This is a genomic window from Buttiauxella warmboldiae (assembly GCF_003818135.1).
Lineage (GTDB): Bacteria > Pseudomonadota > Gammaproteobacteria > Enterobacterales > Enterobacteriaceae > Buttiauxella > Buttiauxella warmboldiae.
Window position 1 is genome coordinate 57,672 of the sequence record NZ_RPOH01000036.1, and the last position, 54,265, is coordinate 111,936.

The following is a 54,265-nucleotide window of genomic DNA, read 5'->3' on the forward strand; positions in this document are numbered from 1 at the left end:
AATCGGCCATCCGGGTGATAAAAACAAAGTTGTCGGCTTTGTGCTGGGCAAACCTCCCCTTAGCGAACAGAAGCTGATTGACGATGCGGTAGACGAAGCGGCGCGTTGCACCGAGGTTTGGCTAAAAGAAGGTTTAACCAAAGCCACCAATCGCCTGCACGCTTTTAAGGCGCAATAAACACCGGCGCGGCCGCCTGCAAGGATTTCTGCGCCCGTTATATGCCGTTTGCGTGTATAATGGGGAAAGTTATGATCATTTTATCAATGAGACAAGATTAACTCATTGAATATCAAGTAATTAAGGTGAATTAAACCATGGGATTTAAATGCGGTATCGTCGGCTTGCCGAACGTTGGTAAATCAACCCTGTTCAACGCGCTCACCAAAGCGGGAATTGAAGCGGCAAACTTCCCGTTCTGTACCATTGAGCCGAACACCGGTGTGGTGCCAATGCCGGACCCACGTCTGGATAAACTGGCAGAAATTGTTAAACCACAGCGCATTTTGCCTACTACCATGGAATTCGTTGATATCGCCGGTCTGGTGAAAGGCGCATCCAAAGGTGAAGGCCTGGGTAACCAGTTCCTGACCAACATCCGCGAAACCGAAGCTATCGGCCACGTGGTGCGTTGTTTTGAAAACGACAATATCATTCACGTGAATAACAAAGTCGATCCGGCTGATGATATTGACGTGATTAACACCGAGCTGGCGCTTTCAGATCTGGATACTTGCGAACGTGCCATCCACCGCGTGCAGAAGAAAGCAAAAGGCGGCGATAAAGACGCAAAAGCCGAGCTGGCGGCGCTGGAAAAATGCCTGCCACAGCTGGAAAATGCCGGGATGCTGCGTGCGCTTCCTCTGACGGAAGAAGACAAAGCGGCGATCAAATACCTGAGCTTCCTGACGCTGAAACCAACGATGTACATCGCCAACGTCAACGAAGACGGTTACGAGAACAACCCATACCTCGACAAAGTACGTGAAATCGCCGCAGCAGAAGGTTCGGTGGTGGTTGCTGTTTGTGCCGCTGTTGAGTCTGACATTGCTGAACTCGACGATGCTGACCGTGACGAATTTATGGCAGAAATGGGCCTTGAAGAGCCAGGCCTGAACCGCGTTATCCGCGCTGGTTACGAGCTGCTGAACCTGCAAACTTACTTTACCGCTGGCGTGAAAGAAGTGCGCGCATGGACTATCCCGGTTGGCGCTACCGCTCCACAAGCTGCGGGCAAAATCCACACCGACTTCGAGAAAGGCTTTATCCGCGCACAGACCATCGCGTATGAAGATTTCATCACCTACAAAGGTGAGCAAGGTGCGAAAGAAGCCGGCAAGATGCGTGCAGAAGGTAAAGACTACATCGTGAAAGATGGCGATGTGATGAACTTCCTGTTCAACGTCTAATTTGTCGCCTCATGAGATTCACTGAATCTCATGGTGATAAAAATATTCTAAAATCCACGCAACTGCGTGGATTTTTCTTCGCACTCATCTCAGCTAATCTTGTGAAATAGAGTTTTAAATAACTCTCGCTATTACGCGTGCCCAGCCGGTATTGCCCCCAAAAATGTCAGCAAAACCTGAGTCACCGCTTCTGGTTTTTCCAGCGGGCTAATATGCCCGGCCCCTGGAATTATCGAGTGCTCACACCGCAGTAGCGTGGCCATCATACTCCCCTCACATGGCGGCCTGGGTTTATCAAATTCTCCGGTAATAACCAACGCAGGCTGCGAAATTTTTTGCAGCAGAGCTAATTTATCCGGGCGACCAAAAATGATTTTCCCAAGAGGAACGATGCTTTTGCAGACACGATCCTCAGGCATCGTACTTAAACGCTTTATCAGCGGAAGTAACAACGCATCAGGTACATCATCCGAATAGAACTGCCTTGCGACATACTCAAGAACAGGCGGTTGTATTGCGCCACGCTGATTAACCTCATTTAACAAAGCAAAATATCGTTGTCGTTGCTCTTCAGGTTCAGCGCCCAGAAAGGTGCCCATCAGCACAATAAACTTTACCCGTTCGGGATAAAGCGCGGCTAACTCTGCCCCCCACATTCCTCCCACGGATAGCCCCACAATGCCAAACTCTTTTATACCCAGCGAATCCATTAGCATAAGGTGATCGTTGGCGATATCCGTAAGGCTGGCGCAATCGCTGGGGAGTTCCGGCGATTTTCCATGCCCCCATAAATCAGGAATAATAATCCGGTAGCACCCTGCCAGCTCATCAAGCTGTTTCGACCACATGGTGCCGTCGAAAAGATAGCTATGCCCCAGTAATAGTGGAAACCCAGAACCCAGTTCGATGTAATGCATCTGCTGATTTCTCAAACCTTTCTCCCGATAAAAGCACAGCTCCCTGAATATTCGACACAGCTTCAGACTAAACAGTCAATTCTGCTGCTCAACCCGGTTAATGAATAGAATCATTAACTGGCCGCTATCTTATTGCCATTTTTATCATATTGATAAAAGCCGCTACCAGATTTTATACCTAGCCGCCCCTGACTAATATACTCTTCGAGTAGCCTCAGCGGCTGCGCTGATAAATTGGGGTTAACTTCGGCATAATGTTTTTCAATATTGTAAACCACGTCGAGACCAATTTTATCCATTAACTCGAAAGGGCCAGCCTGAGCCCCGAGGCTGAGTTTATAAATAGCATCCAGATCTTCTGGCGTTGAAACACCCGTTGCGACTACTTCAAGACACTCACGCTTAACGGCAGCCCAGACACGATTAAAAATAAAGCCAATGCTTTCTTTACCCACCACAAAAGGGAAGAATCCATAATGCCGCAGGTGTAAGACTAAGGTCTCGATTATGGTCTGGTCTGTATATCCGCAGCTCCCAATTTCAACAGCATTTTGTACTGGCGGCATATAGAAATGGGTGTTCACTACGCGGGTACGTCGCTTATCGCTCACCTCCCCGATAAGTTTACCTGCAGGATAAGAAGATGAATTGCTGGCAAGGATGGCATCGAGCGGGGCCAGCTTATCAAGCTGCGCAAACAGGGATATCTTCAGCTCAAGAATTTCCGGGATCGCTTCAATAATAAGCCAGCTATCTTTTATCGCTTCTTCTATCGTTTGGCAAAATTCTATCTGCACCGCCGCGTGAGCGCCCCCGGCAGTGAATGAGGGTAATTGATCCTGAATGAAACTTTTTACCGCAGGGTAGGATTCAGGGTTGTTATCATACAGGCGAATATGCGCGCCATGGGTGGCCATCATTAATGCAATACGTCGCCCAAGCGTTCCAGCGCCAATCACAGCAACAGGCCTTATTGAAATTTGAGATGCCACGATATTATTCATGTTAACTGCCTTTGTTGCGGAGTTTTTTTGATTTTCACGCCAAAAATTAAACATAAAGGATCGGCGATGTAAATAGAAACCCTACTGGTCGGACGTATAGACAAGCTGGTTATCAGGTTAATAAATTTTTATTTCTTTTTTCATCGTCGGTATTCAAAAACAAGCTCGCAACCGGGCATCCCCGCAAAAACTGCCTCATACCATCGCAATAGCATGTTTTTTTACTGCAATAGCTTTGGTATTTTTCCGCAAACCTTTAGGTATTATTATATCGACTTATTTCACTGGCTTAGATATGTTTATTTCCCCTTTAAAAATATCGACACGAGAAAACCTCAATGGCATGTGAACAAAAATTATTTAATTTAAGTGCCCTGGCGGTGGTGATGAGCTGTAGCTTACCGGCAATGGCATTCAATTCCCTGACTATTTTCGGGGATAGCCTGAGCGATACCGGTAATAATGGACGCTGGGTCTGGAACAATACTCAGAACTCCCTCTACGATGAACAGCTAGCGACGCAGTATGGGCTCCGGCTAACTCCTTCAGACAAAGGAGGGAGTAATTACGCAGCGGGTGGGGCAACAGCCGTCCCCACGCTTAATCCTGAAGATAATACACGTAATCAGCTCCAGCAATGGCTCACCCAAACAGGGGGAAAAGCCGATAAAAATGGCTTATATATCCACTGGGTCGGCGGCAACGATCTGGCCGCAGCAGCGACTCAGCCCGCCCTTGCACAGACCATTGCGGCTAACAGCGCCGCTAATGCCAGCGCCCAGATAGGAATGTTATTGGATGCAGGTGCTGGCCTGGTGGTGGTGCCCACCGTTCCGGACATTAGCGCGACTCCCTTTCTACTGGAGTCGGTAATTTCAGCCGGGCTGGGGCCGGCAGCGGCGCCAGCGATTCAGGCTGCTTTTACCTCGTTAAATGCTGCACCAACCCCGGATCTTGCCAGCCGCCAGCAAGCTATCCAGCAGGCGCTGAGAGAGGCTTCTTCGACCATTAGCACTAACCCTCAAATCCAGCAGAGTATTGCCGAACAGCTTATTGCCGCTTATAACGCGGCTGCGGCACAATCCTCTGCTCTGACAGATTATTACAATAACGTTCAGGAAAAAGCGCTGGCGCAGCGTGGAGGGAACATTGCCAGAGCTAATATCAACGGTATTTTCAAGGAAATACTGGCGACCCCACAGGCTTTCGGTCTGAGTAATACCGCCGGAATGGCCTGCCCACCGGGGGTTGCCGCTACAGATTGCACCTCCTCAACGCCCGGTTTCAGCAGCTCGCAGGACTATCTTTTTGCCGATCGTTTCCATCCCGGGCCGCAGGTACATAGCATTATGGCGCAGTATATCCAGTCGATAGTCGCCGCCCCGGTACAAATTTCTCACCTGAATAAAGGAATTCAGGAGATGGTGCGCGGCAGCAGAGCAACGCTTGATAGCCGTTATGAGCAGCTACGCTACCAGGCTAACCCTGTCGGTACTCTGGGCCTCTTCGGCGGCTACGGCGGTAGTTATCAGCATATTGACGGCAGTAATGAATCAGGCAACGGTCGTGAAACCACCAACAGTTTGACACTGGGCGTCGATTATCAGCTTAACGATAGTGTCTTAATCGGTGGTCTGATTGCCGGTTCTCTGGATAAGCCGCGCCCTGACGATAATTACCATTACGATACCCAGGGGGTTCAGGCAGCATTGTTCACCCATTTACGCTCGGGCCAGGCATGGCTGGATGGCGACGTTCACTATCTGACGGCCAACCTCACCAATATTCAACGCAAGATCGCACTCGGAAAGCAGACGCGTACTGAAGAAGGCGAAACCACCGGCAAATTATGGGGCGCGCGGCTGACGGCCGGTTATGACTTGGCACTCACCCACTGGCTGACAACGGGCCCCATGCTGCAGTACGCCTGGGATTACAGCCATGTTAATGGCTATAGCGAAAAAGGCAGCAGCAGTACCGCCATGCGCTTCGGCGATCAAAATGGTCATTCGCAGGTTGGTAGCGCAGGCTGGCGATTTAATACCCACGTGGGGGCCGTCAATCCCTGGGCGCGGGTGAGTTATCGTCATCAGTTTGGCGATGAGGTTTATCGTGCAAACGGCGGTCTGAAATTCACAAATCTCACTTTCAGCCGGGCGGGTGAAAAGCTGGATAAAAACTGGGCAGATTTTGCGGTCGGTGCCGATATGCCTCTTTCTGATACGGTTTCCGCTTTCGCTGCGGTATCACAAACCGGCGGCCTGAGCGGTGGCAACCAGACCAGCTATAACATCGGCGTCAGTGCGAAATTCTGAAAACCGCTTAAAAATAAGCTGGTCAGTAATCTAAGCCACGCAGTTTGCGTGGCTTTTTGTTTTTCAATCAGCGGAGATTAAGGCGCATCGCTCACGGTATTGATTTGCCCGGTGAACCCCGTTTTGGCAATCGCCGCCAGTAGCTGCTGGTTATCAAAACCCTCAGGGACAATCGCCTGCGCCTGATGCGTTTTTAGCGATGCCTTCGCTTTAATCACGCCCTCGGTGCTGCGTAAAGCCTGGTTTATCGAGATCACGCACAGCGGGCAGTTCATCTGGCTGATATCAATGGTAACCATTTTATTCGCGGCCCAACTCAGCGGTGTTAAAAACAGCAGGCCGAGACACATAAACTTTTTCATTCCAGATATTCCCAAAGCCAGGGTAAGACATACGGATAGGTCGTCAAAAAAAGCACCAGCGGCACAGACAGCCAGTATAAGCCGACCAGCACACGGCGGCTGACAATGCTGGTGCAGATCGGTTTCGGTGACAAATAAAGCCGCCAGAAGCCACGTATCATCAGCCCCAGCGCGATAGCGGCCAGCGGAATTTGCAGCCACGGGAGCGTTGGAATGCCCGTCAGTCCCGCCGCGGAAATACCGAAAACCAGATACAGCAGCGGGCCGATGCAGCACAGTGTGGATGCGGCAGCCGCCGCCAGCGCCGCCATCAACGAGACTAAACCGCCCTTAATGCTGTTCGGTGCTGACATAGTCATAGCTAAATGCTGCCGGATCGTAGAAGTTTAAAGGATCGCCGTCCACTTCGGCATACGCATAGCCCAGGTTGTTCACATTACCCTGCTCCGCCGCCGGGAACAGCGCGAAATCCCGGGCATGATTAAAGCCCACCCAGTTCATTTCCCAGTTGCCGAACAGATAATCGTTAACCGCCTTCACCGCCGGGTCGTTATTTTGTTTCTTTTCGCTCAGGCGCATTTTGGTGACGTCCGCCGGATCGGCCGGCACCCAGCCAAATCCTGCAAGCCAGAACATCGCGCGGCAATGCTGGGCCCCGTTTATTCTGGCAACGCCCTGCTCATCCGCACCACCGAAGGCTTTCTTCGAATACTGCCCAAGCTTACGGCTTGCGCCAAGGCGAATACCAAACATTTCACGCGCCGGAATGCCCACGGCACGGCACAGCGCGACAAAAACGGAGTTGATGTCGGTGCATTTGCCGCCAAGCTTGCCTGCTTTAAGGATTTCACCTACATCACCGGTACCGCAGCCGATTACCGCATCATCACGATGCATATGCGTACTCACCCAATCATGAATCAGGCGAGCTTGTTTAACAGGTGCTTTTTCCGCACCGATAATTTTTAGCGCGGTCTCTTTGACGATACCGTCAACGGGAATATGCGGCGTGGCAAGCAAGAAGGATTTGATTTCATTGGGGATAACCGCGTCCTGTTCCGGCAGCATCCAGTCGGCGAGTTTGTTGTCTTTGAACACTTCCCAGTCGCGGGTTTCAATGGTCATCGAAACTTGGATATCCAGCTTGCCTTCAGAATCCGGCCAGGTGACAAACAGCATTCTGGCACCGTAGGCATTGTTCGCATTCAGCCTGGCCTGCTGGTAATTGCCTTTAAAGGAAAGGTCGAGCAGCGTCTGGAAAGGTGTATCTTCCGGCACGGGTATCCAAAGATTCACCTTCCCTTTGGACCCTTCCGGCGCTTGCAGATTATAGCTTTGTGTCATCACAAAGCGGCGGGAAGCAGCGGAAATGCTGATGGCTGGATTATCAATATGTTGAGTTTTCGCAAACGAGGGACGAACCAGGCCGATTGTCGAGAGTGCCGCCACACTTTTCAGAAAAAGACGCCTTTCCATTACCATAACCTTCAATCGCCAGAAAAAGCTGGCGCTTAACCCCGCACCTGCGGAGGCGGCCGCTATTATGCAATCAACCAGACGCAAAATACCAGGCTGGATCAAACGGTTTAAGCGTTTGTTCTCTTTTTATCCACGCGCGCCAGCTTTCGCTATTCAGAATTAACTTCTTTAATTCACTAAACGATAAACTCACAAATAGTCAGATTAATAACAAGGTTAATATTTATGACTCCCCTCACGCGGTTGCATAAGAATTAATTATAGTGACGCGGCTGTACGGGCGGCATTATCATAGAGAGCCGAAATGGCACGTAATAACTGTGCGTTTTCTCCAATAGCTTTAGCAGAAATCCCGGTTTCAATCTGCAAACCAATAAGACAAGTCTCGCGGATTTCCCGGTATTTAACACAGAGCTCTCTTCCCTTTTCGGTGGTGGAAAAGTAAAGCTCTTTACCCTGTTTTTCACTTTTCACATAACCTGACTTAACCAGTTTTTTTAGGGCATAGGCAACGATATGAGTGTCTTCCACGTTCAGAACAAAACAGATATCCGCCAGTTTTTTTTGCCGGTCACGGTGATTGACATGGTGCAATAACGATACGTCCAACGGCCCCATATCCGGCTCTCCGGCCGCCGTCATGCAGCGCACCATCCATTTGTTAAACGCATTGCTGGTCATGATTAACGCGTACTCAAGCTCTGACAACTCCGCACATCTCTCAGAAACCAGGTGATAAGAAGAGACAATGGGATCTTTCAGGCCGGTTTTATTAACGCTTGAATCTGCTGCTGAATCGAGTCTCTCTTTCTGCGCTGCCATTGCTTGCTCCTTATTATGCTGACCATAAAACATAATTGAATCCTGATAAAACACAAATAAATTATCACTGATTTATTTTCATTTTATTGCCGTTTTGCTATATGTTTTTAGCTGTTGCATTGCACTAATGCACGATCGGTTGATGTGGCTTAACGCTTTTCGCTTCGACTAACTGATTAACGAAAATATCCATCCTTTAGAAATCAAAAGGAAAAGAAGATATTTCGTGGTCCTAAAAACACAACATACATAGACAGGGTAAAAATAATGGATAGCGCCACGCTTTTACCGCTCATCGGGATCCCCGTTGTGGTTATCGGTTTTGCTTTACGATTCAATCCGCTGATTGTCGTCGTTATAGCAGGATTAACAACTGGACTTGCCGTAGGAATGGACTTCGGCATGCTACTGGAAACCTTCGGCGAGAAATTTTTTAATAGCCGTTCCCTCGCCACCTTTATTCTGATCTTACCGGTGATTGGCCTGCTGGAATATTACGGCCTGAAAGAACGCGCCCAGGCCTGGATTGCCAGAATTGCCAGCGCCACTTCAGCACGCATTCTGATGCTCTATTTTATTGGCCGCGAGGGAACTGCCGCGCTTGGGCTGATGTCTCTCGGCGGGCATGCACAAACCGTTCGCCCACTGCTAGCCCCAATGGCGGAAGGGGCGGCATTGAATAAGTACGGTGAACTCCCCCAGCATATACGCGATAAAATCAAAGCCCATGCCGCGGCCTGCGACAATATCGCCGTCTTTTTTGGCGAAGATATTTTTATCGCCTTCGGCGCGGTGCTGCTGATTGATGCCTTTTTGAAAGAGAACGGGATTGCGAATATTGAACCGCTCCATATTGGCCTTTGGGCTATTCCTACCGCGATTGCCGCGCTGATTATCCATATGTTCCGCCTCACTCGGCTTGATGCGAGCCTGCATCGCGATGTGATGGCCTGGCGTGTTCAGCAAGAAGCGGAAATAAAAGAGGTGACTAAATGAGCACTCTGTTGACCATCAACCGGGTTTATTACCTGATTGGCATCATCGTTATGATTCTGGTGGTGATGACCCTGCGCGATCGCGGCAACCCTAAACGCTTCACCACCGCACTCTTCTGGTTTTTATTCGGTGCGATTTTCCTGTTTGGCGACCTGATGGTAGAAAACCTCGGTAAATCGCTGGCCTACCGGATCATTGGCGGCAGCGTGATTGTCATTGCCCTGTTGGCAGGTTGCGGTTTAGTGGGCAAAGGCCACTACCCAATGGCGACCGATGCCCAACGCGAAGCCTCCGCCTCACGTATCAAAAACTGGCTATTCTTACCCGCGTTGCTGATCCCCGTCATCACCGTTATTTGCACGCTGTTCATGAAAAACGTGTCTATTGGCGGCGTCTATCTGCTTGATCAAAAACAGCTCACGCTGGCCTCGCTTTGTGTGGCAAGCGTGGCGGCAATTTTAACCGGATGGTGGATCACAAAAGGCTCTCCGGTACAGGCTATCGCGCAATCGCGCCGAATAGTTGACACCGTGGGCTGGGCAATAATTTTACCGCAGATGCTGGCGATGCTCGGCGGCGTGTTTATCGTCGCCGATACCGGCGAGTCGGTACGCAAAGTGGTCGAGTTGTTTGTTGACCCGGGAAACCGCTTCATGCTGGTCGTTATTTACTGCGTGGGCATGGCGATATTTACCATGATTATGGGTAACGCTTTTGCTGCATTCCCGGTTTTAACGGCAGGTATCGCGATGCCGTTTCTTATTACGCATCACCACGCAGACCCGGCGCCATTGCTGGCGATTGGGATGTACGCAGGCTACTGCGGCACGTTGATGACGCCGATGGCTGCGAATTTCAATATTGTTCCGGCCGCGTTGCTTGAGCTTAAAGATAAATATCAGGTCATCAAGATCCAGATCCCGAGCGCCCTGGCCATACTGCTGGCGAACGTGTTCCTGATGTACTTCCTGTCATTCCGCTAAAGCACTGAAAAACGATGAATCTCAAAGGAGTTTTTATGTCATTAAGCCCGATTCAGGCTGAAGCTTTTGCCAACATGCCGCTGGCGTTTCTACGCCAGGAATATCCCAATCATATTATGCATTTGCTCAATAGTGATGGCGATGTGTTGCCGCCCCGGGAATTACACCCGATTTTTTATGGCTGTTTTGACTGGCATTCGGCGGTACACGGTTACTGGCTGCTGCTACGTTGCCTGCGCCGTTACCCGGATCTCCCTTCCCGCCACGCCATCATTAATCTGTTTGATGAACATTTTACCGAAGCCAATGTAGCCCGCGAACTGGCCTATTTTACCGCCCCATTCCGTTCTTCTTTTGAACGCCCTTATGGATATGGCTGGCTGCTGGCGCTGGCACAAGAGCTGGCGGAATCCACGGTGCCGCAGGCAAAAGGTTGGGCCACGCTGCTGGAGCCACTGACCCAGGATATTCGCGCGCGTCTGATAGGTTACCTGGAAAAGTTAACCTATCCGATTCGTGTCGGTACACATTACAACACCGCTTTTGCTCTGGTTTTAGGGCTGGATTACGCCCGGTCGCGCCAGGATACGGAACTTGAGACGGCAATTGTTAATGGCGCTAAGCGCTTCTATCAGCACGACGTGAATTACCCGGCTCATTATGAACCCGGCGGTGATGAGTACGTTTCAGGCGCGCTGTGCGAAGCGCTACTGATGAGCCAGGTGAGCACTGATTTTGCCGGCTGGTTTGACCGCTTCCTGCCGGAACTGGCGGGTATCAATGCGCTGATGCACCCGGCGATTGTCAGCGACCGCACCGACCCTAAAATTGCGCATCTCGATGGGCTTAATCTCAGCCGCACATGGTGTTTCAAGCGTATTGCCGCCGCATTACCTGCTGAACACCCCGCCCAACAAGCGTTGCTACAAGCGATAACCCGCCACCTGGAAGCCAGTATTGATCACGTAGTCGGCAGCCATTACAGCGGTGGACACTGGTTAGCCAGTTTTGCCATGCTGGCGCTGGAATAGTTTCCCCGAACCTTCATCTGTAATACTTTCCCCGCACACTCAAGTACGGGGAAACTGCTCTCCGGTGCAGTAACCCATCACCTCTGATTTCTCAAATTCATTCACCCGATAAATTTTATGCCGATCACAATTCAGGCAATTTCTCTTTGCGCACGCTTTTGCGTTTCTATAAAAGAAACACAGAAAGATAATAAAACCCCACTCTGTTGCCAAAACAGGCCGTGAGAACAAAAACAAAGAGAACATTGATATGGCAGAACAACCGCTTTCAACAGCAAAGATAAAAAATACCGGGCGTGTCCGATTTCTGGTACTCGGACTGGTTTTCATCAATATCATTATTAACTACATGGACCGCACTAACCTCTCGGTTGCCGCCACGCAAATGGCCGGAGACTTGCAGTTCACACCGTTGCAAATGGGGCTGATTTTCTCCGCCTTCGGCTGGATTTACGCCGCGCTCCAGATTCCCGGCGGCTTTGTTATCGACCGCTTCGGCTCGCGCATTGTTTACGGCGTCGGGCTGTTTGTCTGGTCACTGATTACCGCGCTCCATGCCGTTGCCAACAGCTTTGGCAGTCTGGTCGGTTTACGTCTTGGCGTCGGCGCTTTCGAAGCCCCGGTTATGCCTTCCAATAACCGCGTCATTTCCAGCTGGTTCCCGGAAAACGAACGCGCCAGCGCCATCGGTATTTACTCTTCCGCGCAGTTTGTTGGCCTTGCCTGCATGACGCCGCTACTGTTCCATGTGCAGGACCTGTATGGCTGGCGCGGATTGTTTTTGATTACCGGTATCGTCGGCATGGCGTGGGCAGTGGTGTGGTATTGCCTGTACCGTGAACCACTGGAACACAAAGGCGTCTCACCGGCCGAACTGGATCATATTCGCCAGGGCGGCGCGATTCTGGAAAGCCGTCAGGAAGCCGCGAAACGCAAGTTCGCATGGAGCGATCTGGCGTTGATGTTCAGCAGTCGTAAACTGATTGGTATTTACTTCGGTCAGTTCACCATCTCTGCCACCTTCTGGTTCTTCCTGACCTGGTTCCCAACGTATCTGGTGCAATATCGCCATATGGATTTTATTAAGTCCGGCTATATCGCATCCGTACCTTATCTGGCGGCATTCTTCGGCGTTTTGCTGGCGGGATTTGTGTCAGACCGTTTAATCAAACGCGGCGTCAGTGCAAGTTTTGCCCGTAAAGCCCCGGTGATCCTTGGCATGTCGTTAACATTATTTATTCTCGGCGCCAACTACACCGATAACCCAGCGCTAATCATACTTTTCATGTCGATTGCCTTCTTCGGTAACGGCCTTGCCACCATCACCTGGGTCTTTGTGACCGCCCTCGCGCCACGCCATCTTATCGGTCTGGCAGGCGGCGTTTTCAACTTTACCGGCGCGTTGTCTTCCATCGTGGTGCCGATAGCGATTGGCGCCTTGATAGACGGGCATAACTTTGCCCCTGCGCTGGCATTCATCGCCATTCTGGCGGGGCTTGGGATTTGCTCTTACCTGTTTGTGGTTGGGCGTATCGATCTGGACTCGCCGCCAGAGGTTAAACCGCAGGGGTCACGAGTTGCGCGGTAAGCTGATTGAGTTGAGCCAGGCGCGGAACAATTTGTTCTTCATCGACGTTCCACATTCCGGCAAACGCGATAGCGGCGTTATGGGCGCCAAGAGGCTGGGCCATCGAAAGCTCGCCATCTTCGTGCCGCCAGACAACGTGGCCAGATTCACGTTGCTGGGCAAGTTTGGGAGCCATCTGCTGCCAGTGTTCAGGCGAGAAGCGCGGCTGCAATGCCTCGTCTGTTTCACCGGCAAGCAGCGCCATCCCGATAACCGACTGCCACGCCGGAAGCGTATGGAAACCGGCCAGCGCCTGGCTCATCTGGCTACCCGGTTCGGAGTGATAGATATAGATAACCTGGTCTTCCCACAGCACGCCGAGTGCCACCACGATGTCTTTTGGCGCGTGGCGCTCGAGCAAAGGCAAGGCCTGGGAGAACAATGCCGAACCACGAATCGCCTGCGCCGCCAGAGCGTGGATGCCAGGGCCTGGCAAATAGCGGCGCTGTTCATCCTGCTGGGTCAGGCCAATCGCCGCCATGGTCATCAACAGGCGATTCACGCGGGTGGCATTAATCCCCATCAGACGCGCCAGTTCCCGGCAACCAATCGCCCGGCCACTGGTCACCAGATACTGCAAGCAACGGATACCGTCGATAAGACTTTGATTCGGTTGTGATGACATAGCGCGCTTCAAATTAATTTAAGAGCCACGATTTTATCGTCAGTTTTACAGGAAACAAACTTTATGCAAATTTTTCAGCAAACCCACTCCAGGGAATTTCCTTCTCAACAATTAAAAACAGACCTGCTGGTCGCCGGCGGCGGTCTTGCCGGGCTATGTGCGGCCCTTGCCGCCGCACGTGATGGCTTGCAGGTGGTGTTGGTACAGGACCGTCCGGTTCTGGGTGGCAATGCCTCAAGCGAAATCCGGCTGTGGGCCAACGGCGCCACCTCGCATATGGGCAACAATAACCGCTGGTCGCGCGAAGGCGGCATCATGGGCGAAATCATGGAAGAGAACGTTTACCGGAATAAAGAAGGAAACCCGGTAATGTTCGACCTGCTGTTGTTAGATATGGCCCGTAGCGAACCCAACCTGACGCTGCTGCTCAATACGGCTTTATTCGAAGTGGAAACCGCAGGGAAACGTATTACCCATGCCAAAGGCTTCAACGCGATTAACGAAACCTTTTATAATATTGCCGCCACACAATTTTGCGATGCGACGGGCGATGGCGTACTCGGCCATCTGGCCGGGGCAGAATACCGCGTAGGTGCAGAAGACCTGGAAGAGTTTGATGAAAAAATGGCGCCGGGTGATAATTTCGGCCACAAACTTGGGCACTCAATCTATTTCTACACCAGGAAAAGCAGCGCCCCGGTTAACTTCATCCCGCCCTCTTTCGCGCTGAAAGACATCGAAGAAATTCCCCGCTACACACGCCTCACCTCCACGCTTAACGGCTGTGATTTGTGGTGGCTGGAATGGGGAGGCCGCCTTGATACCATTCATGACAGCGAAGAAATTAAGTGGGAACTGTGGAAAATCGTCTGGGGCGTGTGGGATTACATTAAAAACTCAGGACAATTCCCTGATGCTGAAAACATGACTATCGAATGGGTCGGTTCAATCCCCGGTAAACGCGAAAGCCGCCGATTTGTTGGCGACCATATGCTCTGCCAAAAAGATATTATTGAGCAGCGCGACCATTACGACGCGGTGGCCTACGGCGGCTGGTCAATCGATCTGCATCCCGCAGACGGCGTTTATAGCAAACACGACGGCTGCCGCCAATTCCATAGCAAAGGCACTTACACCATTCCTTACCGTAGTCTCTATAGCCGCTCGCTGGAGAACTTGTTCCTGACAGGACGCCTTATTTCCGCCTCGCATGTGGCTTTTGGCAGCGCCCGCGTGATGTGTACCTGTGGACTATTAGGGGAAGTGGTTGGCCGGGCAGCAGCCTTATGCCACCAGCAGCGAATCAATGCCCCACAGCTGGCAGAACAAAACCGCATCGGCTCCCTGCAACAGCATTTGCAACAAACTGGTTGTTACATTCCTCGCCAGTGGTTGAATGACCCGACTAACGGCGCAATGGTAACCGCCAGCAGCGAATGGCAATTAACTCAATTACCCACAAACGGTGTCTGGAATGGGTTAAATGAACGCATGGCGTTACTCCTGCCGCTCAAAGCAGGTGAAACATTGCCAGAATTGAATTTCACCTTGCGTGCCGATTCATTACAGCAGCTTAAAATTAGCCTGTCAGGCAGTGAACGTGCGGGTAATTTCACGCCGGATATGCCTCTGGATGAACGCGAAATATCGGTATTCGAGGCGGGTGAATATTGCGTGAAGTTCCAGTACCAAAGTACGCGTGATGAATATGTTTTTATCGCGTTTGAAAGCAATGAGCACATTGAAATCGCACTAACCGACGTACAGCTACCCGGTATTATGACTGTGTTTAACAGCCTGAACGCCAGGGTTGCGAAGCATACGCGCCAGCTCGCTGACGGTGATTATGGCGTGGATGAGTTCGATTTCTGGCTTCCGCGTCGCCAGCCTAATCAAATACTCCCGGCCCTGCGCCTCGCATCGCCACTGCGCTGTTACGCCGCAGAAAACCTGCTCAACGGACGCTTGCGCCCGGAGCAACACGCCAATGCATGGGTGCCTGCCGCAACCGATAGCTTACCAACCGTGACCTGGCGTTGGGAAAAGCCGCAGACGGTATATGCGCTAACTCTGGTGTTTGATAACGATTTCGATAATGCCATGGAAACCGTACAGATGGGCCATGCCCTGGCGGTAATGCCACATTGTGTAACCCACTACCGCCTGTGGGCCGACGATACCCTGCTGACGGAAGTCACCAACAACCGTCATTCGGTATGTGAACACCGTTGGCCTCAGCCCATCAGCGCCCAACGGCTCAAGCTGGAAATCTTGAACACAGCGGGCAGCATCGCCGCCCTTTACTCGCTGAGCGTCCGCTAAAAAAAGCCACCGCAGTATCAACCTGCGGTGGCTTTCCTTCAACTACTACGCTTTGCTGACTTCCCGGGGCAAAAACTGGCTGCGCGGAGAGTTACGCAACGTAAAGAATGAGATTGCCGTGAAGCAGGCGGTGATCAAACCTAACGTCAGATAGGCCTGCCGAGTCATACATCGAACCCGCCCAAACCGAAAGCACCACGCCCGAAAGCTGCTTGGATAAGTTGAAACCAATTAAGAACAGTGTCGCAGACAGACGCGGGTCAAACACTGATGAAATATATTTGAACGTACCCACCAGCAAAAATGGCAGTTCAAACATATGCAGCATTTTCAGAAAAATAACTTCAATACTGGTCGTGGCAAATGAGGAGCCGATTATTCTTACGGACATAATCACCCCCGCCACCAGCAGGGCATTCTTAGCGCCGATGCGATTAATAATGAAAGGAGCGAAGAACATAATGGTGGCATTCAGTAATTCGCCCCCGGTAGTGACGTAACCAAATATCTCAGTGCCTTTTTGCGGCGAGGAGAAAAAACCTTTAAAGAAGTTAGCAAACTGCTGGTCAAACACATCATAAATACTGGCAACGCCAACCACATATAACAAGAATGCCCAGAAGCGCGGCAGCTTCAACAGTTCCACTACCATATATAGTGAGAATTCTGACTGTTTGCTGCCACCTGTTTCATCAGGCTCAGGCTCTATTTCAGGTTCGGGTTTCGAGAGCAATAAAAGCACTGCCAGCACCAGCGCGAAGCCGGAAGCAATCCAGAAGGTAATATTCGGGTTGATACTAAATAAAATACCGGTTAACGAAGCACAGATAGCCCAACCTACACAGCCTGAAACGCGGACCTGACCGTATTCAAAGCGGTTATTACGGCTCACACGTTCAATATAGGCTTCCACCGCACCGGAGCCGCCGGAAAAGACACAGCCCAGATACATCCCGCCCGCCATCGCGCCAAGATAAATATTGAATTGTAATAGCGGTGATAACACGTAAATAAAAAAAGGTGCAAACAGAACCAACAGTACCACGATACACCAGAGTAAATGCTTACGTAATCCTAACTTATCTGAAATTAAACCAAAGGCAACCTGAAAGACAATGGCGAATAAAGAGATCGAAGAAAACACCATACCGGTTTCGGTTTTAGTTAAGTGGTTTACATCTGCCAGCCATACCGGAAAAAAAGGAAAGTAGGCAGACATAATAAAATAGTAGAAAAAGAAGAACAGCATAAAATAGATAAAATTATGTTGTTCCCGACGACTAAGCGCTGACAGTTTCATAGGGTATTTCCATTTTTATTATTTATGGGTTGAGCATTGAGGGGAGCTTCTCCCCTCTGCCGTTCATTTAAGGCTAAGAGTCAGTTGGTAGTGCCATTTGGTGTCCAGCAACAACCATTTCTTCAGCACGCTGGGTGTCCAGGAGTCATCACCGCCGACCCCCATATGCTGCGCATCGAGGGAAATCCATACGCCTTCTTCTGGCACCATCCTGTGCCAGTGTGAAACCGTCATCAGCTGTTCCATGCTCCAGGGTTGAACGGAGAAATGGAAATTGCCACGGGCCTGCCAGATGCCCCAATCCAGCGATTTTGTTCCGCCACGCAATCCATTTTCCGTCGGGAAAATATACGGCGTGCTCATCTCGTTTAGCGACAATGTCCAGCGGGAAAAGGACGCGCTACTACGGCGATCCGGGTAGTTTTCATGCGGCCCAAGCCCCAGCCAACTAACATCATCGCTTTGCGGTTTGACCTTGAAAACCAGCCCGACACGAGGGAGCGGCGGTAGCGTTTCGGCGCGTTCGCCCGTAACGGTAAGGTGTAATTTTCCATGGCCGTCAAAGCGCATCTGCCAGCAGCTTACAATCGCCACACCTTGATGATTGTGATAGCGCCACTCGCTGATCGCCACAATATCGTCGCCAAAGTGAATCGCTTCACAACGCACGCACTCCGTTTCCAGATGATACAACCCGGCGCTTTTCCAGCGTTCAGCCCACGCATTTGGATCGATGCGCGTCACTTCACTTACCCCAATGTCGTTGTCGACGGGTGCACGGACAAAGTTGTCGCGCAGCGGCTGCATCAACTGCTCATCCCCCTCTTTCAACCAGCTGCAAAGCAGGCCGCTGGAACGATCGATTTGCCACTGCTGGCCTGCAGCCTGAATGGTAAATCGGCTGGTAGAGGTGCTCAGCATGGGAGCATTAGCAGAAGCGGCTCTGGATGTTAACGCCAGAGGTGCAGCGAGAGAAAACTGCTGCCACGCCACGCGATGCCCGGCAGCTGACCACGGCGTTTCGTGCGGCTGGATGACTTCAAGCGTTAACCAGACATCTTGCGCCCCGGCAGGAAAATTCAGGTGTTCAGTTAATGTCAGCTCAACGACACCTTCGGCTTCGATACACAGCGTTTCACACCCGTTTAGCACAGGAAGCCCCGCAGCTTCAATGCGCCAGTACAGCGTTTCATTATCGGTATGACGGAATAAATATTCACTGTCGATCCGCACTTTAAGAGGCTGCTGGCTGAGTAACTCAAACTGGAAGTATTGCTGCGCATGTTTGGCTTCAAACAGTGCAGGATGAGGTGTGCGATCGGGGAAAACCAGGCCGTTCATGCAGAACTGTCGATCGTTAGGCGCGTCGCCAAAATCTCCGCCATAGGCCCAGCCCTGCGTACCATCGTCGAAGGTTTTCATGATAGCCTGATCCGCCCAGTCCCAGATGAACCCGCCCTGCAAACGCGGATATTCACGGAATGCCTGCCAGTAATCCGCAAAGTTTCCCAGACTATTTCCCATGGCGTGAGAATATTCGCACAAGATCAACGGGCGCTGTTCACCAGGCAGGCTTATCCACTTTTTAATCGCCCATTTCGGTACTGCCGGAATAATCAAATCCGTATCAACGCGTGAATACATCGGGCAAATAATATCGGTCACCGCCGTATCTCCGCCCCCGCCTTCATATTGCACCGGACGCGACGGATCGTTTTTCTTTAGCCAGTGATAAACCGCATCATGGTTTGCGCCGTAGCCGGACTCATTTCCCAAAGACCAGATAATAATGCAGGGGTGGTTGCGGTTAGTCTGCACCATGCGCGTGACGCGGGCGCTGTAAGCCGGTAGCCAACTTGCATCGTCAGAAAGACGGTTCATCGGCACCATGCCATGCGTTTCAATATTCGCCTCATCAACTACATACAGACCGTAGCGATTGCACAGCTGGTACCACAGCGCCGTGTTCGGATAATGAGAGCAGCGGACGGCATTAAAGTTGTTTTGCTTCATCAACAAAATGTCCTGCATCATATCCGCCGGGCTCACTACCTGGCCGTGCAGGTGGTGATGTTCATGGCGGTTAACGCCACGAATCAGCAACGGTCTGCCATTAACCCGCAGCAGCCCATTTTTGATCTCAACCTGACGAAAGCCCACATCGCAAGCTTCAGCCTGAATCAGTTCGTTGCCCTGCCACACCGCGACTACGGCGCGATAACAATTGGGCGTTTCTGCGCTCCACAACCGTGGACGCACAACAGGTAATTTCAGATACACACGTTCAGCATAATTTCCCCGGTCATCAATCATCGGCGTGCCAGGAGGTTGACGGACTGCGGCAATTTGCTGGTTTCCCTGCCAGAGGGTAGCTTCAACCTCCAGCGTGGCTAAACATGAAACGGGTGCCGCCACCGCGATGTCGATATTAAGTTCAGCATCGCGATACAGCGCATCCAGTACCGGGGTTATTTGCATATCCGTCAGGTGAATCTGTGGCAAATTGATCAGTGAAACAGAACGGAAGATACCGCTCATACGCCACATGTCCTGATCCTCAAGCCAGGTTCCGGCACTCCAGCGCAACACCATCACACAAAGGCGGTTTTCCCCACCGTGCAAAAACCGGGTCAGATCGAATTCGGCGGGTAAACGGCTATCGACTGAATATCCCACCCATTTGCCGTTGCACCACAAATGAAAAGCAGAATTTACCCCCTCAAAAATAATGCGTGTTTGCCCGTAGGTCAGCCACTCTGCTGAGATTTCAACCGTGCGGGTATAACATCCGGTGGCATTTTCCTCTGGCACCAGCGGCGGTGTGGTTTCGATGGGATAACGCACGTTAGTATAAATCGGTGCGTCGTCACCGGTCATTTGCCAGTTTGACGGCACCGTGACAGTGCGCGCATCCTCCAGATCCTGTTGCAGCCAGCTGGCGTCGACTGCCTGTGGTTTTGCGCGCCAGCTAAACTGCCAGTCACCATCCAGTGAACAACAATAGCGGGATGGCTGCTCATCTCGCGCGGCACTGATTTCACGCCATCCCCGAAACGGAGGATGCGCGGGTAAGCGGTTGATATGCGTCACCGCTTGCTGCTGCCAGTCGCGGCGGTGAAGAACTGCTACAAACTCTGATTCTGGGTCAAAAAAGCCCGAACTTTGCGTCATGCCGATCCACCTGTCATTATTTAAATGTTATGCGCAATACAATCAGGTAAATTTAGACAGACGATCGTATACCCTGGCAATTAGAGCTTTTATCAATTCCAGGGGCGATCGCAAAAGCGGTCGATTAATCAGCATTTTTGTCGTTATGATGACATTAAATGTTAGCGCTATACATTTTATAAACTCCCCCCTTGACGCGACAGGGTCCGACACGCATTATGCGGCGCAAAAAGAGGTAACAATGAATAATCGACAGGCAACGTTGAACGATGTGGCCCGTAAAGCGGACGTTTCTCAGCAAACGGTTTCACGGGTGCTGAACAACCCGGATTTGGTATCGTCCCGTACCCGCGAAAAAGTGCTGCACGCGATGACCGTTTTGCACTATGTGCCGAACCGTTCAGCCCAACTGCTGGCGGGCAAAATCATGCCTGCGATCGGGCTTATTACCTCTTCTCTCACCTACCATGCCCCGTCGCAAATTGCCGCAGCTATCAAAAGCCACGCCGAAGAGCAGCAGTTGCAGGTTTCTGTTGCCATGCCAAAAGACGCAGAGTACGAAGCATTGCAGGCAATACTTAACGAATTTCGCGCGCAAAACATTCGCGGTGTGATTGCAAACTTGCCGCTTGAGAGCTCGCTTGCTGAGAGGCTGGCGCGAGAAAATGACGATCAGGCCTGCCTGTTTCTGGATGTTCCGCCAGAAACCGACGTATCTTGTGTGCGCTTCGATCACCAGGAGGGTTCTGGCGCCTGCGTAAAGCATTTGTGGGAGCTGGGGCACAGACAATTTGGCTTGTTAGCGGGCCCGGCAGCATCTATTTCTGCCCGCCTGCGCCTCGGTTGCTGGCGCGAGTCGCTTCATCAGTTTGGCGTAATAAATGCCGTCACCGCATGGGGTGACTGGAGCGCCAGTAGCGGCTGGGCAAAAACCTTTGAGCTGATCCATGCCAACCCTCGAATCAGCGCCATTATCGTGGCAAATGACCAGATGGCATTAGGCGTATTGAGTGCGCTGGCTCAACTTAAACGCACGGGGGCAAGCGCGATTTCAGTCACCGGCTATGACGATACCGCCGACAGCCTCTTTTTCCAGCCTGCATTAACAACTGTCGCACAGGATTTTGATTTGCTCGGCAAACGAGCGGTAGAAATCGTCACTTCGCTGATGGCGCAATCGCCTTCACCACGCAAGGTATTGCAGTTGCTTGCTACCCGTCTCGTTATTCGCGAATCGACTTATCCCTATCCGCAACGTGATATGCCGAACGATATTGTGACCCAGCTGAAAACGTTAATTAATCAGCTCTAAATGGGCATTCCACTGGCGGATTTAATGTTGCTAAACGCCGGTAATAATTAAAACCTTTATTGATTAGTACTGTTTAATCAATCACCCAGGTTCTATTTATCGACAGCCATGGGAAAAATCATAAATAATTAATGTATAAAAATGGACATTGCTCGCCAGGAGTATGAGACCTCAAATTGATAAACAAAACTCCGATAACCATGAGTGACGTGGAGAGATGCTAACCGAGGCATAACGCCAGATAGCTCAGCTGGATGTAAGCGTAGTTAAGGTTAATAATTGATATTGCTATGCGTAATCAGTCTATTTTTAGCATCATCCCAGGCAGCGACAAAATAAACCAGTAAACAGGAGCGAGATCATTATTCTGTTAGCGTTTATCGTTGACGCAGAAATTGACGAACCCTATAATTGCGCACTCAAATGAAAACACTCTCTCGGCGCATAAATTTTTATGCGCATCGTAAATATACATTACGCTAACAACATGTAGGCAATGCGCTACAAGTATCAACATATGAATAACTATAAAAACCAAAAATCATATTATCCCAATTACCTCCTGAGCCATTTTTAATCGCTTAAAAAAGAGTATTCATAGAAAAATGGTTGATAAAGAGCCCATTCAGCACGAAGAGGGCGCGCCTGTTAAAAGGGATCCCGGCTTGCATACAGAATATCGCTGGTATCACTCGATTACTGGAAAAGTTGCTATCTACCTGATGCTGGGGGTTTTAATTGCCTATGGCGTTGGCGCAGGGGCTGGCGTTTTTGAGGTTAACCGCATCTCCCACGATCAGTGGTTTAAGCAGGCCGCGACCAATTCACAAATTAGCAGCTACATCATTCGCAGTATCTACACCTCCGTTGCGGTTCGTTCGAATGCGCAAGGCCAGGTCATTTCTATTGAATCCGAACGCCCGTTTTCTGATGACGAAACCATCATCCAGACCGGGTTCAATCCGGCAGATATGCTAATGCTGGTATCAACGCAAACCCACAACCCTACATGGCTTTTTTCGTACGATGATAAACAGGGGCTTATTGATACCCAGACATCGCAAAAAATAGCTACCGTTGATGACCCTTTAAATCGCCGGGTATTACAAGAATATTACCGTGGTTTTGTCATTATCGGCGGCAAAGAGTATTTCGTCGGCTCCATCCCGATAGTGAATTTATCCGGCAAAGTAATCGGTGCCATTGTCAGCAGTATTGGTGAGCGCAATACCCTGTTTGCCACCCATAATCTCTTGTTGAAAAACACCTTTTTGATGCTCATTTTGATTCTTGGTGCCACAGTGGTGGTGGTCAACTGGCTGGTGCGTAACCTTTTTCGTCCGGTTCCGCGCCTTGTGCAGGCCGTCAGCCTGATTGCCGATGAACAAACAGACCAGGTGACGCCATTTCAGGATCGGGAAGATGAGATAGGCGAGCTGGCGAAAGCGATTGAAAAACTGCGCGTCGCCATGGTCGAACGTGGATATTTGCAGCGCATGCAGGAAATGGCGCAAAAAATGGAATATATGGCGCACCATGACGCCCTGACATTACTGCCCAACAGGGTCGCCTACCGCAATTCAATCGATGAGCGGCTGTTGAAATTAAGCAGCGAAGGGGCCTCTTTTAATCTGGTATTGGTCGATCTGGATAATTTCAAACCCGTTAATGATACCTACGGCCATGTGGTCGGGGATGAGTTGCTGGTTGAATGCGGTAAACGCCTCCCTGCTCTACTCAGTGAGAGTGATATGGCCATCCGTCTTGGAGGCGATGAGTTTGCTATTCTTCAGCAGGTTAATGGTGACGCCATTTCAGAAGCTAAAATGCTGGCGCACAAAGTCCTGGATACCTTAGGTCAGCCTTTTACCTGCGGTGGCTATACCTTCTCTATCAGCTGTAGTATCGGTATTTCATGCGCGCCACTTCATGGTAGTACCCGTGAAGATCTATTCACCCAGGCCGATCTTGCGCTTTACGCCTCGAAAAATTTTGGCCGCAACCGCTTCCATTTCTATTCTCATGGCATGACGATGAACCCGTCCAATAACCTGCTCTTTAACCAGGAGATTGAAGACGGTATCAGAAATAATCAATTCTTCCTGCATTATCAAAAGATTATCCGTCTTGATAATGCGAGCATTGCAGGTTATGAAGCGCTGGTGCGCTGGCAACACCCCATCCGGGGGCTGCTGCAACCCCATCACTTTATTTCAGTTTCTGAAGATATTGGGCTTATTACGCCGCTGGGCGAATGGCTAATAAAAAACGCCTGCATGGATGCGGTTAGCTGGCCCGAGGCGAAGAGCGTGGCGGTGAATGTCTCACCGCATCAACTGCGTAGCCCAGAAATTCTGGATATCATCCGCAGTGCATTGCAGCAGAGCGGTCTGCCCCCTGCCCGTCTGGAAATAGAAATTACCGGCTCAGAACAACTCGAAAGTAGCGTCATTCTGCCCATCCTTAATGCCATCCAGGCGCTGGGGGTGGGCATTGTATTGGACGAGTTTGGTACAGGTTTCGCAACGCTCGACTATCTGATTATTTTTCCCTTCTGCCATATTAAAATCGCCCGTTCTTTGATTGATGCGATCGATAGATGTGAGGAAAGCCGGCTGCTGGTAGCCATGTTGCTGCACTACGCACGGCAGCGTGGGATAAAAATCACCGCCAAAGGCGTTGAAAGACGACAACAATATGAATTGCTTGCCGCATTGGGCGAAGGGGAAATAACGGCTCAGGGATATTATTTTGGCAAGGCTGTAGAAAATGCCTGTGTCGCGACAGAACTCGCGCAGGAAAGAAATGAAAAAAAATGCAATTTATAATCAGTCGGTTAAACCAAAGATTCTTTTCTCTGGGCGCCGTTTTGTTTCTCAGCTTCGACCTGCTTGCGCCTGCAAATAGCCGTGCCGATGAGCTTTTAAACAGCATTTTTACCGCCCATCATAACCGGAGGGATCACGTTTAATTTGCCACTATCGTCCAAACTCCAGCGGTCGATTTCTGCCGCGATACCTTATTCTTATTAACCAATTTTCGCCTTTGCCCGATGGCGAAGATAACGAATGGTCATAAAACCCAGAGATATGAAAAAGAGATATTTTTTAAATAGCATATTGACTTTATTATTAATTTGCCATACTGCTTTTTTGCCAGCAGAGACCAGCATCTCCACGCTCGACAGGATTGCCAGCCATCGCGTCATTAATATTGGCTATCGTGATGCGGCACCGTACTCTTATCAAACCAGTGACGGGCATGTTGTCGGATATGTCGTTGATTTATGCAAAGATGTCACGGAAGTGTTGAAAAAAAGACTGCATCTTAAAGATCTGGCGGTTAATTATATTATTGTGCCGCGAAATATGCGCACGACGATGCTGAACCACCGTATTATTGATATGGATTGTTCGCTTAATACCGATACCGTTAAGCGTGAAAATCTGGTGCTGTTCTCGCACCATTATATTTCTGTCAATACCCGCTTTGGTACTCATGCCGGTAATAGCATCCATTCGTATGCTGATTTAGCCGGCAGGACAATCAGCGTGGCTAAAGGCTCAACGGACTTAATTGACCTTAACAGCCTCAATCGGGTACATCATTTAAATATTTTACTGCTCACGCCACCTTCAATGAAAAGTTCATTTGCGGCCTTAAGCAGCCACAAAAGCTTTGCCACCGCGATGAATGAAATTTCTCTGCGGCAGCTGATTGAAAACAGCGAAAACCCAGAGGGTTATCAAATATCCCACCTGGTTTCTGGCGCACCGCAGGATCTGGGGATTATGCTGCGACATGACGATCTGGAACTTAAAAAAATCGTCGACGCCACGCTTGTTGCGCGTTTCAAACGACGTGACTTCAAAAATTTTTATGAGCAGTGGTTTAACAGCAGTTTGCCAGACAAAAATATTAATCTGCATTTTCCGCTTACTGCTGAAATGTACCACTACCTCACTAAAAAGGCGTAATCATTGCATTTAGCGAGTGGGGAAAATAAAAAAGGGAGAAAGATAACTTTCTCCCACCATGCATTGATGAAATTATAACAATTGCAGGATCATGCAGAACGACATTCCGCACAATACGCCATATAACAAATTATTCTGTGCCGTTTTACGTACGCGTTTTTGTGAATGGATGGTGACATCCTCCAGCTTCTTGCGCACGTTACGCGACACCTGAACATGCTGCGTTATAACATCTTTTGAACAGTGCCGGAACCTTGCGATATCATCCCGAATAAACTCATCCACTACGCCTTTATTAGCTTTGAGCTCGCGGACAATCCCTTCCAGCATTTTTTCCATGCCTTTTACCCGCAGGACAACATCTTCTTCCATATCCAGTGACAGCATAATCCAAATCCATGATTAATTGTAACACCAGGGGGTAATTCATTTACCGCCCATCCCTTTCCCGATAATAATGTAATGATGAAATAGCCTAATCAAGCGAATAAACATCATTAAGCCTGAAGTTGAAAATATTTCAGGTGGATTGGCGCAATAGTGTTCAGCTGTAAAGGAGTATTTAATCACGTTCTCCATTTGTTATCGCATCAATACTATCGGGTAACAGACGAATTTCTGCGGCGCGACGATGGGCCTGCATTCCTTCGGTACGGCTCTGGCGTATCGCGGGCTGTGCTACCGCAGCAATTCCGCACTCGTCAATCCACTGGTGGGTGCAAATCTTGACATAGGCACCGACCCACAGCCCGCCGGTATAGCGAGCCGCCGCCATGGTGGGCAGGGTGTGATTGGTTCCGCAGCATTTGTCTGAAAACACCACGCTGGCGTTTTGCCCAATAAACAGCGAACCGTAATTGCGAATCTTGCTCGCCGTGGCGTGGGGATCGCGCGTATGCACCTGCAGGTGCTCGGTGGCCATATGGTCAGCCCAGGCAATAAGCTGCGCTTCATCACGGCAGATAACAATCTCCCCCTGCCGTTTCCAGGCTTCACCCGCAGTAGCGGCCGTAGGCAAATTGGTTAGCTGGCGTTCAATTTCCGCAAGCGTTTGCTGGGCAATTTTTGGGCTGGTGGTCGCCATGCCAACGCGAGTATGCACATCGTGCTCGGCCTGGGCCAAAAGATCGGCGGCTAATATTCTTGGGTCGGCGCTGTCATCAGCTATCACATAGATCTCGCTCGGCCCGGCAAGCGCATCAATCCCGACTTTGCCAAATACCTGGCGTTTGGCTTCGTTGACAAACGCGTTGCCTGGCCCCACGACTTTATCGACCACCGGAACAGACTCGGTTCCCCAGGCCATGGCGGCAATGGCCTGGGCGCCACCGACTTTAAAGATGCGGTGCGCACCGGCAAGATGGCAGATAGCGATCATCGCCGGATGGGCGCCCGGCGGCAGGCAGGCAATAATCTCATCACACCCTGCCACCACTGCCGGGACAATCGACATCACCGGTGCCGATAAAATCGGGTAGCGCCCTCCCGGCACGTAACAACCCACGGTCTGAATCGGAATAATGCGATGCCCCAAATGCACCCCCGGCAGCGTTTCGATATCCAGCGGCTGCATGGTAGCCAGCTGCGCCTGGGCAAAACGCTTCACCTGGGCGATGGCAAACTCGCTATCTTTGCGGGTTTGCGGGTCGAGTTCAGCCAGCGCGCGGGCAATCTCCTGCTGCGAAACTTCAAACTTCTCTGGCGTGGTTTGATCAAATTTTGCCGAATAGTCGCGCAGCGCGGCATCACCACGCTTGCGCACCTCATCGATAATATTCTGTACCGTCTCAGTTAACGAGCGGTCTGCCTGCACATCCTGGCCCTGTGGACGTTTGATAAATTCAACATCAGCCGCGGAAATCACACCCATTTGTTACTCCCCCATTTGTCCCAGTTTAATTTGCGCCAGCAGTGCCAGATGGTCATACACCACCCATTCATCAATAATTTTGCCGTTTACGATGTGGTAGTGGGACATGCCCATCACAAACAGGCGTTCGCCGGTTGGTTTACCCAGTTCGCCATAGCCCAGATGATGGCCTTCCATAATCCAGCGTACCGCTACTTTGGTGCCGCCTTCGTCACAAGGATTGGAGCAGATGTGCTGCGGCATCCAGGCGCCGTCAGGGATCATGCCGATCAGCGCCAGCGTCTGGTGAATGACTGCCGCCTGGCCATAAAGTTCTTTCATCAGTGGCCCATGCCACTGCACATTCGGGGCATATACATCTTTGATCTTGCCGAGCATGCGGCGGTTGTAAATTTCGTGCAGCCAGCGCAGGCACTGTTCTTCGGTATCGGTATGGGCAATAGAAACGTCGCATTCCATTTCTGGCGGATATTGTCCGACCATACGGCGATTTTCGCCGATGTCGGTAACGCGGAACCCTTTATCAAACTGCTCTTTTGCCATTCCCTGGGCTATTGCGTCGGTATCCAGACCGAGCTGGCGCATCAGCGACATGTTGTCGCTGACGACCCACTCACGATAAATCTTGTTTTCGTGGATCATACAGTCTGCAACGGTGCGGGTAACAAAGGTGCGGTTGGTTGGCTTACCCAGGTGGCTATACTGGGTGTGACGACCGCTGCCGGTCACCAGGTGCGAGGTATAAAAACCTTCTACGTCGTTACCATTCCAGATAACCTGGGTCGCCATACCGCGGCGTTCCGGGAAAGCAATCAGGCGCTGCAAAGTGTCCTGTACCACTTGCTCACGGTTATACATCGTGCCCAGCGCGTTATATAAAACGCAGTTGTGCGTATAGTGGGTATAAATTAAACCCACGTCACGTTCGTCCCAAATTTTATGGGTGCAACGCACGATATAATCGACAATATCAGTGTAACAATCATCAAAGCCTCTTAACGATTGTACTCGCGGGCGTTTTTCCGGAACTAAATCAATAAAGTCACGGCGTTCGACTTGTAATACCGGTTCATCGCGCGTGGCTTTGACAGGGTTTTTTTCCGAAGTGACCGGCGTTTTATTGGTTGTTTCAGTTGAAGACATAGGACCTCCTGCGTTATTTGGATGCGCTATGGATAAAGCCTGGGCGCATTATTCAGGGATAGATTTATCCCTCACCTGCAAATGGCGATAATATTTATGTTCTCTGCTCTGCGAATTTGGCAGGGAATATTTCCCCGCCAGTAAATATGATTAATTAAAAATCTGTGACCAGATGGCTAATTCATCAATACCCAGATATTCCCGTACAATTAAACCATCACGTAATTCCAGCTGGCTAATACCGGTAATAGAAACCGGGCGACGGGTTGGTGTGCCAAATTTCCCGTAGCCGTCATGCCAGGTTAACAACGACCAGCGCAGCGACAGGCGCACCGGCTCATTGGCGTCACGACGCACCACAAGGTGATGTAAATTCGTTTCGCTATCGGCAAAGGAAGCGCGATAGCCTGAAAGGAAGCCCCCGATATCCTGCTCCCCGGTGCGCAGCACATGTCCCGGCCCGTGCAACGTGGCGGCTGGATGATAAAGCCCCGGCACCACGCCGCTGTTACCGCCCGCCCACATCGACAAATAGCGCTCAACCAGTCCCGCCAGCGGGCCGTCAACGTCGTCCCCATCCGGGCCGCCGGCCCAGCGGGCGTCCATCTCTTCGGCTGAAACATTTTCCAGCCCCGCTTCGCGGCGCGAGTCAGCCAACTGTTGAGCAAACGTGCGTACATCCATGCCAATTTGCGTCACGATTGCCGCTCGGTCCTGTAGCAACCACTCCTGGCGTACCGCACCCTCGGCGCACACGCGGTCTGCCCAGGTGCGCACCCAAATCGATTTGCCGCTGGGCTGCCCAAAGAAACCTTCACCCTGATGCTGGATACAGGCCAACGTTCGTTGGGCGGCGTAATACTCAAATTGCGGCGTATGGGTACAGAGAATATCCTCGGTCAACACCGTGCGCTGCGGAAAGCTGTGCATCGCTTCAAGCGTCAGGCGCATAAATTGCGAAAGGTCGTTGAGCTGCTTTTCCGGGGTGTGAAACACCACCGGCGTGGCGTAAAAATCAGCCAGTTGGCCGATGTCTTTCTGTTCCCACACCACATGGGTCAGCGTCAGAATAAACTGCTGTATGGAATCAAACTGAGGGCTAAAGCCCGGCAACCTGGTCATTCAACCTCCTGCGGCTGGAACAGCATCAGCCCATCTTTTTCGATAATGCCGGAGCGGGGCCGCCTTGCGGAATGGCGCACCACCAGCACACCCGGAACCACCAGCTGTTCCGGCTCAATGTTTTCACTTTCAATTTGTTTCATCAGCAGCGCAATCGTTGCGCTCACCATCGCATCCACCGGCTGTGAAGCAGACGTCAGCGCATAAGAGGGCCAGCCGGAGGGACCGGTGTCGTCATAGCCAATCACCGAGAGGTCTTCAGGAATGCGCAGGCCAAATTCAAACCGGGCGATATCCATCACGGTGAGCGCCATATGGTCATTGGCGGCAAAAATGGCATCCGGCGGCTGCGGCGCTGAAAACAGCTCCCGGGCCGCTTTTGCGGTTTTTTTGGCATCATAATCCCCCTGCACCACACGCACATTCTCAATGCCATGGCGCTCTAAGGTCTCGATAAATCCCTTCTGGCGCGCCACATTAACCGAAGAATCAGAGAGCCCGGCTACATAGGCGAAACGCTGATGTTCCCCCGCCAGTAAGAACCCGGCGATCTGCCGGGCGGCGGCTTCGTTATCGGTATTCACGCTTGAGGCCGTGGCGTTTTCTTCACTGCGATTAAACAGCACCACCGGGATACCGGCCGCCACGCACTCTTCTGAAAGCTCCACGGAAAGGGAAACCGAAGCCAGTACGATGCCATCCACCCGATATTGCATGATTTGGTCAAAAATACGGTCGACGTTGCCGTCCCGGTCGCCAACAAACAGCAGCAGGTGATAGTTCAGCTCATCGAGCCTCTGTGCCAGAGCTTCCAGCACCTGCGGGTAAAACTGATTATCAAAATAGGACATCACGACGCCGACGATACGCGAACGGGCCGTGTTCAGCGAACGGGCGATAGCGTTTGGCCGATAGCCCAGCTCACGCGCGGCTTTCAGCACCTTTTCACGCGTTGCGGGTGAAATACTCGCCCCCGGCGTAAAGGTCCGCGATACCGCTGATTGTGATACTCCCGCCACTTGCGCCACCTGCTGCGAAGTCACGGGGCCAAAAGTCTTACGTTTCATGGTCTGGTATTCCTTGTCCGCATCCCGCTGGAATGCCTGTTTTTAATACTTACACCATCTTTGCATGCGTATGCAACAGCCAAAATTATTTTTTTCACATTTACATTATCGACCTTTACAAAACTGAAACCTTTTTGTAACTTCAATTTTTGAATACGTATGCACAAGACCTGTCACAACATAAAAAAACGCCGTCAGTTTTACCGGTGACGCGAGTTCGCGACAAAGGATTGCACCGGTTAATGCCGTACTTGATTGGTTATAACCCATTAATCTTTAAGAGGTTCACCACCATGTTTCGTGCACTGTTTAGTCGATCCGAAGTCAGACTGTTTTTTACCCTTAGCGTGCTGTTCTTCATTTGTATCCACAGTATTGATGCCTTCCTCGCCCCGATGTTAATCAGCGAAGGAATGCAGCCAGAAGTGGTGGGAATGATTATGGGGGCCAGCGGGTTAGCCACGCTATTCGCGCGCTTCCCGATTGGCATTCTTTCCGACGTGGTGAAAAGCCGCAAAATCTTTATCCAGTTCAGCCTGCTGCTGCCGCTGGTCACCTGGCCTATTGCCTACTTTGAACCTAACGCCATAACGCTGTATCTGGCGAAAGCCGCAGATGGCTTTACCGCAGCCAGCTGGGTTCTCTATAACATTATGTTTATTCGTTATTTTGATAAAAAAGAGGCTCCCGCCGCGGTGGCGTTATTAGCGTTGGCGGGGCCGCTGGGCGTCTTCCTCGGCAACTGTATCGGCGGATTGTTAATTCACTTCTTCGATAAGAATATCGGCTATTTTGTTTCAAGCGTGTCGGCGCTGCTGGCGCTGATCCTGACATTCCGTATTAAAGAAGTTCACGATGCCGCCCGTGCGCCGACGCTGAAAGCCTGTATGAACAGCGCAAAACGCCAGTTAGCAGATTCATCAGTCTGGCTGATTGGCCTGCTGGCGACGATTGTGATTCTGGTTCCCTTTGCGACCCGCGATACGCTGACGCCTATTTATGCGCAGCAACTGGGGGCAAAGGCCGGGATTCTCACCCTGCTTAGCAATCTGCATCTGATTTTCTACGCGCTGGCGATCGCGCTATGTAGCTCCGTGTTTTATAAGCGTCTGGGTCTGGTGAACACCGCGGTAATTGGCATCTTGCTGCAGGTGGTTTCCAGTATTGGTATTCCGTTCACCAGCAATATGTACGTGATTTATCTGTTACAGGCAGTAGCAGGCTTCTCATTTGGTATGGCTTTCGCGGTATTTATGTCGCTGAGCGTAGTGAATACCCTTGAGGATGAACAGTCCACTCGCATGGGGCTATTCCAGACCATTTATTCCCTCGGGATGTTTGTCGGCCCGGTGGCGATGGGGTTGATGATGCAACATATCAATCTGTCATCCGGCTACCTGATGATTGGCGCCCTTAGCATCGTGGCCGCCTGCCTGACGCCGATGGCGGCAAAAAGTGTTTATCAGCGCCAGGTTAACGCGGACGAAAAAAAGCGGCGCGAAATATCTGTGGAACAAAGCTATGCCAATAAACCTGGCCAGTAAGGCTCCCGCTTAGCCGCTGAAGTAAATCGAATTTACCGTTTCACCCTCCTCGCAGGGCGGGGTAGTCACGTATAAAACAGGAAAGGAGAGCGTCATGGCTCAGTATTTAAAAACCAGTAAATCTTTATCCGAACGCCAGCAGGCCAATAAACAAATCAGTATGGTGGTTGAAAATACCCTGGCCGATATTGAACAACGTGGAAATGAAGCAGTCCGTGAATTATCCATAAAGTTTGATGGTTACGATCGCCAGGATTATCGTTTGAGCGCATCGGAGATTAATGCCTGTATTAAACAGTTAAGCCGCCAGGATATTAAAGATATTGAATTCGCACAGCAGCAGGTCTTTAATTTCGCCAGCGCGCAAAAATCCTGCCTGACCGATCTGGAAATTGAAACGCGGCCGGGCGTTATTCTCGGCCACAAGAACATCCCGATTAATGCCGTTGGCTGCTATGTTCCCGGCGGAAAATATCCGCTGCTGGCTTCGGCGCATATGTCGATAATTACCGCAAATGTAGCAGGCTGTTCGCGCATTATAAGCTGTGCCCCACCGTTCAATGGCCGCCCTGCTCCGGCGATTGTGGCCGCGCAGGCCATGGCGGGGGCCACCGAGATTTACGCATTGGGGGGAATTCAGGCCATCGGTGCGATGGCGCTGGGTACCGATACGATACAGCCGGTAGATATGCTGGTCGGCCCCGGCAATGCCTTTGTGGCAGAAGCCAAACGCCAGTTATTCGGTCGCGTGGGTATCGACCTGTTCGCCGGGCCAACGGAAACGCTGGTGATTGCCGATGAAAGCGTCGATGCTGAAATGTGCGCCACCGATTTACTGGGCCAGGCCGAACATGGCGTGACGACTCCCGCGATCCTCCTCACCAACTCCCTGAAACTGGCACAGGAAACGATGCGTGAAGTCGAACGCTTGCTGACGCAACTCCCTACCGCTGAAATCGCCCGCCAGGCATGGCGTGATTATGGCGAGGTGATCGTCTGCGAGAGTTACGAAGAGATGTTGCAGGAGGCCGATCGCATCGCCTCTGAGCACGTGCAAGTGATGACCTCCCGCGATGACTGGTTCCTCGCCAATATGACTAATTTTGGCGCGCTGTTCCTCGGCCCGCGCACTAACGTTGCCTATGGTGACAAAGTTATCGGCACCAACCATACCCTGCCGACACAAAAAGCCGCGCGTTATACCGGCGGGTTGTGGGTGGGGAAATTCATGAAAACCTGCACCTGGCAAAAAGTACTGAGCGATGAAGCCTCCAGCGAAATTGGCAGCTACTGCTCTCGCCTTTGCCAGCTTGAAGGTTTTTCCGGCCATGCGGAGCAGGCCAACATTCGCGTGCGTCGCTACGGCAAAATTGATGTGCCCTATGCCGGTACGGTGCCAGCGGTCGATATCGAGAAGGCTTCATAATGATGGCCCTTCCCCACACTCCAGAGTTTCGGCTGGATAACCGTCGCGCCCTGGTGAGCGGCGGTTCCCGGGGGATTGGCTTTGCGGCGGCGATTGCACTGGCACGCGCAGGCGCGCAGGTGTGGATTATCGCCCGCAACGCTGAGCCACTCGGCGAGGCCGTAAAAACTGCCGCCGCCGCAGGCCTGCAGCTCAACAGCGTGGTGCTGGATATTACCCACACCGGCCAGGTTGCCAGCACCCTTGCACAGCTGCCGGATTTTGACATTCTGGTCAATAGCGCAGGTCTTGCGCGTCACCAGCCGTTTCTGGAGGTTAGCGAAGAAAATTTTGACGCGGTGATGGCAGTAAACCTGCGGGCCACATTCTTTATCAGCCAGCAGGTCGCGCGCCGCATGAAAGCGCGCCAGATTGCCGGTTCGATAATTCATATTTCGTCGCAGATGGGGCATGTTGGCGGCCCCGAGCGCAGCGTCTACTGTGCGTCTAAATTTGCCCTCGAAGGGCTGACCAAAACCATGGCGCTGGAGCTCGGTGAATCAGGCATTCGCGTCAACACCCTGTGCCCGACATTTATCGAGACCGAACTGTCGCGCGCTAATCTCGCCGATCCGGTGTTTGGCCGCTATGTGCTGGATAACATCAAGCTAAAACGGCTGGCAACGCTCGAAGACGTGATGGGACCGGTGGTGTTCCTTGCCTCCCCTGCGGCGGCGATGATTACCGGGACATCATTAATGGTCGATGGCGGGTGGACGGCAACATGAAAGCAGCGCCTTTGTTGGAAAATCATGACGCGCCGCTGATTTTGCTTGGCGGAACGCTGTGTAACGGGCGGCTTTGGCAGCCACTCATCGAGCAGTTGAATGTCGCGCATTATAGTTGCGTTACGCTTAGCGGTGGTGATTCCGCTCACGCGCTGGCAACGCAATTGCTGGAAGTGTTACCGCCGCGTTTTTGCCTGGCGGGATTCTCACTCGGCGCGATGGTCGCCCTGCAAATGGTGGCGCTGGCGCCAGAGCGTATCTCCGGGCTGGCATTGTTGTCGGTCAACCCTTTTAGCGATCTCCCGGAAAACGCCGTCAACCGTCGAATGGCGGTTCGTGAAGCCCGCAAAGCAGGCATGACGCGCTGGCTAAGCGAAAACCTCTGGCCGAAATATGTCGCACCCCATCGGCTGGATGACGCGGCACTCCATCACACGATTATGCAGATGGCTGAAGAGTGCGGCATTGAGATTTTCGCCCGGCAAACGGAAGTCGCCATAACCCGCACCGACCACCGCGCGGCCCTGGCTTCCTTTATGGCCCCGATGCTGATACTCAACGGCGCTCACGACGCGATTTGTACCCCACAACACCACTATGCGCTTGCTACCGCAGCCCCCCACGCGCGCTGGATAACGCTACCCGAAAGCGGCCACTTCTTACCTCTTGAAGCACCACAGCGGGTGGCTATTGCGATGCGCAACTGGATACAGGAGTCCATACAATGAGACACAATCCGCTGAAAGCGGCCTTCCGTCAGCAGCAGCCGATAATCAACGGCTGGCTGGCCATCCCTTCCGGTTATAGCGCCGAAATCGCCGGGCACCAGGGGTATGATTCGGTCACCGTTGATATGCAGCACGGCATGATTGATTTCGCCAGCGCGCTATCGATGCTCCAGGCCATCTCGGCCACTCCCGCGACGCCTCTCGCACGGGTGAACAGCAATGAACCCGCGCAGATCATGCGCCTGCTTGATGCGGGTGCCTGGGGCATTATCTGCCCGATGATCTCAACGGCCCGTCAGGCCCAGCAGTTTGTCGCAGCCTGCCGCTATCCGCCGCTCGGCAATCGCTCTTTTGGCCCGGCGCGTGCGTTGTTATATGGCGGAAAGGATTACCCGCAGCACGCCAATGAAGAGATCCTGACGCTGGCGATGATTGAAACACGCGAAGGGTTAAACAACCTCGACGCTATTCTTGATACCCACGGCCTCGACGGCATATTTATCGGCCCGAATGACCTCTCTTTAGCCCTTACCGGCAGCGCCAGCGCCGAGTCACAGCACCCTGACATGCTGGCAGCGATTGAGCGGGTACTCGATCGCTGCCGTGTACATAACAAACTCGCGGGGATTTTTTGTACCTCTGGTCAAGCCGCAGCCCGTCGCCTGGCGGAAGGTTTTCACTTCGTCACCCCTGCCAACGACGTGATGCAGCTAGGCAATGCCGCCCGTGAAGCTATCGCTGCCGCACGAGGCGAACAGCCGCCTGTCCGCGGCGCATCTGGATATTAATGGAGGATTTCATGCACAACATCACTCTGACACAAGAAGAAGCACGGCGCCGCGTGGTGCGTCCCGAAGACCGCGTCTCCTGTAGCGTGGCGTTTATCGATTGCAAACTTCCGGGCTCACATCTCAAACAGAACTACTCTTTTATCGGTCCGGGCGTGACTCAATCCGCCTCACAGGTAGTGAATATTCCTGAGCCACACGGTTTTAATATTGGCGCGGCGGCGATGCCTAAAGGGGTGACCAACAATTTGCATCTGCATTTCACCGCTGAGGTGTTTCTTATTCATGAAGGCAGCTGGCGTTTTCGCTGGGGGGCAAATGGCGAGCATGAAGCGGAGTTCAGCGCCCCCGCCATTTTGTCGATCCCGACATGGATTTTCCGTGGCTTTACCAATGTCAGCCCAACGGATACCTGCGGCATGGTGTTTACCGTGCTGGGGGGCAATAACACCGGGGGCATTATCTGGCACCCGTCAATACTCGAAGCCGCCCGCGAATATGGCCTGTATCTGAGCCGCGATAATATGCTGATCGACGTTGGGGCGGGCGATCCCTTGCCGGACGAAAATGACCTGCTGCAGCCGCTGGGCGCGGAACATATCGCGGCATTACGCGATTATTCGGTAGCGGAAATGAGTCAGAGAGCGGTCACCGGCGAACAGCGTAACTGGTCTGGTGAGGCTCTGCTGGATGCGGTGTTGCCAGGCCACGGTGCTGAACTGGCACCGGTGATTGGCTACGGAATTTCGCAAAATCGCCACAATGAACCGCCGATTATCAACCCGCATGGCTTCTCCGTGGAGTGGCTACGCATTCAGAATGAGCATCGTGTTGGATTGCACTGCTGCCCGGATGTTCAGGTGCTGATGGTGTTCAGGGGCACGCTGGAGGTGACGTGGAATCGCCCTGGCGAAGAGGTCACGGTCATCGCACAGGAGGGGTCGGTGATTTCACTGCCCGCTGGCAGCTGGCGGCAATACCGCGCCATTGATGGAGTCATGGAGGCGACGCTGACCACCCAGGGCGATCAGCGTAAAAAATTATTCTGGGATGAGGAAATCATTGCCCAGGCGCGGGAACGCGATCGCTGCCTCGATCCCGATGGTTATGTCGCGGTGGCGAGTATTTTACCTGCAACCGCACGCCGCGCGGGTGAAAAAATCGCGCGCGCAGTTTAAACCAGGCTCGCACTTAACTGCAGGGATGCATAGAGCTGGAGTTTTAGCGTAACTGCTCAGCGCTGGGCAGTTACCAGATTTGAAAGCGCGTGGCCAGAAGCGATAAGCTTAATCATGACAAATATTCGTCGCTGGTATTACAACCTTATATAAAGAGTTATTCAGCGGCTTACCTGAAACGGTTGATTAAAAAACATATCACATTATGCAAATATATTTTAATAAGCCAATCGGCAGTTGAAAAAGCCGATTTACCCACCAGAGTCACCCTATTTCATTAATATGCATTTAACCAATAAGCAACACTTCGGCGTATTTCTGTACACTCCAAATTTGAAACAGTGTTTTTAATTCCTTTCACAGCAACTTACCTCTATAATGTGCGCGTCTTGACTTGAATGGTTTCAGCGCATTGAACTGTCTTAATACACTAGAAAACAATCAATATCCCCGGCAGGCTGAACCGCAAGCACACTTTCCTCTGCACGCTTTATTTCTGTCACCTATCCTTACCGGGTGGCACCTGAACAATACCAGATTTAGTTTGCGCTCCGGCGCCCGTATCAATCGGAACCGAATTTTCACAATCCTTCTCAACTTACAGATAAGACTGTCATGAAAAAAACTAAAATTGTTTGCACCATCGGTCCAAAAACCGAATCCGAAGAAATGCTGAGCAAAATGCTTGATGCCGGCATGAACGTTATGCGTCTGAACTTCTCCCACGGTGACTACGAAGAACACGGTCAGCGTATCAAGAACCTGCGCAACGTGATGGCGAAGTCTGGTAAGAAAGCAGCCATCCTGCTGGACACCAAAGGTCCTGAAATCCGCACCATCAAACTGGAAGGCGGCAACGACGTCTCCCTGAAAGCGGGCCAGACCTTTACTTTCACCACGGATAAAACCGTTGTGGGCAACAGCGATATCGTTGCTGTGACTTACGAAGGGTTCACCAGCGACCTGAACGTAGGCAACACCGTACTGGTAGACGATGGTCTGATCGGGATGGAAGTGACGGCAATCGAAGGCAAAAACGTTGTTTGTAAAGTACTGAACAACGGTGACCTGGGTGAAAACAAAGGCGTTAACCTGCCAGGCGTTTCCATCGCGCTGCCTGCTCTGGCTGAGAAAGATAAGCAAGACCTGATCTTCGGCTGCGAGCAGGGCGTTGATTTCGTAGCCGCGTCCTTTATTCGTAAACGTTCTGACGTTGTTGAAATCCGTGAGCACTTAAAAGCGCATGGCGGCGAAAACATTCAGATCATCTCCAAAATCGAAAACCAGGAAGGCCTGAACAACTTCGACGAAATCCTCGAAGCTTCAGACGGCATCATGGTTGCTCGTGGTGACCTGGGCGTTGAAATCCCGGTAGAAGAAGTTATCTTCGCGCAGAAGATGATGATCGAAAAATGTGTTCGCGCTCGTAAAGTTGTTATCACTGCAACTCAGATGCTCGACTCAATGATCAAAAACCCACGCCCTACCCGTGCGGAAGCAGGCGACGTAGCTAACGCCATCATCGATGGCACCGACGCAGTCATGCTGTCCGGTGAATCTGCTAAAGGGAAATACCCGCTGGAAGCTGTGACCATCATGGCAACCATCTGTGAGCGTACTGACCGCGTGATGACCAGCCGTCTGGACAACAACCAGGACAGCCGTAAACTGCGCATCACCGAAGCAGTTTGCCGCGGCGCGGTTGAAACCGCTGAAAAACTGGATGCGCCGGTAGTTGTGGTTGCGACCCAGGGCGGTAAATCGGCTAAAGCCGTGCGCAAATACTTCCCTAACGCCACTATCCTTGCCCTGACCACCAATGAAGTCACTGCTCGCCAGTTAGTTCTGAGCAAAGGCGTGATCCCACAGCTGGTGAAAGAAATCGCCTCTACTGATGATTTCTACCGTCTGGGTAAAGAAGTTGCGCTGGAAAGCGGCCTGGCTCGTAAAGGCGATATCGTAGTGATGGTTTCTGGTGCTCTGGTACCAAGCGGCACCACCAACACCGCATCTGTTCACGTCCTGTAAATTTTCTGTGAACGAATAATTTGCTTAAAAAGCGCCTGCGGGCGCTTTTTTTATGGGCGTAAATAGTCAGTTTTAATTAAAAAGCAAATCGGCTTGCTCTATTTAAGTCACCACTTCCTAAGATGAATCCGATTAAAATCCCCTGTTTTTTCTATTTTTTTTAGGTTTTAGTGCCGGTTCGGTGTTTCTTTGAGCGAACGATCAAATTTAAGTGCATTCCCATCAAAAATTTATTCTCAAGATAAAAAACTTTGTGTAATACTTGTAACGCTACATGGAGATTAACTCAATCTAGAGGGTATTAATAATGAATCGTACTAAACTGGTACTGGGCGCGGTAATCCTGGCTTCTACTATGCTGGCAGGTTGTTCTTCTAACGCTAAAATCGATCAACTGTCTTCTGACGTTCAGACTCTGAACGCTAAAGTTGATCAGCTGAGCAACGACGTGAACGCAATGCGTTCTGACGTTCAAGCTGCTAAAGACGACGCAGCACGCGCTAACCAGCGTCTGGACAACCAAGCTCACTCTTACCGTAAGTAAGAGTACTTGTATTAAAATGGCGCACATTGTGCGCCATTTTTTTGCCTGCGATTCCTGCTCCTCGTAAAAGCCCGCTAGTTCATTACCACGCTGTTTTGTCCGCTAATAAGGCCTCCGCTACTGTTTGGCGCTATCCCGCCGCCAGTGGACGCTTTGACGCTCTGTATCGGGGTAATATTAACCGGTTGTGATGGGAAGTTGTGCTGCGCATTCACCGGTACCGGATACCCTGCTCGTCGTGCGATAGCGCTATTTACCTGCGTTGTATCGCTCATTGGGCTGTCGATAAATGCGCCAAACGACGCTGAGATGGCGATAGGTACCGTCTGCGGATTTTCCCAGTCATTACGCGAAAGCGGCTGATGGACCTCCACATAGCGTCGACCATCAGGTTCAATGCTGAATTTCACCGGCTCGTTGATAATTTGCACTCTTGTGCCCCAGGCCACCTGGCTAAACAACGTTTTAATATCCGCCGCCCGCATCCGTATACAGCCTGAACTGACGCGCAGGCCGATACTGTTACGCGCATTGGTGCCATGAATCAGATACTCCCCACCGCCCTGCTCCAGGCGCAGCGCATAGCGCCCCAGCGGATTGTTCGGCCCGGCTGGCACCACTGCGGGCAGCGTAATACCTTGCGCGGCAGAGCGCGCGCGAATATTAGCCGTGGGTGTCCAGGTGGGATTAGGGATTTTCTGGCTGATACGCGTCACCATTACCGGCGTTTCGCGCCCGAGCTGGCCTATTCCCAACGGATAAACCTCAACGCGGTTTTGCCCCGGAGGGTAGTAATAGAGCCGCAGCTCGGCAAGATTAATCACGATCCCCTCGCGCGGGGCATCCGGTAAAATCATTTGTGAAGGAATGATTAATTCGCTGCCCGGTTTTGGCAGGAAAGGGTCGACGGTATGGTTAGCCTCAAGGAGCAGCAGCACGCCGGTATTATATCTGGCGGCCACAGCCTGAAGGTTTTTGCCATCGTCAGGAACCATGTAAGTTTGGTTTTCACCGATTATTCGGCTGCCCGGCGGCGGGAGCAAATAATCGACAGCCCGTGCCGAATGGCTTACGGCCAGGGCGCTAATGAAAAATAATGTTATTTGACAGAACACGCGTTTCATACTGAATTCCTGTATTCACCGGCTGAACGCCGGAATGCTGAAAGCCGAGCGAGGCGCCACACTGGCCTCGCGTTAACAGGATGAAAGCTGTTCTTTGAGTTTAGCTAAGATTGGCAGCTTTGGTGCGGATGGCACGGATCATGGCTTCGAGCCCCTGCGAGCGAGAGGGCGTAAGATGCTGAGCCAGCTCGAGTTCCTCAAACCATGGGCGCACATCAAACGCGACAATATCCTGCGCCGTCATCTGCTGGTAGAGAATAAACACGATAGCAATCAGCCCTTTGACAATCGCCGTATCGCTGTCCCCCTCAAGGGTAATCACGCCGTCCGGCTGTTGATGCATCACGATCCAGACCTGGCTCTGGCAGCCCTGAATAGCGTTTTCCGCCGTATGTTGCGCAGCTGCTAACGCCGGCAGTCGCCCGCCCAGCTCAATGATATAGAGATATTTTTCTTCCCAGTTGCTACAGCGGCTGAAATTTTGCAGTAACTTTTCTTTGGCGGGCAATGTAGCCATGGCTTGCTCCCTGTTAGCCTAGCAGACGATGGATGCGCTGAAGTCCTGCCGCCAGGCGATCCACTTCTTCTTCGGTATTGTAGATAGCAAACGAAGCACGGCACATCGCCGGTACTTTGTAAAACGCCATCAGCGGCATCGCGCAATGGTGTCCGGTTCGCACCGCTACACCGTAGTTATCAAGAAAACTTCCCACGTCATAGGCGTGATGTTTACCGAGATTAAAAGCGATAACGCCGAGCCGCTGCTCCGGGCCATAAATGGTTAGCTCAGGGACCGCTTTCAGCGCCTGCTGCGCATAGCGCATCAGTGAATGCTCATATTCGCTCACCTCGGCAAAATTGAGGCTCTCCACATAGCGTAGCGCCGCCCCCAGGCCGATTATCCCCGCCGTATTCGGCGTGCCCGCTTCAAAGCGCCACGGTGCCGCGGCATAGGTAGTGCCTGCGGTCAGGCTGACGCTGGCAATCATCGACCCGCCCCCTTCCCACGGCGGCATGTTTTGCAGAATTTCTTCACGCGCGTACAGCACGCCGGTCCCCGTCGGGCCATAAATTTTATGGCCGGAGAAAAGGTAGAAATCGCAATCCATCGCCTGCACGTCGATGGCGTGGTGCATAACGGCCTGAGCACCATCCACCAGCACTTTGACCCCAGCCTGACGGGCAGTGGCAATCATCTCCTGCAGCGGGTTTTCCGTGCCAAGCACGTTAGAGACATGGGTAATTGCCAGCAGTTTTGTGCGTTCATCAATCAGCGTCGGAAATACCTCAAGCCGTAATGTGCCATCCTGATTAAGCGGGATAACGCGCAAGGTTGCCCCCGAATGCTCGCACAGCATCTGCCATGGCACGATATTGGCGTGGTGCTCCATCGCAGAAATAATGATGTTATCACCAGCGTGAATATTGGCCCGCCCCCAGCTGTTGGCGACGAGGTTAATTCCTTCCGTGGTTCCACGTACAAAGACAATCTCTTCCGGGCTGCGCGCATTGATAAAGCGTGATACCTGGTTGCGCACGTTCTCCATCTGCTGCGTTGCTTCCGCGCTTAGCGTATGAATACCGCGGTGAACCGCCGCGTAGCCGTGACGGTAAAAATCAAGCTCAGCGTCGATCACCACCTGCGGCTTTTGTGCGCTGGCTGCGCTGTCCAGGTAGACCAGCGGCTGGCCGTTGACCTCACGGCTCAGGATCGGAAAATCAGCACGCACCCGTTGAATAGAAAAACTCATGCTTCGCCTCCTGCAAAGCGCTGGCCAATCCGCGCCAGCACCTGCTGTTTTAACGCCTCATCGCGAATGCCTTCCGTAAGCTCCGCGGCAAAGGCATAAATAATCATCTGCATGGCGGCCTGCTCTTTAATTCCGCGCGAACGCAGGTAGAACATCTGTGCGTCATCAATGCGGCCGATGGTGGCCCCGTGGCTGCATTTCACATCGTCGGCATAAATTTCCAGCTGCGGTTTGGTATCCACCTCCGCCAGACGCCCCAGCAACAGGTTGTTGTTGGTCATCTGCCCGTCGGTTTTAATCGCGTGCTGCGCCACTTTGATCATCCCGTTGAACACGGCCCTCCCTTTGTCGCGCACGATAGTTTTATGTAGCTGACGGCTGTTGCAGTAGCCCTTGTTATGTTCAAGCCAAGTGCGGGTATCGCATACTTCGTTGTTAACCGGCAGCGCCAGGCTGTTCATGCGCAGCTGAGTATTTTCACCGTTAAGCTGCGAGCTGGTATTGTGGCGTAATACCGCCCCGCCCAGCAGGAAGCTGCTGCTCTCAACGGAGGCATCCTTGCTGATAATTAAGTCATTATGGGCAAAGTGGTAGCTGCTGGCGTTTTCAAACGCCAGTTTGTCATGGCGCAGCTGGCTATTTGCCGCTATATCCGCCGTGAAACGCGCGCCGGTAAAATGAGGCTGTTCATCAAAGCTGACGAAATGCTCGATAACCGTCGCCCCCGCGCCTTCACCAAGAGTTAAGTGGTGGCGATAATGGGCGGTATTCATTTCACCCTGCGCGCTACCGCGGCTGATATGCATCAGCAACAGAGCTTTCTCCGGGCGGTGGTTACGTGCGACACGGATATGCGTCACCGTTTCGGCAAGGCTTTCGGTAAGGTGCAAAAATACCTCGCCCTGCACCGCCGCGGGCAGCGAATCACGCTTTTCATCAACGGTGATGTCAAAACCGCTGTTGCTCAAATCGTCGCTTAACTCAGGGCTGAAGCGCCCGTCAACATACACCAGGCGCCACGCCTCCACCGGCAGCGCCAGCTTATCGCGCTGGGTAGCACTTAGCTCAAGCGGCGCTGGCAACACAAACTGGTGATTCACCAGATCGTCGAGCGGCGTATATTTCCAGTTTTCATGTTTGCGCGTCGGTAACCCCAGGCGCAGCATTTGCTGCATATGATCCTGAGCTTCTTTGCTGCGCTTTTTGCCCCGGGTTGCAAACAGGTGCTGCCACTGTTGCAGGGCGTTGGCGCTACTGCTGTTCGGTAAGCCAGCCATAACCCTGCTCCTCCAGTTGTTTCACCAGACTGAAATCACCCGATTTCACAATGCGCCCCTGATACAGCACGTGGACAAAGTCAGGCTTGATATAGTCGAGAATGCGCTGGTAGTGGGTGACGATAATAAACGAGCGGTTACCGTCACGCAGCGAGTTCACCCCTGCGGCAACGATTTTCAGGGCGTCAATATCCAGCCCGGAATCTGACTCATCAAGAATACAAAGTTCAGGCTCCAGCACCGCCATTTGCAGAATATCGTTGCGTTTTTTCTCGCCGCCGGAGAAACCTACGTTGACCGAGCGCGTCAGCAAATCTTCCGGCATTTTCAGCAGCTTGATTTTCTCTTCCATCAAATCCTGAAAATCAAAACGGTCGAGCTGCTCTTTACCACGATACTCGCGCACCGCATTAAGCGCGGTTTGCAGAAAGAACTGGTTGCTGACGCCGGGGATCTCCACCGGATACTGGAAAGCCATAAAAATGCCTTCGCCCGCCCGATCTTCCGCAGACAACGCCAGCAGATCTTTACCGTTAAAATGCACCTGCCCGCCGGTCACTTCATAATCTTCACGTCCGGCAAGCGTGGCGGAAAGCGTGCTTTTCCCGGAGCCGTTCGGCCCCATAATGGCGTGCACTTCGCCTGGTTTCACTTCAAGGCTTAAACCGCGCAGGATCTCTTTGTCCTCCACGCTTACCTGTAGGTCTTTAATGCTGAGCATAATTGTCCCTTAATCCTTATCCGACGCTGTGTTCGAGGCTAATCGCTAATAGTTTTTGTGCTTCCACCGCGAATTCGAGCGGCAGCTCCGAGAACACGTCTTTACAGAATCCGTTGACGATCATCGATATCGCATCGTCCTGGGCTATTCCGCGCTGCAGGCAGTAGAACAGCTGATCTTCACCAATTCGCGATGTTGTAGCTTCGTGCTCAAGCTGGGCGCTGTTGTTACGGCACTCCACGTACGGGAAGGTATGCGCACCGCTATCCGGGCCGATTAGCATGGAATCACACTGCGTGAAGTTACGGGCATTGGTTGCAGTCGGCATGATTTTCACCAGCCCGCGGTAGCTGTTCTGGCTATGACCGGCGGAGATCCCTTTCGAGATAATGGTCGATTTGGTGTTCTTGCCGATGTGGATCATCTTGGTGCCGGTATCCGCTTGCTGATGCCCTGCCGTCAGCGCCACCGAGAAAAATTCGCCGATGGAGTTATCACCGCGCAGAATGACGCTCGGGTACTTCCAGGTGATCGCTGAACCGGTTTCTGACTGCGTCCAGGACATTTTGCTGTTCGCCCCTTCGCACAGCGCGCGCTTGGTAACAAAATTCAGGATCCCGCCGGTGTTGCCATCGCCAGGAAACCAGTTTTGCACCGTGGAGTATTTCACTTCAGCATCTTTATGGATGATCACTTCCACCACCGCCGCGTGAAGCTGGTAGCTGTCGCGCACCGGAGCGGAACACCCTTCGATATAGCTGACGTAGCTCCCTTCGTCCGCCACTAAAATCGTGCGTTCGAACTGGCCGGTTTTTTCGGCGTTAATGCGGAAATAGGTTGAAAGCTCCATCGGGCAGCGCACGCCTTTTGGCACATAAATAAAGGTGCCGTCGGAAGCGACTGCGGCATTAAGCGCGGCAAAGAAGTTGTCGTTACCGGGCACCACGGTGCCGAGATACTTTTGCACCAGCTCGGGGAACTCGTGGATCGCCTCGCCAAACGAGCAGAAAATAATTCCCTGTTCGGAGAGCTTTTCACGATAGGTGGTGGCCACCGATACGGAGTCAAAAATCGCATCCACCGCCACTTCTGAGCCTTCACGTACCGGCACGCCAAGCTGCCTGAATGCTTCTTCCACTTCACCGGTCAGATACGCATTGCTACCGGGCTGTTGAACAGCTCCGGGTTGAGATTCGCAATTATCATCGCAGCTACCGCACGACGGCGCAGAGTAGTAGCTGTAATCCTGATAGTTCAGCTTTTCATAATGCGCCTTCAGCCAGTGCGGCTCTTCCATTTTCAGCCAGGCCTGATAGGCGTTCAGACGAAACGCCAGCATCCACTCAGGCTCATTGCGCCGCGCGGAGATTGCCCGCACCACCTCTTCGTTGATGCCATGCGCCAGCTCGTCGGTTTGCAACTGGGTAAAAAAGCCCTCTTTATAGTGATGATGGCCCGCCCAGGCTTGCACTTCTTCAGACGTTTCAGTGTTACGTGACATAATCCCGCCTACACCCCAAAGCTTTCACCACAGCCGCATTCGTGCTGTGCTTTCGGGTTATTAAATTTGAATATTTCATTGAGTCCTTCGCGCACATAATCGACTTCCGTTCCGTCGATAAACGGCATCGCAGAGAGTGGAACCCACAACTTTGCGCCGTCTGTTTCAAAAAGGAGATCGTCAGGGGCAGGCTCTTGCACGCTATCGAGCACGTAACCGAACCCCGCGCACCCTGTCTGCTTAATGCCCAGGCGCACGCCAAGAAAGCCCGGAAGCTGGCTTGCCAGCTGGCGAATATGTGCCGCAGCGTCAGGGGTGAGCGTCAGTCCCTTCCAGGCAAATTCTCGGGGATCGAAGCTACCGGTTTGCACATCCATAGTTCACCTCTTGTCTGTTTTGCCGCCAAAGGCCGATACCCTATGTTAATGACAATCATTATCAATACAACATTCTGATAACAAGGGTATTCACGGAATGCCGCCTTTTTAAGCATCTTAGTTAAGGATAGACCCTGCTGAAACTCTTGCAGGCGGTGAAGTGAGTTATTTAACCACATGAAATAAATATGGTTTATCAATTGAGTGGAGGTTCGGGCGATAGAAAGTAAAAGATGCATAGAAAATATCTATTTATGCGATTAGCGGGATAAAAAACCTGAAAACAGCGCTTCACGGCGTATTGAGCTTCACCTCTGGCAAGATCACGAATAGCCCCCTTCTCTTGGCATTCCCACTTTAGAGCTTCCACAGGAGAACCCACGTCAATATCATTTGGTTATCTCACTGAATAAAGACAATCTTTAATTAAACAACTATTACGCACTGACTGGTTTTTTCTATGAATCGCATCACAAAAAATTACCGCACAAATTTAATACAGCCCCGTCAGGCTTATCCTATCCTTTTATTTTAAGGGGTCTATTTTATGGCAAACTTACCGTTGGATTTATTAGAGCTTATCGACCGTTCTTTTATGTTGCATGCAGGTTATTTGCTGCCGGTGCCAGCGGGCGTCAATAATCGCTATCAGTGGTTACATACGCAGGCACCTTATAGTTTGCTTGCTCATGATAATAGTGACGACCCAAAGTTTATTTATGCCAACCAGCAGGCGCTGCGCTGTTTTAAATATTCAGAGGAAGAATTTATCGGCTTGCCTTCACGCTTCAGCGCAGCAGAGACCGACCGTCCTGCCAGACAAGTGCTGCTATTAACCGTCAGAGAGAAAGGGATTGCGGGTAACTATACCGGCCCACGCATTGACAAGTTCAACCAGTCTTTCACCATTTACGATGGCATCGTCTGGCAAATTTGTCAGCAGCAGGAGGTTATTGGGCAGGCGGCGCTATTCTGGCCCGACGATCTTGAAAGGCCGGACTGGTTTCAGGCCGACAGGTAAAACGCCACCGGAACCGTTCTGACAACCGCAGGCGATCGTCCACAGGCTTTATCATCAACAGACAGTGACCGATGAGCAGAGCAAAAAGTCACAGCCTGATTAAGGCTGTGACTCTGCGGGCGCAACGCCAGCTAAAGCCCGTCATTAGCGTTAACCTTATCTTCTCCCTCATTTTTTTCCAGCAAGGCAATCCCCTCGTGGGTTAACCACCCTATTGAAAATCCAATCCCCCACTCGACCAGGCCTTTACGGATCTCGCGGTTGATCGCCGCCTCACAGACTTTTCTGGCTTCGCCAGTTTCGGCCGCTAACAGTTCAACCACCCTATCAAAACGCCAGCCCGGCTTAATGCCCTGCCTGTGCATTTGTGCGACGCACCGACACACCGTGATACTTGAAATATCCTTAGTAGCCATCGACAACTCCTTAGTACGTAGCAATAACCGTACATGCCTTCAAATTAACTCTCAGCCTATTAGCGTAAGCCGGAGATAATATAATTGGCCGCCATTAAAACTGACAAATTAAATTTTAAGCATAGGGTGGATGAAAGTATCAGGATAAAAAGAAGTATCGCGAGATATTATTATGCGTAACATAGCTGAAGTTGCAGGGTAAATATACCTGCAACTTCAATCAGGCGGCTATCTGGCGCTCAGGAGGCATTGAGCAATGTCTTATTTGCCTCAAGTGCTTCAACCGCGCATTGCTGATCAAGATGGCCGCCCGGTGCCCCACCGATGCCAATAGCGCCAATGGTCTGGTTCGCTACTTTTACCGGTACGCCACCGCCTAGCAGCAGGAAGCCTGGAATATCACGCAGATTTTGTGCGCCAGCATTTTCTTGCGCGCTTTTCATCACATCACCGGTTACTGATTTAGTGGTTAGCGCGGTGTAGGCTTTCATGCGGCTGGCTTCGAGAGTATGCGGGCCGGCGTTATCCATGCGTTTTACCACCTTCACCACTCCCGCGCGATCGACTACCGTTACGGCAACATTATAGTTTTTGGCACCACAGGCCTGAAGGGCACTTTGGGCAAGTTTGTCAGCAAACTCGAGAGAAAGGTTCTTTTCAGTCAACACATTGCTGGCAAAAACGGGCATTGCCGCAGCACCGCTGAACAGAACAGCTGCTAACAGGATGGATTTTTTCATGGTTACTTCCCTCTACTCGGAGTGATTAATTTACGAGAGTTAAGGTAACCAAACATGCGGGTCGACACTATTCGGGTGACTACCAGGCAAACCAGGTAGTTTTACGTAGCTTCCTTCAGCCCACCGTAGATTTTGATTAGCTTTGCCAGCGAGTTTATTTCCAGCCGGGCAAATAAACTGGCGCGATGCGCCTCTACGGTGCGTGGTGACAATGACAGCTCTCTCGCCATCTCTTTATTCGATTTCCCCTGCATGATCAGCGTCATTACCTGCTGTTCACGAGCGGAGAGCGTTGCCAGTTTCTCCCGTAGATCGGCCTGGCCTGAACGCTGTTGCTGGCTGATTTTCTGCTGCTCAAATGCTGCCCCCACCGTTTCAATCAGCAGGTCGGCATCAATGGGTTTGGTAAGAAATTCAAATGCCCCGTTTTTAAACGCGCGGCGGCAAAGATCGATGCTCCCGTGCCCGGTCATGATGATCGCCGGCAGCGTGCTGCCCATTTGCTCCCAGCTTTCAAGCAGGGTGATGCCAGATTTACCCGGCATGCGAATATCCAACAGCAAACAGCCGTTCAGATGCTGCAACTCAGGCTCAGAGACCAGGAAGCTTTGCACGCTTTCATAGGCTTGTGTTTCCCAACCCATCGTCGCCAGAAGTGCCGTTATTGACAGGCGTATCGCTTCATCGTCATCGATCAGGTAGATACTTTGCTCCATCATGCCTCCTGCTGAGCCCGTGGAAAAGTCAGGGTAAAACATGCCCCACCCGCGGCACTATTTTCCGCCCGAATACTGCCATTTAAGCGCTGTACCAGCGTTTCTGTGAGCGCCATCCCTAACCCCAGCCCGTCCTGACGCGTGGTATAAAAAGGCATAAACACCTGCTGTAATGCCTGTTCGGACAAACCTGGCCCGCCATCCGTGACGCTCAACACCATACTGTTTGCGGTAAGACGCGCATTGACTGCAACCCAGGGTTTAGCTGTTTGTCGCTGGGCCTGAATCGCGTTATTGAGCAGGTTATGGAAGATTTGCTCAATACCCAATGGCGAAGCGATAAGTGAAGGCAACGACTCAGGGATCTGGTTAATGACGTTGATTTTGCCCCGCTCGATTTCATTACCCAACAGCATCACGACCCTCTCCCAAACCTTGCTTAAGCTCACCGCTTGTAAGACCTGCTCATCGCTATGGAGCTTTTCACGAAACTCCAGCAGCAATGCGCTGATACGTTTCGTTTGAATAACTGAAGCATCCAGCAGCGGCTGAGCTTTTTCCGCCTGCTGCTGTTTAATTAAACGCTGCGCCGTTTGCGAATAGCTCAGAATCGCCGTGAGCGGTTGATTCAGTTCGTGCACCATGCCAGCAGCCATTTCACCCATCGCATTGAGGCGCGCCAACTCCGAATAATGAGCGCGTAAATCGGCAATATTGCGCTGCCGTTTCGTCACCTGATACTGATTATAAAAGTAGATAACAACGGCCCAGAAAACCCCCACAAACAGCAGTGCTAACCAGGGTAAACTGCGCCAGTCCGGGTGGTGGGTCACCGCCAGATTGAGCGGCTGAGATGGGCTTGCTATCTGCTTTTCCCAGCGCCACCAGTCATCTTTACCGTCGCCTCCCTGCATCAGCAACGGCACGTCTTTCCAGCTCAGGCTGAAGTGATGAAATTTCTGCGGATGCACAAAGTCAGCCAGCAAGGCTGGCAAATCAATCAGCAACGAACCCTGAGGAGAGTTTATCCAGTACGTTCCCGCTCGCGCAGGATTAATATCCGGGCGCGGCGGCTCATGAGGTTTGGTTTGCCAGCGCAGGATATAAGGGAATTTTTGCTGCACCACGGCCGGATCGCTGCTGTTTGAAAGCAGCGCCAGAATCACATCGTTTTGCGCAAGCTTAACGGTTATATCACGATACAAAATGCGAAACTCGGCGCTCTGCTCCTGATATTGCTGATGCAGCGCATATACCACCGCGCCGCCACAGGACAGCGTGGTGAGAAACAGCCAGATAATGACTTTAAGCATCGCGTTCCTTACACAAGAAGAGTTTGCCCAGGCCGTTGCCGTTAGCCCCTCTCTGGTACAGAGCTGGGAGCAAAAACACCGAAGACCATCAGGGCCATCATTGAAATTATTGCTGATGTTCGAACATCATTCCTCATTGATTAATGTGCTGTTGGCACTTTAGCTGCAATCCTTTAGGGATTTAAGTTATTCATGATATTTATTATGAGAAACACAAACATTCATTTAAAAGTGTGATTTGTCACTCTATGTAATTCAGGGAAGTTTTTTGCGAGTGGCTTTCCAGTATCTGAATCACACGTTTTCGGATGAGTGTTTAAAGCAATAATATATCCATGCGCCTGCAAAAGCAGGTGCCAGGATTGGCGTCCTGCACAATTACTGCGTTATACTCAGCGGCCTACACGAATTATGGTGGGCTGGCTGGGGGCATCGTAAGATGCGCCGTTTAGTCATTGTCGGTACGCCAACCCCGTCCAGTCCACCACCAGCGAACCAGGCGTTTCCTGTGGTGATTTGAAATCCTTAACTGGAAATCAATACAATGACTATAAATCCGCTTTACCCTCATCAGGTAATCATTAATACCAAAAACCTCGACATTATCGAGCTCGCCGAACGCTGTGAATTACTCACCGATATATTAATCGATAGCGAAAACCCAGCCGAATGTGCAGCACTGTGCAATTACGTGTATGCACATCTTGAAGCAATAAAAGAGAGTCTGGATAAACCATTATCTGCTACACGCATTGAGCAATTATCGGTAAACGATCCGTCTGAATTTCCCAAAGCGAAATGGCTTGCCGATAGCGACGATCTTTGTGATTACTGCCAGGCCGTTACACGAGCACTGTTATGCCGTTCGCTGCCTTCAAAGACAAGGCATCAGCTTAATGGTTTATTGATGCGGCTGGTTAATGCACTGGTGAATGATTTAAAAACGCCACGTTTTTTGCCTACCGTAACTGCTGAATGACGCTATCGCTTATCTACATCTGTATCGTAGGTGGGGTAAGCGCAGCGTCACTCGACACAGTTTTGGTCGCCAGGTGCATCCCGGCACTCTCTAACCCATGCACATTCACCCGCTTCACCTTCATTTTTTGCCACGACAAGTGTTTTGCAAAGATGTTCGTACTCGCCATTTCGGATTTGGAGGTCAGCGGTTTCGCCATGCGCAAGGACTTTTTCTGACTACTTTGCATATCAGGTCACTTTCCCCATCATTAGCATTTTCCGTTAAATGAATAAATTGCATATTTCATCAAAAACCGCCATGATTTATCTAGTGCGCTAGATTATAAGGAGCAAGAAATAAATCATGTCCATAAAAAAGAAAGAACATCAGGAAATCGCTACCCAGTTATCTTTTGCACTTTACGGCGCGGCAAACCGGATGAACCGTATGCATAAACCTTTTCTCGACCCGCTGGGGCTGACGTTCCCGCAGTATCTGGTCATGCTGGAGCTGTTCAACGGAACACCACGTTCGGTGGGTGAGCTGGGAAACAAGCTGGGTATGGATACAGGAACAATCACCCCCCTGCTGAAACGGCTAGAAACGTCAGGAAAAGTGTTACGCCAGCGCGATCCTGAAGATGAACGCCGGGTCCTGATTACGCTGACCGACAGCGGAGATGAGTTGCGTGCAGCACTCTGGTCTGTGACTGACAAAATCAGGTCGGCCTGCAGGCTGACTGAAGAGGGACTGGAGCAGCTACGCGATACGCTCAATAACTTTGCCCATCCGGCTGCCGAATAGGCCGCAACGCTTCTGAAGAACAAGGAAATACCTATGAATATCGGCATTATCGGCGCGGGAAATATCGGCGCTACGCTGGCCACAAAACTGTCTGCCGCAGGCCACAATATTAAGCTGGCAAATTCCAGAGGTCCGGAGACGATTGCTGACGTCGCTCGTCAGGCTGGAGCGACAGCAGTGACGCAGGAAGAGGTCGTCCGAAATGTTGATGTGATTATCCTGTCAATCCCCTTTACCGCACATGAAACTCTGGCGGAACTGCTGAGCATACTGCCGTCCACGGTGCCGGTTATCGATACATCTAACTACTACCCGTTCCGGGACAATTCCATTGCTGACGTCGAAAACGGTGAGCCAGAAAGCGTATGGGCCAGTAATAAGGCCGGTCGCCCCCTCATAAAAGCATGGAACGCCGTACTGGCTGCCACTCTGGCGAATAAAGGGCTTCCCTCGGGCACCTCCGGTCGCATCGCTATACCCGTTGCGGGGGACGATGAGCAGGCAAAAAACACGACCATGAAGCTAGTCAGCGAAACAGGATTTGATGCCGTGGATGCCGGCCCGTTGGATCACTCCTGGCGTCAGCAGCCGGGTACCCCAGCCTACTGTACCGAACTCAGTGCCTCTGACCTGAAGGTCGCTCTTATGGCAGCGGACAAAGAGCGAGCGCCGGTAAACAGGGACGCTCTGATGAAGGAGTTCATGTCTGCCAGTAAACCACTGTCTCATGAGCATACGGTAGCTCGTAACCGGGCAGGAACGGCCTGAAAACCAATTTTAATTCTGTCTGGAAAGACATCATTCTGGAGACAAAGATGAATCAAACTACCCCACTCAGCATTGGTATTCTGGGTACCGGTCATATAGGCAAAACCCTGGCACGTAAGCTGTCCGCTGCAGGACACAGTGTAAAAGTGGCCAACTCACGTGGACCGGAAACCATTGAAGCTGACACGCTGGAAACGGGTGCGCTACCGGTGAAGGCTGAAAATGCGGTGAGTGATGTTGATGTGGTAATACTTTCCATGCCACTTGCATCTATCCCCGCTATTTCGCAATTGATCCAGAAGCTTCCTCCCAACGTTATCGTGGCTGACACATCTAACTATTATCCGTTCCGCGATCGGGCTATTGATGAAATAGAGACGGGCCAGGTAGAGAGTGAGTGGGTGGAGACTCAGCTGCATCACCCCGTGATTAAAGTCTGGAACGCCATTGGTTCAGATTCCTTTGCGAGAAAAGGGAAACCTGCCGGCGATCCGCATCGCATAGCAATTCCTGTCGCGGGTGACAATGAAGCCCACAAGAAGATTGTCATGATGCTGGTAAACGACACTGGATTCGATGCTTTCGATGCGGGTCAAATTTCAGACTCCTGGCGTCAGCAGCCTGGCGCTCCTGCGTATTGCACCGATCTCCCATATGATGAAATGGCAGCAGCTCTCTGCTCCGCCGAATTTTCCCGGCTACCGGCACGCCGCAACCTTGCCGTGGCCGCGGTTCAGGAACGTATGGGGGACAGTAAAACAAACCCGGACGCTGATTTCCTCGTTCGCCTTAATCGTGCTCTGTACATGTAAACTTCAGGTGCTATTAATAACGATAAACCGGTGCTATTTAGCCGGTTTATCCTGCAGTTAAGACCATCCCTCCAGACTGATGACAAATCCACGTGTTTCGCAAAACGA

50 protein-coding genes and 1 pseudogene (1 of these 51 running past the window's edge) are annotated in these 54,265 nt (G+C 51.6%); 26 read left to right on the forward strand and 25 right to left on the reverse strand.

The window, feature by feature from the left end; translation table 11 throughout:
• On the forward strand, positions 1-178 hold the 3' end of the coding sequence (gene pth / locus EHN07_RS10365; RefSeq protein WP_124024070.1) for an aminoacyl-tRNA hydrolase. The gene continues 407 nt to the left of window position 1, outside the view; only the last 178 of its 585 coding nucleotides appear in the window; its start codon lies off the left edge, out of view; it ends in the stop codon at positions 176-178.
• Between the two features lie 137 nt (positions 179-315).
• Positions 316-1,407: a redox-regulated ATPase YchF gene (gene ychF / locus EHN07_RS10370; protein WP_064557971.1), complete on the forward strand. Its 1,092-nt coding sequence runs from the start codon at positions 316-318 to the stop codon at positions 1,405-1,407.
• Positions 1,408-1,538: 131 nt separating this feature from the next.
• On the opposite strand, the gene EHN07_RS10375 is transcribed toward ychF, so the two are convergent.
• Both EHN07_RS10375 and EHN07_RS10380 read right to left on the reverse strand, forming a co-directional pair.
• A complete protein-coding gene (locus EHN07_RS10375; protein ID WP_124024116.1) occupies positions 1,539-2,324 on the reverse strand; it encodes an alpha/beta fold hydrolase in 786 nt (261 codons plus the stop codon).
• Positions 2,325-2,437: 113 nt separating this feature from the next.
• On the reverse strand, positions 2,438-3,328 hold the full coding sequence (locus EHN07_RS10380; protein WP_124024071.1) for a 3-hydroxyacyl-CoA dehydrogenase family protein: 891 nt from the start codon (positions 3,326-3,328) through the stop codon (positions 2,438-2,440).
• A 338-nt stretch (positions 3,329-3,666) separates the two neighbouring features.
• Between EHN07_RS10380 and EHN07_RS10385 the strand changes: the two genes are divergently transcribed.
• Positions 3,667-5,643, forward strand: a complete 1,977-nt coding sequence (locus EHN07_RS10385) for an autotransporter outer membrane beta-barrel domain-containing protein (RefSeq protein WP_124024072.1) — start codon at positions 3,667-3,669, stop codon at positions 5,641-5,643.
• A 77-nt stretch (positions 5,644-5,720) separates the two neighbouring features.
• Here EHN07_RS10385 and EHN07_RS10390 read toward each other — a convergent pair whose 3' ends face one another.
• The 4 genes from EHN07_RS10390 to EHN07_RS10405 all read right to left on the reverse strand — a co-directional run bounded on the left by EHN07_RS10390 (position 5,721) and on the right by EHN07_RS10405 (position 8,339).
• Complete coding sequence (locus EHN07_RS10390; RefSeq protein WP_124024073.1) at positions 5,721-6,005, reverse strand: heavy-metal-associated domain-containing protein; 285 nt, start codon at positions 6,003-6,005, stop codon at positions 5,721-5,723.
• Entirely contained in the window at positions 6,002-6,364 is a 363-nt protein-coding gene (locus tag EHN07_RS10395; protein ID WP_124024074.1) for a mercuric transporter MerT family protein, read from the reverse strand. Before EHN07_RS10395 ends, EHN07_RS10390 begins: the two co-directional genes overlap by 4 nt.
• A complete protein-coding gene (locus EHN07_RS10400) occupies positions 6,336-7,481 on the reverse strand; it encodes a transglutaminase-like domain-containing protein (protein WP_124024075.1) in 1,146 nt (381 codons plus the stop codon). Before EHN07_RS10400 ends, EHN07_RS10395 begins: the two co-directional genes overlap by 29 nt.
• A gap of 261 nt (positions 7,482-7,742) precedes the next feature.
• Entirely contained in the window at positions 7,743-8,339 is a 597-nt protein-coding gene (locus tag EHN07_RS10405; protein WP_244202384.1) for a winged helix DNA-binding protein, read from the reverse strand.
• Between the two features lie 234 nt (positions 8,340-8,573).
• On the opposite strand from EHN07_RS10405, the gene EHN07_RS10410 reads away from it, so the two are divergent.
• From EHN07_RS10410 to EHN07_RS10425, 4 genes are all read left to right on the forward strand, one after another.
• Entirely contained in the window at positions 8,574-9,302 is a 729-nt protein-coding gene (locus EHN07_RS10410; protein WP_124024076.1) for a DUF969 domain-containing protein, read from the forward strand.
• Entirely contained in the window at positions 9,299-10,285 is a 987-nt protein-coding gene (locus tag EHN07_RS10415) for a DUF979 domain-containing protein (protein WP_124024077.1), read from the forward strand. The genes EHN07_RS10410 and EHN07_RS10415 overlap by 4 nt, the downstream gene beginning before the upstream one ends.
• Positions 10,286-10,320: 35 nt before the next feature.
• Positions 10,321-11,316 (forward strand): DUF2891 domain-containing protein, encoded by a 996-nt coding sequence (locus tag EHN07_RS10420; protein WP_124024078.1) that lies wholly within the window; start codon positions 10,321-10,323, stop codon positions 11,314-11,316.
• A gap of 250 nt (positions 11,317-11,566) precedes the next feature.
• On the forward strand, positions 11,567-12,904 hold the full coding sequence (locus EHN07_RS10425; protein WP_124024079.1) for an MFS transporter: 1,338 nt from the start codon (positions 11,567-11,569) through the stop codon (positions 12,902-12,904).
• On the opposite strand, the gene EHN07_RS10430 is transcribed toward EHN07_RS10425, so the two are convergent.
• Entirely contained in the window at positions 12,873-13,568 is a 696-nt protein-coding gene (locus EHN07_RS10430) for an IclR family transcriptional regulator (RefSeq protein ID WP_124024080.1), read from the reverse strand. The genes EHN07_RS10425 and EHN07_RS10430 overlap by 32 nt on opposite strands.
• 63 nt (positions 13,569-13,631) lie before the next feature.
• Between EHN07_RS10430 and EHN07_RS10435 the strand changes: the two genes are divergently transcribed.
• A complete protein-coding gene (locus EHN07_RS10435) occupies positions 13,632-15,890 on the forward strand; it encodes an FAD-dependent oxidoreductase (protein WP_124024081.1) in 2,259 nt (752 codons plus the stop codon).
• 45 nt (positions 15,891-15,935) lie between these two features.
• Here the strand turns inward: EHN07_RS10435 and EHN07_RS10440 are convergent.
• Positions 15,936-17,190: pseudogene (locus EHN07_RS10440) on the reverse strand (oligosaccharide MFS transporter).
• A 63-nt stretch (positions 17,191-17,253) separates the two neighbouring features.
• Positions 17,254-20,361: a beta-galactosidase gene (locus tag EHN07_RS10445; RefSeq protein WP_124024082.1), complete on the reverse strand. Its 3,108-nt coding sequence runs from the start codon at positions 20,359-20,361 to the stop codon at positions 17,254-17,256.
• A 241-nt stretch (positions 20,362-20,602) separates the two neighbouring features.
• On the opposite strand from EHN07_RS10445, the gene EHN07_RS10450 reads away from it, so the two are divergent.
• From EHN07_RS10450 to EHN07_RS10460, 3 genes are all read left to right on the forward strand, one after another.
• On the forward strand, positions 20,603-21,673 hold the full coding sequence (locus EHN07_RS10450; RefSeq protein WP_124024083.1) for a LacI family DNA-binding transcriptional regulator: 1,071 nt from the start codon (positions 20,603-20,605) through the stop codon (positions 21,671-21,673).
• Positions 21,674-22,338: 665 nt separating this feature from the next.
• Positions 22,339-24,501, forward strand: a complete 2,163-nt coding sequence (locus EHN07_RS10455) for an EAL domain-containing protein (RefSeq protein ID WP_167467304.1) — start codon at positions 22,339-22,341, stop codon at positions 24,499-24,501.
• 324 nt (positions 24,502-24,825) lie between these two features.
• Positions 24,826-25,650, forward strand: a complete 825-nt coding sequence (locus tag EHN07_RS10460) for a transporter substrate-binding domain-containing protein (protein WP_167467305.1) — start codon at positions 24,826-24,828, stop codon at positions 25,648-25,650.
• Positions 25,651-25,722: 72 nt separating this feature from the next.
• On the opposite strand, the gene EHN07_RS10465 is transcribed toward EHN07_RS10460, so the two are convergent.
• The 5 genes from EHN07_RS10465 to EHN07_RS10485 form a co-directional block, all read right to left on the reverse strand.
• Positions 25,723-26,037 carry a hypothetical protein gene (locus tag EHN07_RS10465; RefSeq protein WP_124024086.1) on the reverse strand — a complete coding sequence of 105 codons (315 nt, stop codon included), beginning with the start codon at positions 26,035-26,037 and terminating at the stop codon, positions 25,723-25,725.
• A 175-nt stretch (positions 26,038-26,212) separates the two neighbouring features.
• Positions 26,213-27,520, reverse strand: a complete 1,308-nt coding sequence (gene hisD, locus EHN07_RS10470; protein WP_124024087.1) for a histidinol dehydrogenase — start codon at positions 27,518-27,520, stop codon at positions 26,213-26,215.
• A gap of 3 nt (positions 27,521-27,523) precedes the next feature.
• Positions 27,524-28,663: a nuclear transport factor 2 family protein gene (locus EHN07_RS10475; protein WP_124024088.1), complete on the reverse strand. Its 1,140-nt coding sequence runs from the start codon at positions 28,661-28,663 to the stop codon at positions 27,524-27,526.
• 150 nt (positions 28,664-28,813) lie between these two features.
• Entirely contained in the window at positions 28,814-29,785 is a 972-nt protein-coding gene (locus tag EHN07_RS10480; RefSeq protein WP_124024089.1) for a nuclear transport factor 2 family protein, read from the reverse strand.
• Positions 29,782-30,852, reverse strand: coding sequence for a LacI family DNA-binding transcriptional regulator (locus EHN07_RS10485; RefSeq protein WP_124024090.1), 1,071 nt, complete (start codon positions 30,850-30,852; stop codon positions 29,782-29,784). The genes EHN07_RS10480 and EHN07_RS10485 overlap by 4 nt, the downstream gene beginning before the upstream one ends.
• Positions 30,853-31,145: 293 nt before the next feature.
• Here EHN07_RS10485 and EHN07_RS10490 point away from each other — a divergent pair, with 293 nt between their 5' ends.
• The 9 genes from EHN07_RS10490 to EHN07_RS10525 all read left to right on the forward strand — a co-directional run bounded on the left by EHN07_RS10490 (position 31,146) and on the right by EHN07_RS10525 (position 39,855).
• Positions 31,146-32,396 (forward strand): MFS transporter, encoded by a 1,251-nt coding sequence (locus EHN07_RS10490; RefSeq protein ID WP_124024091.1) that lies wholly within the window; start codon positions 31,146-31,148, stop codon positions 32,394-32,396.
• A 94-nt stretch (positions 32,397-32,490) separates the two neighbouring features.
• Positions 32,491-33,822: a histidinol dehydrogenase gene (hisD, locus tag EHN07_RS10495; protein ID WP_124024092.1), complete on the forward strand. Its 1,332-nt coding sequence runs from the start codon at positions 32,491-32,493 to the stop codon at positions 33,820-33,822.
• The gene (locus EHN07_RS10500) at positions 33,822-34,589 is read left to right on the forward strand and encodes an SDR family NAD(P)-dependent oxidoreductase (protein WP_244202385.1); all 768 of its coding nucleotides are present in this window, start codon (positions 33,822-33,824) and stop codon (positions 34,587-34,589) included. The genes hisD (EHN07_RS10495) and EHN07_RS10500 overlap by 1 nt, the downstream gene beginning before the upstream one ends.
• Positions 34,586-35,317 (forward strand): alpha/beta fold hydrolase, encoded by a 732-nt coding sequence (locus tag EHN07_RS10505; protein ID WP_124024093.1) that lies wholly within the window; start codon positions 34,586-34,588, stop codon positions 35,315-35,317. The genes EHN07_RS10500 and EHN07_RS10505 overlap by 4 nt, the downstream gene beginning before the upstream one ends.
• Positions 35,314-36,105, forward strand: a complete 792-nt coding sequence (locus tag EHN07_RS10510) for an HpcH/HpaI aldolase family protein (protein ID WP_124024094.1) — start codon at positions 35,314-35,316, stop codon at positions 36,103-36,105. The genes EHN07_RS10505 and EHN07_RS10510 overlap by 4 nt, the downstream gene beginning before the upstream one ends.
• An 11-nt stretch (positions 36,106-36,116) precedes the next feature.
• On the forward strand, positions 36,117-37,283 hold the full coding sequence (locus EHN07_RS10515; protein ID WP_124024095.1) for a cupin domain-containing protein: 1,167 nt from the start codon (positions 36,117-36,119) through the stop codon (positions 37,281-37,283).
• Positions 37,284-37,695: 412 nt separating this feature from the next.
• Positions 37,696-37,902 carry a protein YnhH gene (gene ynhH, locus EHN07_RS20860; protein ID WP_425267176.1) on the forward strand — a complete coding sequence of 69 codons (207 nt, stop codon included), beginning with the start codon at positions 37,696-37,698 and terminating at the stop codon, positions 37,900-37,902.
• Positions 37,899-39,311 (forward strand): pyruvate kinase PykF, encoded by a 1,413-nt coding sequence (gene pykF, locus EHN07_RS10520; RefSeq protein ID WP_124024096.1) that lies wholly within the window; start codon positions 37,899-37,901, stop codon positions 39,309-39,311. Before ynhH ends, pykF begins: the two co-directional genes overlap by 4 nt.
• A gap of 307 nt (positions 39,312-39,618) precedes the next feature.
• On the forward strand, positions 39,619-39,855 hold the full coding sequence (locus EHN07_RS10525; RefSeq protein WP_034455915.1) for a major outer membrane lipoprotein: 237 nt from the start codon (positions 39,619-39,621) through the stop codon (positions 39,853-39,855).
• Positions 39,856-39,929: 74 nt separating this feature from the next.
• Here the strand turns inward: EHN07_RS10525 and ldtE are convergent, their stop codons facing one another.
• From ldtE to sufA, 7 genes are all read right to left on the reverse strand, one after another.
• A complete protein-coding gene (ldtE, locus tag EHN07_RS10530; protein ID WP_124024097.1) occupies positions 39,930-40,979 on the reverse strand; it encodes a L,D-transpeptidase LdtE in 1,050 nt (349 codons plus the stop codon).
• 100 nt (positions 40,980-41,079) lie between these two features.
• Positions 41,080-41,496, reverse strand: coding sequence for a cysteine desulfuration protein SufE (gene sufE / locus EHN07_RS10535; RefSeq protein ID WP_124024098.1), 417 nt, complete (start codon positions 41,494-41,496; stop codon positions 41,080-41,082).
• A gap of 13 nt (positions 41,497-41,509) precedes the next feature.
• Positions 41,510-42,730, reverse strand: a complete 1,221-nt coding sequence (gene sufS, locus EHN07_RS10540) for a cysteine desulfurase SufS (RefSeq protein WP_124024099.1) — start codon at positions 42,728-42,730, stop codon at positions 41,510-41,512.
• A complete protein-coding gene (sufD, locus tag EHN07_RS10545) occupies positions 42,727-44,007 on the reverse strand; it encodes a Fe-S cluster assembly protein SufD (protein WP_124024100.1) in 1,281 nt (426 codons plus the stop codon). Before sufD ends, sufS begins: the two co-directional genes overlap by 4 nt.
• Positions 43,982-44,728 carry a Fe-S cluster assembly ATPase SufC gene (sufC, locus tag EHN07_RS10550; RefSeq protein WP_124024101.1) on the reverse strand — a complete coding sequence of 249 codons (747 nt, stop codon included), beginning with the start codon at positions 44,726-44,728 and terminating at the stop codon, positions 43,982-43,984. Before sufC ends, sufD begins: the two co-directional genes overlap by 26 nt.
• A gap of 16 nt (positions 44,729-44,744) precedes the next feature.
• The gene (gene sufB, locus EHN07_RS10555; protein WP_124024102.1) at positions 44,745-46,229 is read right to left on the reverse strand and encodes a Fe-S cluster assembly protein SufB; all 1,485 of its coding nucleotides are present in this window, start codon (positions 46,227-46,229) and stop codon (positions 44,745-44,747) included.
• Between the two features lie 8 nt (positions 46,230-46,237).
• On the reverse strand, positions 46,238-46,606 hold the full coding sequence (gene sufA / locus EHN07_RS10560) for a Fe-S cluster assembly scaffold SufA (protein ID WP_124024103.1): 369 nt from the start codon (positions 46,604-46,606) through the stop codon (positions 46,238-46,240).
• A 547-nt stretch (positions 46,607-47,153) separates the two neighbouring features.
• Here sufA and EHN07_RS10565 point away from each other — a divergent pair.
• On the forward strand, positions 47,154-47,627 hold the full coding sequence (locus EHN07_RS10565; protein ID WP_124024104.1) for an MEKHLA domain-containing protein: 474 nt from the start codon (positions 47,154-47,156) through the stop codon (positions 47,625-47,627).
• Between the two features lie 131 nt (positions 47,628-47,758).
• Here EHN07_RS10565 and EHN07_RS10570 read toward each other — a convergent pair whose 3' ends face one another.
• The 4 genes from EHN07_RS10570 to EHN07_RS10585 all read right to left on the reverse strand — a co-directional run bounded on the left by EHN07_RS10570 (position 47,759) and on the right by EHN07_RS10585 (position 50,812).
• On the reverse strand, positions 47,759-48,043 hold the full coding sequence (locus EHN07_RS10570) for a hypothetical protein (RefSeq protein ID WP_124024105.1): 285 nt from the start codon (positions 48,041-48,043) through the stop codon (positions 47,759-47,761).
• Positions 48,044-48,282: 239 nt separating this feature from the next.
• Complete coding sequence (locus tag EHN07_RS10575; RefSeq protein WP_124024106.1) at positions 48,283-48,783, reverse strand: GlcG/HbpS family heme-binding protein; 501 nt, start codon at positions 48,781-48,783, stop codon at positions 48,283-48,285.
• A gap of 101 nt (positions 48,784-48,884) precedes the next feature.
• Complete coding sequence (locus EHN07_RS10580; RefSeq protein WP_124024119.1) at positions 48,885-49,499, reverse strand: response regulator transcription factor; 615 nt, start codon at positions 49,497-49,499, stop codon at positions 48,885-48,887.
• On the reverse strand, positions 49,499-50,812 hold the full coding sequence (locus tag EHN07_RS10585) for a sensor histidine kinase (protein WP_124024107.1): 1,314 nt from the start codon (positions 50,810-50,812) through the stop codon (positions 49,499-49,501). Before EHN07_RS10585 ends, EHN07_RS10580 begins: the two co-directional genes overlap by 1 nt.
• On the opposite strand from EHN07_RS10585, the gene EHN07_RS10590 reads away from it, so the two are divergent.
• The 5 genes from EHN07_RS10590 to EHN07_RS10610 all read left to right on the forward strand — a co-directional run bounded on the left by EHN07_RS10590 (position 50,799) and on the right by EHN07_RS10610 (position 54,157).
• Positions 50,799-50,975: a helix-turn-helix domain-containing protein gene (locus tag EHN07_RS10590; RefSeq protein ID WP_124024108.1), complete on the forward strand. Its 177-nt coding sequence runs from the start codon at positions 50,799-50,801 to the stop codon at positions 50,973-50,975. The two genes, EHN07_RS10585 and EHN07_RS10590, sit on opposite strands and share 14 nt — an antisense overlap.
• Before the next feature lie 381 nt (positions 50,976-51,356).
• A complete protein-coding gene (locus EHN07_RS10595) occupies positions 51,357-51,791 on the forward strand; it encodes a hypothetical protein (RefSeq protein ID WP_124024109.1) in 435 nt (144 codons plus the stop codon).
• 345 nt (positions 51,792-52,136) lie between these two features.
• Positions 52,137-52,577, forward strand: coding sequence for a MarR family winged helix-turn-helix transcriptional regulator (locus EHN07_RS10600; protein WP_124024110.1), 441 nt, complete (start codon positions 52,137-52,139; stop codon positions 52,575-52,577).
• A gap of 33 nt (positions 52,578-52,610) precedes the next feature.
• On the forward strand, positions 52,611-53,345 hold the full coding sequence (locus EHN07_RS10605) for an NADPH-dependent F420 reductase (RefSeq protein ID WP_124024111.1): 735 nt from the start codon (positions 52,611-52,613) through the stop codon (positions 53,343-53,345).
• A gap of 47 nt (positions 53,346-53,392) precedes the next feature.
• The gene (locus EHN07_RS10610) at positions 53,393-54,157 is read left to right on the forward strand and encodes an NADPH-dependent F420 reductase (protein ID WP_124024112.1); all 765 of its coding nucleotides are present in this window, start codon (positions 53,393-53,395) and stop codon (positions 54,155-54,157) included.
• Positions 54,158-54,265 lie beyond the last annotated feature (108 nt).

Coding starts and splice junctions, on each gene's coding strand:
- pykF (WP_124024096.1), top strand. CDS start 37,899: ATGAAAAAAACTAAAATTGTTTGCACCATCGGTCCAAAAACCGAATCC.
- EHN07_RS10385 (WP_124024072.1), top strand. CDS start 3,667: ATGGCATGTGAACAAAAATTATTTAATTTAAGTGCCCTGGCGGTGGTG.
- EHN07_RS10475 (WP_124024088.1), bottom strand. CDS start 28,663: ATGTCTTCAACTGAAACAACCAATAAAACGCCGGTCACTTCGGAAAAA.
- EHN07_RS10590 (WP_124024108.1), top strand. CDS start 50,799: ATGACTTTAAGCATCGCGTTCCTTACACAAGAAGAGTTTGCCCAGGCC.
- EHN07_RS10610 (WP_124024112.1), top strand. CDS start 53,393: ATGAATCAAACTACCCCACTCAGCATTGGTATTCTGGGTACCGGTCAT.
- EHN07_RS10445 (WP_124024082.1), bottom strand. CDS start 20,361: ATGACGCAAAGTTCGGGCTTTTTTGACCCAGAATCAGAGTTTGTAGCA.
- EHN07_RS10600 (WP_124024110.1), top strand. CDS start 52,137: ATGTCCATAAAAAAGAAAGAACATCAGGAAATCGCTACCCAGTTATCT.
- EHN07_RS10410 (WP_124024076.1), top strand. CDS start 8,574: ATGGATAGCGCCACGCTTTTACCGCTCATCGGGATCCCCGTTGTGGTT.
- hisD (WP_124024087.1), bottom strand. CDS start 27,520: ATGGGTGTGATTTCCGCGGCTGATGTTGAATTTATCAAACGTCCACAG.
- EHN07_RS10425 (WP_124024079.1), top strand. CDS start 11,567: ATGGCAGAACAACCGCTTTCAACAGCAAAGATAAAAAATACCGGGCGT.
- ldtE (WP_124024097.1), bottom strand. CDS start 40,979: ATGAAACGCGTGTTCTGTCAAATAACATTATTTTTCATTAGCGCCCTG.
- EHN07_RS10565 (WP_124024104.1), top strand. CDS start 47,154: ATGGCAAACTTACCGTTGGATTTATTAGAGCTTATCGACCGTTCTTTT.
- EHN07_RS10490 (WP_124024091.1), top strand. CDS start 31,146: ATGTTTCGTGCACTGTTTAGTCGATCCGAAGTCAGACTGTTTTTTACC.
- EHN07_RS10480 (WP_124024089.1), bottom strand. CDS start 29,785: ATGACCAGGTTGCCGGGCTTTAGCCCTCAGTTTGATTCCATACAGCAG.
- EHN07_RS10510 (WP_124024094.1), top strand. CDS start 35,314: ATGAGACACAATCCGCTGAAAGCGGCCTTCCGTCAGCAGCAGCCGATA.
- EHN07_RS10500 (WP_244202385.1), top strand. CDS start 33,822: ATGATGGCCCTTCCCCACACTCCAGAGTTTCGGCTGGATAACCGTCGC.
- ychF (WP_064557971.1), top strand. CDS start 316: ATGGGATTTAAATGCGGTATCGTCGGCTTGCCGAACGTTGGTAAATCA.
- EHN07_RS10380 (WP_124024071.1), bottom strand. CDS start 3,328: ATGAATAATATCGTGGCATCTCAAATTTCAATAAGGCCTGTTGCTGTG.
- sufC (WP_124024101.1), bottom strand. CDS start 44,728: ATGCTCAGCATTAAAGACCTACAGGTAAGCGTGGAGGACAAAGAGATC.
- EHN07_RS10395 (WP_124024074.1), bottom strand. CDS start 6,364: ATGACTATGTCAGCACCGAACAGCATTAAGGGCGGTTTAGTCTCGTTG.
- sufA (WP_124024103.1), bottom strand. CDS start 46,606: ATGGATGTGCAAACCGGTAGCTTCGATCCCCGAGAATTTGCCTGGAAG.
- sufE (WP_124024098.1), bottom strand. CDS start 41,496: ATGGCTACATTGCCCGCCAAAGAAAAGTTACTGCAAAATTTCAGCCGC.
- EHN07_RS10570 (WP_124024105.1), bottom strand. CDS start 48,043: ATGGCTACTAAGGATATTTCAAGTATCACGGTGTGTCGGTGCGTCGCA.
- EHN07_RS10405 (WP_244202384.1), bottom strand. CDS start 8,339: ATGTTTTATGGTCAGCATAATAAGGAGCAAGCAATGGCAGCGCAGAAA.
- EHN07_RS10605 (WP_124024111.1), top strand. CDS start 52,611: ATGAATATCGGCATTATCGGCGCGGGAAATATCGGCGCTACGCTGGCC.
- EHN07_RS10400 (WP_124024075.1), bottom strand. CDS start 7,481: ATGGAAAGGCGTCTTTTTCTGAAAAGTGTGGCGGCACTCTCGACAATC.
- EHN07_RS10375 (WP_124024116.1), bottom strand. CDS start 2,324: ATGCATTACATCGAACTGGGTTCTGGGTTTCCACTATTACTGGGGCAT.
- EHN07_RS10595 (WP_124024109.1), top strand. CDS start 51,357: ATGACTATAAATCCGCTTTACCCTCATCAGGTAATCATTAATACCAAA.
- sufS (WP_124024099.1), bottom strand. CDS start 42,730: ATGAGTTTTTCTATTCAACGGGTGCGTGCTGATTTTCCGATCCTGAGC.
- EHN07_RS10485 (WP_124024090.1), bottom strand. CDS start 30,852: ATGAAACGTAAGACTTTTGGCCCCGTGACTTCGCAGCAGGTGGCGCAA.
- EHN07_RS10435 (WP_124024081.1), top strand. CDS start 13,632: ATGCAAATTTTTCAGCAAACCCACTCCAGGGAATTTCCTTCTCAACAA.
- EHN07_RS10515 (WP_124024095.1), top strand. CDS start 36,117: ATGCACAACATCACTCTGACACAAGAAGAAGCACGGCGCCGCGTGGTG.
- EHN07_RS10465 (WP_124024086.1), bottom strand. CDS start 26,037: ATGCTGTCACTGGATATGGAAGAAGATGTTGTCCTGCGGGTAAAAGGC.
- EHN07_RS10390 (WP_124024073.1), bottom strand. CDS start 6,005: ATGAAAAAGTTTATGTGTCTCGGCCTGCTGTTTTTAACACCGCTGAGT.
- EHN07_RS10420 (WP_124024078.1), top strand. CDS start 10,321: ATGTCATTAAGCCCGATTCAGGCTGAAGCTTTTGCCAACATGCCGCTG.
- hisD (WP_124024092.1), top strand. CDS start 32,491: ATGGCTCAGTATTTAAAAACCAGTAAATCTTTATCCGAACGCCAGCAG.
- EHN07_RS10580 (WP_124024119.1), bottom strand. CDS start 49,499: ATGGAGCAAAGTATCTACCTGATCGATGACGATGAAGCGATACGCCTG.
- sufD (WP_124024100.1), bottom strand. CDS start 44,007: ATGGCTGGCTTACCGAACAGCAGTAGCGCCAACGCCCTGCAACAGTGG.
- sufB (WP_124024102.1), bottom strand. CDS start 46,229: ATGTCACGTAACACTGAAACGTCTGAAGAAGTGCAAGCCTGGGCGGGC.
- EHN07_RS10430 (WP_124024080.1), bottom strand. CDS start 13,568: ATGTCATCACAACCGAATCAAAGTCTTATCGACGGTATCCGTTGCTTG.
- EHN07_RS10575 (WP_124024106.1), bottom strand. CDS start 48,783: ATGAAAAAATCCATCCTGTTAGCAGCTGTTCTGTTCAGCGGTGCTGCG.
- EHN07_RS10415 (WP_124024077.1), top strand. CDS start 9,299: ATGAGCACTCTGTTGACCATCAACCGGGTTTATTACCTGATTGGCATC.
- EHN07_RS10585 (WP_124024107.1), bottom strand. CDS start 50,812: ATGCTTAAAGTCATTATCTGGCTGTTTCTCACCACGCTGTCCTGTGGC.
- EHN07_RS10450 (WP_124024083.1), top strand. CDS start 20,603: ATGAATAATCGACAGGCAACGTTGAACGATGTGGCCCGTAAAGCGGAC.
- EHN07_RS10505 (WP_124024093.1), top strand. CDS start 34,586: ATGAAAGCAGCGCCTTTGTTGGAAAATCATGACGCGCCGCTGATTTTG.
- EHN07_RS10525 (WP_034455915.1), top strand. CDS start 39,619: ATGAATCGTACTAAACTGGTACTGGGCGCGGTAATCCTGGCTTCTACT.